This window comes from Shimia sp. (genome assembly GCF_022448905.1).
GTDB lineage: Bacteria > Pseudomonadota > Alphaproteobacteria > Rhodobacterales > Rhodobacteraceae > Shimia.
Genome location: NZ_JAKVCW010000019.1, coordinates 1 through 57,671, shown reverse-complemented (window position 1 = coordinate 57,671; position 57,671 = coordinate 1). Strand labels below are relative to the sequence as shown.

47 protein-coding genes (1 of these 47 running past the window's edge) are annotated in these 57,671 nt (G+C 58.6%); 26 read left to right on the top strand and 21 right to left on the bottom strand.

Annotation, left to right across the window (positions count from 1 at the left end):
* Positions 1 to 280, top strand: partial view of a phosphoadenylyl-sulfate reductase gene (locus tag MK208_RS18775; protein WP_294119094.1) — the final stretch only. Its footprint begins 461 nt before the window's first position; only the last 280 of its 741 coding nucleotides appear in the window; the start codon falls outside the window, past its left edge; the stop codon is at positions 278 to 280.
* 4 nt (positions 281 to 284) lie between these two features.
* The gene (locus MK208_RS18770) at positions 285 to 2,093 is read left to right on the top strand and encodes an assimilatory sulfite reductase (NADPH) flavoprotein subunit (RefSeq protein ID WP_294119092.1); all 1,809 of its coding nucleotides are present in this window, start codon (positions 285 to 287) and stop codon (positions 2,091 to 2,093) included.
* Between the two features lie 55 nt (positions 2,094 to 2,148).
* Here MK208_RS18770 and MK208_RS18765 read toward each other — a convergent pair whose 3' ends face one another.
* From MK208_RS18765 to cyoA, 7 genes are all read right to left on the bottom strand, one after another.
* Positions 2,149 to 2,679 (bottom strand): hypothetical protein, encoded by a 531-nt coding sequence (locus MK208_RS18765; RefSeq protein WP_294119091.1) that lies wholly within the window; start codon positions 2,677 to 2,679, stop codon positions 2,149 to 2,151.
* Between the two features lie 81 nt (positions 2,680 to 2,760).
* Entirely contained in the window at positions 2,761 to 3,798 is a 1,038-nt protein-coding gene (locus tag MK208_RS18760) for a DoxX family membrane protein (RefSeq protein WP_294119089.1), read from the bottom strand.
* A gap of 289 nt (positions 3,799 to 4,087) precedes the next feature.
* Positions 4,088 to 4,810 (bottom strand): SURF1 family protein, encoded by a 723-nt coding sequence (locus MK208_RS18755; RefSeq protein ID WP_294119087.1) that lies wholly within the window; start codon positions 4,808 to 4,810, stop codon positions 4,088 to 4,090.
* The gene (gene cyoD / locus MK208_RS18750; RefSeq protein WP_294119086.1) at positions 4,807 to 5,169 is read right to left on the bottom strand and encodes a cytochrome o ubiquinol oxidase subunit IV; all 363 of its coding nucleotides are present in this window, start codon (positions 5,167 to 5,169) and stop codon (positions 4,807 to 4,809) included. Before cyoD ends, MK208_RS18755 begins: the two co-directional genes overlap by 4 nt.
* Entirely contained in the window at positions 5,166 to 5,828 is a 663-nt protein-coding gene (gene cyoC / locus MK208_RS18745) for a cytochrome o ubiquinol oxidase subunit III (RefSeq protein ID WP_294119085.1), read from the bottom strand. Before cyoC ends, cyoD begins: the two co-directional genes overlap by 4 nt.
* 4 nt (positions 5,829 to 5,832) lie before the next feature.
* Positions 5,833 to 7,866 (bottom strand): cytochrome o ubiquinol oxidase subunit I, encoded by a 2,034-nt coding sequence (gene cyoB / locus MK208_RS18740; RefSeq protein ID WP_294119084.1) that lies wholly within the window; start codon positions 7,864 to 7,866, stop codon positions 5,833 to 5,835.
* Positions 7,866 to 8,951: a ubiquinol oxidase subunit II gene (cyoA, locus tag MK208_RS18735; protein ID WP_294119083.1), complete on the bottom strand. Its 1,086-nt coding sequence runs from the start codon at positions 8,949 to 8,951 to the stop codon at positions 7,866 to 7,868. Before cyoA ends, cyoB begins: the two co-directional genes overlap by 1 nt.
* A gap of 194 nt (positions 8,952 to 9,145) precedes the next feature.
* Between cyoA and MK208_RS18730 the strand changes: the two genes are divergently transcribed.
* From MK208_RS18730 to MK208_RS18720, 3 genes are all read left to right on the top strand, one after another.
* A complete protein-coding gene (locus MK208_RS18730) occupies positions 9,146 to 10,438 on the top strand; it encodes an MFS transporter (RefSeq protein ID WP_294119082.1) in 1,293 nt (430 codons plus the stop codon).
* 168 nt (positions 10,439 to 10,606) lie between these two features.
* Complete coding sequence (locus MK208_RS18725; protein ID WP_294119080.1) at positions 10,607 to 11,035, top strand: hypothetical protein; 429 nt, start codon at positions 10,607 to 10,609, stop codon at positions 11,033 to 11,035.
* A 110-nt stretch (positions 11,036 to 11,145) separates the two neighbouring features.
* Positions 11,146 to 11,616 carry a DNA starvation/stationary phase protection protein gene (locus MK208_RS18720; protein WP_294119079.1) on the top strand — a complete coding sequence of 157 codons (471 nt, stop codon included), beginning with the start codon at positions 11,146 to 11,148 and terminating at the stop codon, positions 11,614 to 11,616.
* Here the strand turns inward: MK208_RS18720 and MK208_RS18715 are convergent, their stop codons facing one another.
* The gene (locus tag MK208_RS18715) at positions 11,617 to 11,871 is read right to left on the bottom strand and encodes a DUF1289 domain-containing protein (protein ID WP_294119077.1); all 255 of its coding nucleotides are present in this window, start codon (positions 11,869 to 11,871) and stop codon (positions 11,617 to 11,619) included.
* Positions 11,872 to 12,148: 277 nt separating this feature from the next.
* Between MK208_RS18715 and MK208_RS18710 the strand changes: the two genes are divergently transcribed.
* On the top strand, positions 12,149 to 12,325 hold the full coding sequence (locus tag MK208_RS18710; protein WP_294119076.1) for a hypothetical protein: 177 nt from the start codon (positions 12,149 to 12,151) through the stop codon (positions 12,323 to 12,325).
* 81 nt (positions 12,326 to 12,406) lie between these two features.
* Here the strand turns inward: MK208_RS18710 and MK208_RS18705 are convergent, their stop codons facing one another.
* The 3 genes from MK208_RS18705 to MK208_RS18695 form a co-directional block, all read right to left on the bottom strand.
* Positions 12,407 to 12,970 (bottom strand): 3-hydroxyanthranilate 3,4-dioxygenase, encoded by a 564-nt coding sequence (locus MK208_RS18705; RefSeq protein ID WP_294119075.1) that lies wholly within the window; start codon positions 12,968 to 12,970, stop codon positions 12,407 to 12,409.
* A 123-nt stretch (positions 12,971 to 13,093) separates the two neighbouring features.
* On the bottom strand, positions 13,094 to 13,969 hold the full coding sequence (locus MK208_RS18700; RefSeq protein ID WP_294119074.1) for an EamA family transporter: 876 nt from the start codon (positions 13,967 to 13,969) through the stop codon (positions 13,094 to 13,096).
* 7 nt (positions 13,970 to 13,976) lie between these two features.
* A complete protein-coding gene (locus MK208_RS18695) occupies positions 13,977 to 14,930 on the bottom strand; it encodes a dihydrodipicolinate synthase family protein (protein ID WP_294119073.1) in 954 nt (317 codons plus the stop codon).
* 172 nt (positions 14,931 to 15,102) lie between these two features.
* Here MK208_RS18695 and MK208_RS18690 point away from each other — a divergent pair, with 172 nt between their 5' ends.
* The 10 genes from MK208_RS18690 to MK208_RS18645 all read left to right on the top strand — a co-directional run bounded on the left by MK208_RS18690 (position 15,103) and on the right by MK208_RS18645 (position 32,951).
* Positions 15,103 to 15,885, top strand: coding sequence for an aspartate dehydrogenase (locus MK208_RS18690; protein WP_294119072.1), 783 nt, complete (start codon positions 15,103 to 15,105; stop codon positions 15,883 to 15,885).
* 9 nt (positions 15,886 to 15,894) lie between these two features.
* Positions 15,895 to 16,860, top strand: coding sequence for a LysR substrate-binding domain-containing protein (locus MK208_RS18685; RefSeq protein ID WP_294119070.1), 966 nt, complete (start codon positions 15,895 to 15,897; stop codon positions 16,858 to 16,860).
* Positions 16,861 to 16,959: 99 nt separating this feature from the next.
* The gene (locus MK208_RS18680; protein ID WP_294119069.1) at positions 16,960 to 18,396 is read left to right on the top strand and encodes an NAD-dependent succinate-semialdehyde dehydrogenase; all 1,437 of its coding nucleotides are present in this window, start codon (positions 16,960 to 16,962) and stop codon (positions 18,394 to 18,396) included.
* 49 nt (positions 18,397 to 18,445) lie between these two features.
* Positions 18,446 to 19,642, top strand: a complete 1,197-nt coding sequence (gene kynU, locus MK208_RS18675; protein ID WP_294119068.1) for a kynureninase — start codon at positions 18,446 to 18,448, stop codon at positions 19,640 to 19,642.
* Positions 19,643 to 20,081: 439 nt separating this feature from the next.
* Positions 20,082 to 26,843: an Ig-like domain-containing protein gene (locus tag MK208_RS18670; RefSeq protein ID WP_294119066.1), complete on the top strand. Its 6,762-nt coding sequence runs from the start codon at positions 20,082 to 20,084 to the stop codon at positions 26,841 to 26,843.
* Between the two features lie 242 nt (positions 26,844 to 27,085).
* Positions 27,086 to 28,078 carry a BMP family protein gene (locus MK208_RS18665; RefSeq protein ID WP_294119064.1) on the top strand — a complete coding sequence of 331 codons (993 nt, stop codon included), beginning with the start codon at positions 27,086 to 27,088 and terminating at the stop codon, positions 28,076 to 28,078.
* A 40-nt stretch (positions 28,079 to 28,118) separates the two neighbouring features.
* The gene (locus MK208_RS18660) at positions 28,119 to 29,636 is read left to right on the top strand and encodes an ABC transporter ATP-binding protein (RefSeq protein ID WP_294119063.1); all 1,518 of its coding nucleotides are present in this window, start codon (positions 28,119 to 28,121) and stop codon (positions 29,634 to 29,636) included.
* Positions 29,633 to 30,709: an ABC transporter permease gene (locus MK208_RS18655; RefSeq protein WP_294119062.1), complete on the top strand. Its 1,077-nt coding sequence runs from the start codon at positions 29,633 to 29,635 to the stop codon at positions 30,707 to 30,709. The genes MK208_RS18660 and MK208_RS18655 overlap by 4 nt, the downstream gene beginning before the upstream one ends.
* On the top strand, positions 30,709 to 31,650 hold the full coding sequence (locus MK208_RS18650; protein WP_294119117.1) for an ABC transporter permease: 942 nt from the start codon (positions 30,709 to 30,711) through the stop codon (positions 31,648 to 31,650). Before MK208_RS18655 ends, MK208_RS18650 begins: the two co-directional genes overlap by 1 nt.
* A gap of 8 nt (positions 31,651 to 31,658) precedes the next feature.
* Positions 31,659 to 32,951, top strand: a complete 1,293-nt coding sequence (locus tag MK208_RS18645; RefSeq protein ID WP_294119061.1) for an amidohydrolase family protein — start codon at positions 31,659 to 31,661, stop codon at positions 32,949 to 32,951.
* Positions 32,952 to 32,973: 22 nt separating this feature from the next.
* Here the strand turns inward: MK208_RS18645 and MK208_RS18640 are convergent, their stop codons facing one another.
* From MK208_RS18640 to MK208_RS18595, 10 genes are all read right to left on the bottom strand, one after another.
* The gene (locus tag MK208_RS18640; protein ID WP_294119060.1) at positions 32,974 to 33,900 is read right to left on the bottom strand and encodes a sugar kinase; all 927 of its coding nucleotides are present in this window, start codon (positions 33,898 to 33,900) and stop codon (positions 32,974 to 32,976) included.
* A gap of 2 nt (positions 33,901 to 33,902) precedes the next feature.
* Positions 33,903 to 34,631 (bottom strand): FadR/GntR family transcriptional regulator, encoded by a 729-nt coding sequence (locus MK208_RS18635; RefSeq protein WP_294119058.1) that lies wholly within the window; start codon positions 34,629 to 34,631, stop codon positions 33,903 to 33,905.
* 125 nt (positions 34,632 to 34,756) lie between these two features.
* A complete protein-coding gene (locus tag MK208_RS18630; protein ID WP_294119055.1) occupies positions 34,757 to 35,491 on the bottom strand; it encodes a hypothetical protein in 735 nt (244 codons plus the stop codon).
* Positions 35,492 to 35,508: 17 nt separating this feature from the next.
* Positions 35,509 to 35,871, bottom strand: a complete 363-nt coding sequence (locus tag MK208_RS18625; RefSeq protein WP_294119053.1) for a hypothetical protein — start codon at positions 35,869 to 35,871, stop codon at positions 35,509 to 35,511.
* Positions 35,872 to 35,934: 63 nt separating this feature from the next.
* Positions 35,935 to 36,870, bottom strand: a complete 936-nt coding sequence (locus tag MK208_RS18620; RefSeq protein ID WP_294119052.1) for a dynamin family protein — start codon at positions 36,868 to 36,870, stop codon at positions 35,935 to 35,937.
* Positions 36,867 to 38,948, bottom strand: coding sequence for a dynamin family protein (locus tag MK208_RS18615; RefSeq protein WP_294119051.1), 2,082 nt, complete (start codon positions 38,946 to 38,948; stop codon positions 36,867 to 36,869). The genes MK208_RS18620 and MK208_RS18615 overlap by 4 nt, the downstream gene beginning before the upstream one ends.
* Positions 38,945 to 40,147, bottom strand: a complete 1,203-nt coding sequence (locus tag MK208_RS18610) for a hypothetical protein (RefSeq protein WP_294119048.1) — start codon at positions 40,145 to 40,147, stop codon at positions 38,945 to 38,947. The genes MK208_RS18615 and MK208_RS18610 overlap by 4 nt, the downstream gene beginning before the upstream one ends.
* Entirely contained in the window at positions 40,147 to 41,070 is a 924-nt protein-coding gene (locus MK208_RS18605) for a protein phosphatase 2C domain-containing protein (protein WP_294119046.1), read from the bottom strand. The genes MK208_RS18610 and MK208_RS18605 overlap by 1 nt, the downstream gene beginning before the upstream one ends.
* Entirely contained in the window at positions 41,063 to 42,103 is a 1,041-nt protein-coding gene (locus MK208_RS18600) for an FHA domain-containing protein (protein ID WP_294119045.1), read from the bottom strand. Before MK208_RS18600 ends, MK208_RS18605 begins: the two co-directional genes overlap by 8 nt.
* Before the next feature lie 11 nt (positions 42,104 to 42,114).
* Entirely contained in the window at positions 42,115 to 43,428 is a 1,314-nt protein-coding gene (locus MK208_RS18595) for a serine/threonine-protein kinase (RefSeq protein ID WP_294119044.1), read from the bottom strand.
* Positions 43,429 to 43,949: 521 nt separating this feature from the next.
* On the opposite strand from MK208_RS18595, the gene MK208_RS18590 reads away from it, so the two are divergent.
* The 10 genes from MK208_RS18590 to MK208_RS18545 all read left to right on the top strand — a co-directional run bounded on the left by MK208_RS18590 (position 43,950) and on the right by MK208_RS18545 (position 57,376).
* Positions 43,950 to 46,652: an AsmA family protein gene (locus tag MK208_RS18590; RefSeq protein ID WP_294119043.1), complete on the top strand. Its 2,703-nt coding sequence runs from the start codon at positions 43,950 to 43,952 to the stop codon at positions 46,650 to 46,652.
* Positions 46,653 to 46,655: 3 nt separating this feature from the next.
* A complete protein-coding gene (locus MK208_RS18585) occupies positions 46,656 to 47,144 on the top strand; it encodes a hypothetical protein (protein ID WP_294119042.1) in 489 nt (162 codons plus the stop codon).
* Between the two features lie 109 nt (positions 47,145 to 47,253).
* On the top strand, positions 47,254 to 48,402 hold the full coding sequence (locus tag MK208_RS18580; protein WP_294119041.1) for an MFS transporter: 1,149 nt from the start codon (positions 47,254 to 47,256) through the stop codon (positions 48,400 to 48,402).
* Positions 48,403 to 48,508: 106 nt separating this feature from the next.
* A complete protein-coding gene (locus MK208_RS18575) occupies positions 48,509 to 49,162 on the top strand; it encodes a helix-turn-helix transcriptional regulator (RefSeq protein ID WP_294119115.1) in 654 nt (217 codons plus the stop codon).
* 892 nt (positions 49,163 to 50,054) lie between these two features.
* Positions 50,055 to 51,194 carry a substrate-binding domain-containing protein gene (locus MK208_RS18570; RefSeq protein WP_294119040.1) on the top strand — a complete coding sequence of 380 codons (1,140 nt, stop codon included), beginning with the start codon at positions 50,055 to 50,057 and terminating at the stop codon, positions 51,192 to 51,194.
* A 12-nt stretch (positions 51,195 to 51,206) separates the two neighbouring features.
* The gene (locus tag MK208_RS18565) at positions 51,207 to 52,556 is read left to right on the top strand and encodes an extracellular solute-binding protein (RefSeq protein ID WP_294119039.1); all 1,350 of its coding nucleotides are present in this window, start codon (positions 51,207 to 51,209) and stop codon (positions 52,554 to 52,556) included.
* A 72-nt stretch (positions 52,557 to 52,628) separates the two neighbouring features.
* Complete coding sequence (locus tag MK208_RS18560) at positions 52,629 to 53,864, top strand: sugar ABC transporter permease (protein WP_294119037.1); 1,236 nt, start codon at positions 52,629 to 52,631, stop codon at positions 53,862 to 53,864.
* Positions 53,864 to 55,066 (top strand): carbohydrate ABC transporter permease, encoded by a 1,203-nt coding sequence (locus tag MK208_RS18555; RefSeq protein WP_294119036.1) that lies wholly within the window; start codon positions 53,864 to 53,866, stop codon positions 55,064 to 55,066. Before MK208_RS18560 ends, MK208_RS18555 begins: the two co-directional genes overlap by 1 nt.
* A 4-nt stretch (positions 55,067 to 55,070) precedes the next feature.
* On the top strand, positions 55,071 to 56,315 hold the full coding sequence (locus tag MK208_RS18550) for a hypothetical protein (protein ID WP_294119035.1): 1,245 nt from the start codon (positions 55,071 to 55,073) through the stop codon (positions 56,313 to 56,315).
* Complete coding sequence (locus tag MK208_RS18545; RefSeq protein WP_294119033.1) at positions 56,315 to 57,376, top strand: ABC transporter ATP-binding protein; 1,062 nt, start codon at positions 56,315 to 56,317, stop codon at positions 57,374 to 57,376. The genes MK208_RS18550 and MK208_RS18545 overlap by 1 nt, the downstream gene beginning before the upstream one ends.
* Positions 57,377 to 57,671 lie beyond the last annotated feature (295 nt).

The window sequence follows — 57,671 nt, the reverse complement described above, 5'->3', positions numbered from 1 at the left end:
TGGTCTGCGCCGCTCCCAGGCAGAGAGCCGTTTAGATCGAAAGATTCTGGAATTTCAGCACGGGCGCGTGAAGTTCCACCCGATTGTCGATTGGAGCAACCGTGATGTGCATTTCTATCTGAAAGAACACGAGCTGCCATATCACCCGCTTTGGGAACAGGGATATGTCAGCGTTGGCGATACCCACACAACGCGCAAGCTGGAAGACGGCATGCGTGAAGAAGACACCCGTTTCAACGGTATGGGGCGCGAGTGCGGCCTGCATGTAGATCAGGATTGAACCGATGATCACCACGCAACTGCCACAAGGCATAAATCCGCTATCCCCTGAGCAGGCGCAACAATTTGCGCAGCTTGCCGGTACATTGTCCCCTATTCAGCAAGCCTGGATTAGCGGGTTTCTGGCGGCGACCGCTCAAGGCAGCGCATTGTCAGCGCCACTTTCTGCGCCGGTCGCCGAAGCGGCGCCATTGACCATTCTTTACGGATCCCAAACCGGCAACGCCAAACACGTTGCAGCGGACCTAGAGGCCGCCGCAAAAGGGCGTGGCATGGATGTGTGCCTGATTGATATGGCGGATTACAAACCGGCCAAACTCAAAGACGAAAAATTCCTGACCATTGTGGTTTCGACATATGGTGAAGGGGAACCACCCGAGCCGGCTGAAAAGCTGCACGCCTTCCTGGCTTCCAAGAAAGCGCCAAACCTGGAAAACACTCAGGTCGCTGTACTCGGTATCGGTGACTCCAGTTATGAGTATTTTTGCCAGACCGCGATCGACTTTGAGGACCGGCTGAGCAAACTGGGTGCCAAAGTTGTTGTTGAAGCAGCTCTATTGGATGTCGACTACGATGATCACACCGAAGGCTGGATTGGCGGGGCGCTCGACATATTTGAGCCGGAACTCAAGGCCTCAGCCTCCGCGCCCGGTGGCAATGTAGTGCCGCTGCCAGGTGTGGCTGTGGCCGCACCGGTCTCGCAATATTCTAAGAAAAATCCCTTCGCTGCCGAGATCAGCGTGGTGCAGAAAATCACTGGCCGCGACAGCAGCAAAGACGTGCGTCATATCGAAATATCGCTTGAGGGATCTGACCTGACTTATCAAGCAGGCGACGCTCTTGGCGTATACTTTCACAACGATGCAGCAGAAGTAGAGGAAGTGCTTGAGCTTTTGGGCATCGATGGCACATCGGAAGCCAAGCTGGGTGACGATACGAAACCTATCCGCGATCTGTTGATTGAGGATCTGGAGCTGACCCAATCCTATCCGACATTTGCTGAGAAATACGGCAATTTGGCGGGGGACGAGGCGCTGATCAAACTAGCGGAAGACAAAGTACTATTGCGTGACTTTCTTGAGCCACGCCAGATTTACGACATCCTGCGCGAACATCCTCAAAAAATTCAGCCGCAGCAGTTGGTGGATTGTCTACGCAAAATGCAACCGCGGCTCTATTCCATTGCTTCAAGCCAATCAGAGGTGGAAGACGAAGTACATCTGACAGTTGGGGTGGTGGAGTGGGATGGCTTTGAACGCAGCCATCTAGGCGGCTGCTCAGGCCATCTTGGACGTCGTGCTGAAGACGGCGACAGTCTGCGTGTGTTTGTTGAAAGCAATGACAATTTCCGTTTGCCTGCCAATGCGGATACGCCGATCATCATGGTTGGCCCAGGCACCGGCATTGCGCCGTTCCGTTCCTTCCTTCAGGAACGGGAAGCGCAGGAGGCCGAAGGCAAGAACTGGCTGTTCTTCGGAAATCCGCATTTCACGCAGGATTTCCTCTATCAGGTTGAGTTGCAGGGCTATTTGAAATCAGGCTTGCTCACGAAGCTTGATGTGGCCTTCAGCCGTGACCAGAAAGAGAAGATTTATGTGCAGGACCGCATCCGAGAGCAGGGGGCGGAGCTTTTCCAATGGCTTGAGAATGGCGCGCATTTCTACATCTGCGGGGATGCGAACCGCATGGCCAAGGACGTGTTCGCTGCGTTGATTGATGTTTGCAAAGAATATGGTGGCATGGATCAAGACGCTGCCGAGGGCTACATCGAAAATCTCAAAGACCAAAAACGCTATCAGCGGGATGTCTACTAAAGCGCAGCGGACGTAGAATGCCGCGCGTCATTGGCGTGTTGGTTGAGCTAAGTCTCTAGCGTGTTGGACTTTGCGGCATTGGTTGAAAAACTCGCGCGCTTGCAGAGATTTCCTCGCCGTTGACAGTAAAAGCAGAGTGGTCATGCGCATTCAGCGTCACGCGTATCTCATTGGTTCCAGGAGGCAGATCTGCAAGGTGAAAATGCGGACTGTATAGCCGCGCGAGTTTTTCCCCGTTCACATAAATATGCCCATGTCCTTCCCCCAAAATCGGTTCGCTGTTCACCCCGTTGGGGCGAAACTCAAAACCTTCAGTCTGCACTTCGACATTCCACCCGGACAGGGCGTCTTTTTGCACGTGTAGCGTCACCAATTGGGCGTTTTCGGCTGCAATTTCAAAAAGTCCATGAAACATGGAGTGATCATGGGTGAAATGCGTGGAGTGATCTATCTGAGCCGGAGTTTGAGGCGCGCCGCCAGGGGACAAAAGCATGCCGACAAAAATGGCGCAAACGGTCCAGTAAATCGCATAGATCACTGTGGGTCTTGGGAGCGGGTAACGTGCCCACAGCGCCAGTTTGTGCATAGTATGTCTCCAAAACGCTTACGGTGATCCGTGTCACGTCACAGCGCCGTTTGCAGGCACTATGACGTACTTGGCCTCAGCTTACTCTGCGGGAGCTGTTTTGACACTTTGGCTGCGCAACGTCGGGTTCTTGAGCTTAATTTTCTGCCCATATCCGAGAAGCAACAAAATCACGGCAGTCGCAATTATCGGCATGTGCCCAACCAGTTCCATCAGAGCATGATCATTCTGTCCGAACACAAGGAAAGTGATGTTGGATGCCAACATGAACACGGCCACCACCAGAATGTTCAGACGGGTCACAACGCCTAGAATGAGAATGGTCCCAAAGACCACTTCCATTGCGCCGGCTGACAGAACGAACAGCTGATCTGTATACCAGTCAAAGCCGAGCGCCGGCATGAAGTTCCATTGATAATTCGCGATGAAGGCTTGCCCCAACATAGCGCCAGCGAGCTTCTCCGTAATGCCCAACGTAACAAGCGCGACACCTGTGAAGATGCGCAACATATCAACCGAGTAGGGCTTCAGTTTAGCTCTCAACTCTTCATTCGGGACATAGTTGAAGTAGAGAAAGAGGGCGATACCAATAATGTTGACGTACTCCAACGCCTTCACAAAGCCGAAGTTAACCATAGTGCCGAGGTATAACAGGCCCATCAGGATTGCGGCGTGGTGAACCAGGTTGTTGGAAATCAACATGATCCCAATGACCGCCTCTAAGAACACCAATGCATAGCCGAACCCGTTAAACGCTTCCATGTGAGGCGCGATCAAAGCGCCTGTGTATGCTGTCAGCAGGAACGACATTCCCGTAAATATCCGCAAGAGCTCAATCGCATCATGCCTTAGCTTGCTTGGGATAATTGGGACACGCGGAAACCGTCCATCCAAAACAACCGCAGTGCAAATTAGCAAGCATCCAATTGCGATCCACGACAAAACGGCGGGATCGTTCCAGCTGTAGGTTGGAAATGTCTCAAGAGCGGGATCATTCGCGTCAACAAACCAACGCACATGGGCATGCGCCAAGGGAACGGCAAAAATTGAAGCAAAGCCTAGAGCCGCCAAAACCCTAGAGACTGGCCAAAGAACGGTTTGTCGAAAATCAGAATGCATAAAAGCCTCCGGTTATAATACTGAGAGGCACCAATCCTGGTTAGTGCCGGGTGCATCAAAGCTGGAGTGTGACCTAGCCCTTTTGGAGTAGCGCTGATGGCTCAACATTACAATAAGGGTTCGAGCCGCAGTCGAAGTACGTTTGTGTCCGGGGAGATCGGTCGGGGTAGAGGCGACCGCTACCTATTGGCTATTTGATCCTGCCTTGCAACCGGAGTTCCAGCTGTCAGGCGCGGACTATTTGCATGTGGGCTAAGTCTGATCGTCCTGAAAGGGGCAATGAAGGCAGTTACAGATCCGGGTTCACTCTTTGATAAATCACAAAGCTGATCATTGCCGCCAACAGCAACGCCATTGCGTACCAAGTCAATGCATAGCTTAAATGGTTGTTACGAAATGACACTTGGGTAAGCCCTCCCCGCGGCCATGTGGGTGAAACGTCCGTGTGGTCTGCGTCTACGAAGTAACTGGTACGGGCTGGTAAACCTATAGTGTGGTTCATGGCCTGTAGATCCGCCGAGAACCAACGTCCGGCGCCTGGATCATTCTTTTCGAGCCAAGTACCTTTGGACTTGGGCAGACGCAAAAGCCCTTCAACTCTCTGTGGTCCAGTGGGCTGCGTGATCCGTCCGCCATCCAAACCGGTAGGCAAAAACCCCCGGTTGACCCAGGTGATGTGTTCGCTTCCATCTAGCGGAGTGAGCAGCCAATACCCCGGCCCCAGGTCTGTGACGGCTTTGATCCGCAGGCTGTCGTCATGCAGATACGTCCCTTCGAGATAAACTCTTTGATATTCCAAAACAGCGCCCGTGTTTGGCGCCGCTACAGGTGGTGCAAAGGCGCGGGTCTCTACCGCCTCGATCAAATCGAGCTTCCACGTCAAGCGGCGCATTTGCCAATTTCCCAGCGCAACCAACGTCACGATGATGACTGCTGAGAGTGCCAACAGCACACAGTCGACCCAAACTGGACGTGCAGAAAACGTCGGTGACTGTGCGCTGTGCTCACTCATGGCAGGTTGCGAACCCGCTCGATTTGCTCATGAGCCGGCATCATATTCTCGTGCAGATGCACCATGACCCAGATCGAGCCTGCCAGGATGATCACCAGCAAAATAGCGGTGAACACCAGCGACATGGCTTGCCAGCCGTCCTCCGCGCCAACAGTGACGTGTAGGAAGTAGTGCACATGCACAAGGATCTGGATCGCGCCGAGGCCAAAAATGATCAGCAGAGCGATGCTCAAGCTGACCTTCACGTCTGCCATGACGATCCAGAACGGCACCACCGTCAGCAGAACCGATAAGGCGAAACCAATGATGTAGGATTTGTAAGAACCATGCGAGTCATGGCCGTGCTCTTGCGCGCTCATAGCAACACCCCGGTGAGATAGACAAAGGAGAAAACACCGATCCAGATCAGGTCGAGGAAGTGCCAAAACAGTGACAGGCACATGATCCGGCGTTTGTTTTCATGGGTCAGGCCGTGCATTTGCACCTGCACCAAAAGCACCACCAACCAGATGGAGCCGCATGTGACGTGCAGGCCGTGTGTGCCCACCAAGATCCAGAAAGACGAGAGGAACGCGCTTGCGCCTGGACCTGCGCCAAGATGCCAGAGGTGTTGGAATTCCAACACCTCCATCACCAGGAAGGCGCCACCAAACAGGCCCGTTACAATCAGCCAGAGCATCATGGCGCGCTGTTTGTCCTGTTGCATGTTGATCACGGCAAAGCCGTAGGTGATCGAAGAGAACAGCAGGAAGAAAGTCGACAATAGGATTTTGTCAATTTCAAACAGATCCGCAGGTGACGGGCCTGCGGCGTAGCTGGTGCCAAGCACTGCGTGAACGGCGAACAAGATACCAAAGATCAGGCAATCGCTCATCAGGTAGATCCAGAAACCCAGCCTGGTGCCGGTTTCATGGTGATGTTCGTCATGATCATCGTGACCCTCATGATGATGTGGGTCTTCGGTGACATAAAACTGGTAGCCGCCTTCCGGGGCCGGGCCTGCAAGTGAAGCTGTCATGGGATTACTCCGCTGCTGGGATAGAGGTGTTGCCCGCGGCCTCAATTGCGCGCACTTCTTCAGCGGGCACATAGTAGTCGCGGTTGTAATTGAAGGTGTGGGCGATGCCCCAGACCAGCGAAGCAAAGAAGGTCAGTGCGGCAAGCCACCAGACGTGCCAGATCAAAGCAAATCCCATCACGGTCATAAAGCCTGAGATGACAATGCCACTTGAGGTGTAGTGCGGCATGTGGATCGGGACGAAGCCTTTGGTTGGGCGCGCTGCGCCTTCTGTCTTCATGTGATGCCAGCTGTCGAGTTCATAGACACGCGGGCTGAAGGCAAAGTTATAGTAGGGCGGCGGAGAGGTAGTGGACCACTCCAAGGTGCGTCCGCCCCAAGGGTCGTCGCCCACTTTGAGCTCTTCGCGTTTCCAGATGCTGACCACGATTTGCATGACAAAGGCGAGCACGCCCACACCGATCATCAAAGCGCCGACGAGGGCAATCAGGAAGTAGATACCGTAGAAGGTGTCCTCAAACTGGCTCAGGCGGCGGGTGACGCCCATCAGACCGAGGATGTAGAGAGGCATAAAGGCAAACCAGAAGCCAACCACCCAGCCCCAGAAGCTGACAAGACCCCAGCCGCGGTGCAGTTTGAAGCCGAATGCTTTAGGCCACCAGTAGTTGATGCCCGCAAAGATGCCAAAGACAACACCGCCGATGATGACGTTGTGGAAATGCGCCACGAGGAACAGAGAGTTGTGCAGCACATAGTCGGCGGGCGGCACCGCCAGCAGCACGCCGGTCATTCCGCCAACCACAAAAGTCAGCATGAAGGCGACGGTCCACAGCATGGGCAATTCATAGTGAATGCGGCCCTTATACATGGTGAACAGCCAGTTGAAGAGCTTCGCCCCTGTCGGGATCGAGATGATCATCGTGGTGATGCCAAAGAATGAGTTCACATCAGCACCGGCGCCCATCGTAAAGAAGTGGTGCAGCCACACGATGTAGCTCAGGATCATGATCACGCAGGTCGCGTAGACCATGGATGTGTAACCAAACAGGCGCTTTTTGCAGAAGGTGGGCACAATCTCAGAGTAGATGCCAAAAATTGGCAAGGTCAGGATGTAGACTTCCGGGTGGCCCCAAATCCAGATGAGGTTCACATACATCATCGGGTTGCCGCCCATTTCATTGGTGAAGAAATGGGTGCCCAGATACCGATCTGCGGTGAGCAAAGCGAGCGTGGCGCTGAGAACAGGGAAAGTGGCCACAATCAGCACGTTGGTACAGAGCGTGGTCCAGCAGAACACAGGCATTTTCATCCAGGTCATGCCCGGCGCGCGCATTTTAACGAGGGTAACAACAAGGTTGATGCCGGAAAGTGTTGTCCCGATCCCGGCGATGTTGAGCGACCAGAGGTAGTAGTCCATGCCCACGCCCGGGCTGAAGGTGAGCCCAGACAGCGGGGGATAGGCCAGCCATCCTGTGGCGGCAAATTCGCCGACAAACAAGGAGATCATAATCAGCACGGCGCCAGAAACGGTCAGCCAGAAGCTGAAATTGTTGAGGAACGGGAATGCCACGTCACGCGCGCCGATTTGCAGTGGCATCACATAGTTCATGAAGCCAGTGACAAAGGGCATGGCCACGAAGAAAATCATGATCACGCCATGCACCGTGAAGACCTGATCATAGTGATAGGCAGGGAGGAAACCAACGTATCCGGCAGAGGCCAGCGCCTGATGCAAGCGCATGAGCAATGCATCGGCAAAGCCGCGCACCAGCATGATGACTCCAAGGATCATATACATGATGCCAATTTTCTTGTGGTCGATGGAGGTGAACCACTCTTTCCACAAATAGCCCCAAAGGCGGAAGTACGTGATTGCCCCAACAACGGCGACGCCGAGCAGGCAGGTGCCGATGAAGGTGCCCAAGATGATCGGGTCATAGAAGGGGAAGATGTCCCATCCCAGTTTGCCCCAGAACCAATGGGTTGTGTTCACAGCGTCTGCGCCATGGGCTGCGGTGGATGCGGTAGGGGATGCCATCAGTTTTGCGCCTCGGGCTGTGATTGTGCAAGAGGAAGTGCGGGGAGGTGGTTCACTGCGGAGAGGATCTCACCTTTGTGGGGGTCATGTTCCGGTTTCAACAACAGGAACAGGCTTTCTGGATCATCTGCAGAGCACAGTCCGCGGAACAATTCGCGGTTGTACAGACCATCCAAACCGCCGCCGCCCAGAGCGTCCACCATCTTCATGTCGTTTAGGCAAAGTTCGTTAGTGCCGGCGCACATGTTCAAAATTTTGTCCCAAATGCCGTCTTCGGTGGTGCCGAAATAGGTGACATCATGCGCCGTGGTGGGAACTTGCAGTTCGGTATAGCTGTGTTGATCCAGGGTATTTGGCGCGTCTTTGACTTCCTTCACCCAGGCTTCAAATCCAGCTTCATCCAATGCGTGAAAATCAAAACGCATGTCGGAGAATCCGTTGCCGGAATAGTTGGCGGAAAAGCCTTCGTAGACCCCCGGGGCATTGATCACCGCGTTCAACTCGGTTTGCATGCCAGCCATGGCGTAGATCATGCCGGCCATTTCAGGGATGTAGAAGGCATTCATCACGGTTGCGGACGTGATTTTCCATTCTACGGGCCGGTCCACAATTGCGGCGGCCTCATTCACGGTGGCGATGCCGAATTCTGGATACAAGAAGAGCCATTTCCAATCCATTGCCACCACCTGCACCTCTAGCGGGGTCACATTGGGGTCGATTTGTGTGTCTTCAGAAATCCTTTTGAGGTCATCATAAGGCTCGAGCCGATGGGTGGCGACCCAAGTGAGACCGGCGAGACAAATGATGATTGCCAGCGGCACAGCCCAGACCACGATTTCCAGGCTGACGGAGTGATCCCACTCCGGCTCATAAGCCGCGTCCTCGTTGGACTGTTTGTAGTGCAGGGCAAAAAAGATCGTCAGTGCCGTTACGGGAATGATGACGATCAACATCAATACCGTGGCATAGACGATCAAGTCGCCTTGCTGCGCAGCGATGTCTCCTGAGGGAGACAGAACCACCAAATTACAACCGGACAGACTGAAGAACAGGGCTAGAGATAGCCCAATGCGAAAGACCCACATGGCAAACCGTGCTTTATTGTTCAGGATTTTGCTGGGTAGGGCAGGTTGCTACTGAACCGATACCTCGCAGTTGCGGCATAAAGCCTGTGGACTTTGGACACAAGATGCTGCAATGCGACAATTGCCCTCGCCCACGATTTTTTGTCCCCTCAAAAAACGCAGCCAGGTATTCCCAAATGACAGGAGAATGCGACATGGCGAGTTCCAGCAGCCCAACGGTACAACACGTAACAATCGATGATGTGATCACCACTGTGGTGATGGCGCGGGTCACCGATTTCTTTGGCTTTTTTGTTTATGCCATTGCTTCGGCTTTGGTGTTCCCCACGGTGTTTTTCCCGCATCTTGATCCGGTGACAGGCACGCTCTGGTCGTTTGCGCTTTTCTCTTTGGCCTTCCTGGCACGTCCGATCGCCAGTCTTGCAAGCCGCTGGATTCAGAGAAAAATCGGGCGCCCGGCCAAGATTACTTTGGCGCTTATGGTGTTGGGGGTGTCCACCGTCGCGATTGGACTGCTGCCAGGGTATGGCGAGATTGGCCTGCTGGCCCCCATCAGTCTGGGCATTTTACGTTTCGTGCAAGGTCTCGGACTTGGCGGAGCCTGGGATGGAATCACGTTGCAGCTCAAATCTGCGGCGCCAAAGGGTAAAGAGGGTATCTATTCCATGGTGCCACAGCTTGGCGGACCCATTGGGTTTTGTGTGGCTGCGGCATTGTTTTATGTGCTCACTGGCTTTCTGACAGAAGAAGAATTCCTGAGCTACGGTTGGCGGTTTGCCTTCTTTGCGGTGCTTGCGGTCAATGTTGTGGCTCTTTTTGCACGCCTACGTCTTATGACCACCAATTTTGGCAGTGATGATGACACGCAACTGAAATCGGCACCGTTGAAGGGCCTTTTGCAGGATGAAGGCCGTACAATTGTTCTGTCAGCTTTGTTGCCATTGGCCAGCTATGCGCTGTTTCACATGGTTACGGTGTTCCCGCTCAGTTACACGCTGTTGCTTGGTAGTGGTGATGTGACCCACATTCTCATGCTGGAGTTGATCGGCGGCACAGTGGCTATTGGCGCGGTGATTCTGTCGGGCGTGCTTGCGGACAGGTTTTCCAATCGAGTTGTCCTCTGGATCAGCTGTGCAATGGTGCCGGTGCTTTGCGTTGGTATCACCTGGCTGAACACGCACCCTGCAATTTACATTCTTCTTGGCTTTGTTTTGCTGGGTTTGTCTTACGGCCAGTCCAGCTCAATCGTGCCAAACAGGTTTGCGCCGGAGTACCGCTATTCAGGCTCCGCCCTGGCCACAAACCTGTCTTGGATACTGGGGGCAGCCTTTGCGCCGTTGGTTGGCCTGTTCGCCGCTTGGAAATTTGGCCTTTGGGCCTCGGCTTTGTACCTGTTGTCCGCTGCGGTTGTGACCAGCGCAGCTCTAGTTTTCTTGCGCAAAGAGGGCATGGCAGCGGATCGACGCGAAGACGTCAAAGGGGAATGATCTGCGCTGCTGTCGGTGGAAGGCAAGTGCTGCGGCTGGCTAACGAAGACGTGTTCTTCTTTAGGCAGCTGAGGCTTGCTCCGGCCTTTTAACCAAGTATTATTGTCAGGATTCTTAAATTGTGCCATATGAGCGATTAAGACCGTTCACAGGTAGCGAGACCCGAAGATGCAAGCAATTCAGCTAGCAAATCCCGATGGTTTGACACCGACGCCCGTAAAACGGCTGCCGGAGCAATCACTTCTGTTGGTGAACTACCTACGAATGGTGGCTCGCCGAAGCCGGTCTGCGGCGCGAATGGACCTCAATGAAGCCTGTGGTTTGTTACTGGCTGACCCTGCAAATGCAGACATGCGTCATGCGGAGATCCTGATTCGAGGCTTTAAACAAGCCGTCGGCAAAAGGCCGGTCTTCTTTCAGCCAGACACCGATGACATATCATTTGATGAAGCATGGCTGGGGCGTTTGTTTGAGACACTCGCACGTGGAGACGAAGATAGTTTTGTGTTCCTGATTAAGTCACGAGTTCCGCTTTGGACGCAGCGGAATTTCGCCTTTTTGATACGGTCGATATCCGAGCAATTTTCTCAGACTTAGAATAATTCTAAAAAGTGGTTGGAATTCTCTCCCGATGCTATAAATAAGGGTAGCGGGCGGCGATTGTACGCCCAAAGGTTTCCAAGAACGGACGTATCGAGGTATTCAAAATGACCCAGACAGCTATTGATCTGACCACCGACTCCCGTGCGGCAATTGCAGACGCGTTGAACCAGTCTGTTGCCGAAACGGCCGTAACCACCATGCTGGCGCAAAACTTCCATTGGAACGTGACAGGTATGGCCTTCGGCCCGCTGCATGACCTGTTTCAGAAAATTTACGAAGACCATTTTGAAGCGCAAGATGACCTGGCCGAACGTGTCAAAGCGCTGGACGCGCATGCCGAAGGCACATTGGCTGGCATGTTGAAGCGCTCCAAAGTGAGCGAGCACGAAGGTGACGCGACCGATAAGGACATGATCAAAGCCATGCTTGAGGCGCAAGAAACGCTAGCCTCCACGCTGGCCGGTGCGGGTGAATTGGCAGCTGAGCACGGTGATACTCTGACAGAAGACCTGTGCATTAGCCGTGGTCAAGTGCATGAAAAGTTCGCCTGGTTCCTGCGTTCCCATCTGCGCTAACTATTTGGTTAGCGGGAAATTTACCCTGACCTTCTTTTTGTCGAGCTTCTTCCGATAGGCCGGTGCCCAATGTGTGTACCGGCCCATTTGTGCCTGCTGACACACCAAAAGTTGAACAAAGCCTTCTCGCTGATCTGGCTTCTTGATCGACTTGAAGAGCTTCTTTTGGCTCTTGGTCATCGAACACCCCAAGCAATGGCCTTCGCGACGGAACTTGCATACGTCGATGCAGGGGGAGGGGATTTTCTTGCTCATCACTGGACCTCTTAGGAAAAGCGCAGCGGATTGCTGGATGACAGGCTGTATGTAACCCTCTGATACGAATTGTCGATAGGCCGGCTCTCGCAAGCCTCGCTCGGGGCCGCATCTGTCGACATTATCATGACCGGCATAGTTTACCTGAGAGGGGGCTCGCGTCGATCGGGAGCTGGGCCAAACCGACTTCGAATGCGATCTTATTGGTGGACCAAATTGGCCGGGAGCGTGGGGTTCCGGATCGCCTTGAAGCCCTTGAGCAGGTGCGTAAAAGCGGTTGCGCTCGATCTTTCTGACCTCACTGACCTTGGCGGCTGGCCTTTTTCCAATGGTCGCGTTCGGGGGCACGCTTTGGGGGCGGGCGACGGCTGGTCTGATACGAGGCGGTCTCGGAGTTGCCATCGTGCTGGTGTTGTTTGCGGTGCCCTGGCTGTATCACGTGCTGCTGAAGTAACGCGGCAGCTATTTGGCCTCCACTTAAGCTGGATAAGCTGCAGGGCCCGGCTCAGTTGTGGAAACGAATGCTCAAAACCGCCTACAGCTGCACCCACTCCGCCGGCGGCTTGCCTTTGCCCGGATGCACCTCGCCACAGGACGGGCAGGTGCGGTTTTCAATGCTGTTGTGGAACCGGTCGTAGATTTTTGGCAGGGCGGTCACGATGCCTTCGGGGCCGTCCAGCGCAACTTCTTCCCGATGCACCAGCCCTTCGCAGTTGAAGCAGAACCACTCAAACCCTTCTTTCATGCCGGGCTGTCGCGGGGCCTCAACCACAATGCCAATAGAGCCTTCTTGTGGCCGTTGCGGGGCGTGGCGCACATGTGGGGGGAGCATAAAGACTTCGCCTTCGCGCACCGGCACATCATAGATTTTGCCGCCATCCGCGATTTTGAGCATCATGTCGCCCTTTTGCTGGAAAAACCACTCCTCCACCGGATCGTCATGGAAATCGACGCGGGTGTTGGGACCGCCCACCACCATCACAATCATGTCGCCTTCCTTGTGCAATAGCTGATTGCCAACCGGCGGGCGCAGTTTGTCCGCATTCTCCGCAACCCATTTTTTGAAGTTGAACGGTTTCAAGGTTGGATGTGTGGCCATGTGACCCTCCCTAAATGTCCGCGCGATGCCTGCGCCGCGCACGTGTTGGCAGCAGGCTAAGGGATTTTGCGGCAAGGAAATATGGAATTTGGGGAAAGTGGCTATCCGCTTTTGGAATATGCCTTAGGGCGCGAGCAGTAAGGCGGTGCCAATCATCGCCAGCACCATGGCGAGCAGCAACCGTGCAAGCGCCACGTTTTCTTGAGTTGGGCGCCACCGCATCAGCACGGCGGCAAACAGCACATCCACGGCGCCCAGCACGGCTACGGCGGCCACCGTGGTGTGTTTGAGCGCAAAGAACTGCAATATCTGCCCGGCACTGAGCGCAAAGGCGGTGATCCAATGCGCCGATGTCCGGTCGCCCGTGATGTGATGCCAGCCAGACAAACGGCCTTGCCGCAACACTGTTCCAGCGGCGACCCAGACAGCGGCCACCGACGCGCCAATGGCGGTGCCCAATGCTGCGTCTGGCAGATGCAACAATCCAAGGCCGCGCAGGGTATAGGCCATTGCATAGGCAAAGGCGGACAAGGTCCCAAGCATCACCCAGCCACCCAACGGCGTTTTGCTGGGGCGGAGATAGAACAGTACCCCCGCAAGGACAAATACACCGCCGAGCAGAACCTGTGAGCCGGGCGTTTGCCCCAGTACAACAAAGGCGCAGGGTAGGGCAAAGACCGGCACCAAGCGACGCAGCAGCCCTGCGTTGACCGCGCCCGCGACCTCGGTCACACGATACATGGTCTGACGGCCCAACACATTGGCGCAGAGCCCGGCGCAGGCAAATATCAGCAGCGCCATTCCGCCCGCGCCAGACACCAGCACGGCGCGAGGGGCGTCTGCGGTGAACAGCCAAAGCCCCCAAGAACAGACAGCTGTGACGATAATGGACAGAAAGATGCCGTTGTCGCCCTGCGCTTGCGGTTTTGCATGGACAATGGACACGCCCGCCACGCCGTAGGCGGCGGCTGCAAGCAGGGCCAGCGCTTCGCCTAACATCGCCGGTTCAGAGCTGTAGCCCGCAATCTTCAAACGCGGCGCTGGTGGCGGCCTTTTCGGCTTCACTCAGTTCCAACATCGGATGGCGCACCCGGCCGCCGACCTGTCCCAGCAATTCCTGCCAGTATTTGCCGTGGGCGGTGGGTTTGCCAGCGGGCTTGCTGTTGCGGATCGCAGCCCGCACCGGCTCCAGGCTGTCACGCACCCGGCGGGCCTGATCGAACTTCCCGGCGAAAGCCAACTCGGTGTATTCGTGCATCCGGCGGTCATTTTTGGTTTGCAACTGGTAGGGAGGGGACGAGCACAGATACAGCTGCCAGCCCAGCTCTTCGATGTTATCGAGCCAGTCGTCTTCCAGCGAGGTCGAGACAAGAATCTTGTCGCCCACCATCTTGGTCAACTGGGCATACATCTCGCGCGGCACCGAATATTTGATCGCCATGATATTGGGTAGGTCCGCAATCCGGGCGCAGGTTTCTGGCGCCATCAGGTAACCGCTGTCCGGATGGCTCCACATGGCGATGCCAATGTCGAGCCGGTCACAGAGGTATTTGTAATAGTTATACAAAACCTCGTCGCGGTCGTGGCAGAAACTCAGCATCGGGGCATGGACAACCACATAGTCCGCGCCGCAGTCCTGGGCATGTTGGCCAAGTTCCAGCACAGTCTGCACGCTCTGGTCGGAGATCGACATGATGGTGCCAGCCTTGTCGCCACATTCCTCCACCGCAATCGTCATGTTGCGCTTGCGCTCTTCCAGCGACATCGACCAGAACTCACCTTGTTTTCCGGCAATGAACAGCCCCTGAATGCCAAGGTCATCGATCCAATGGCGGATGTTGCGGCGCAAACCGGCTTCGTTCAGCGCCAAGGTCTCGTCAAACGGATTGAGCGCCGCCGCCCAAATGCCGCGCATGGTTTCACGGGAATAGGCTTTGGCTTCATGTTTGGCGTATTTCAAGGCGACACTCCGATCCGGCAAAGAGAGGGAGCCGGTTTTTGGGCTCTTTGCAGACCTGATAGGCCACGGATGCGGCCCCGCACCAGCCGCATCCCAAGAAACTGGTTATCCAAAATTCTGATAACAGAGAGGGCTCTCTTTCACTATATTGATGGAGTACTTGGAGAGACACATGAAAATCGGCATCATCGGGGAAGGCGCAATCGGGCGCTATGTGGCAGAGGCTTTGCAGCAACGCGGTTGGGGACCCCATGCGGTTCTGGCGCGGTCGGCACAGCCCAAGGACACGTCGCTGGCGGATGTGGTGCGCGTCACATCGGTGACGGAGTTGCCTGCCGAGATCGCTTTGGTGTTGGACTGCGGCGGCCACGCGGCATTGACGCAGCACGGGCCCGCGCTTTTGGCGCGGGGCACCGATGTGATCACCCTGTCTTTGGGGGCGTTGGCCGATGCCTCTTTGGCGGAAACACTTACGCAGGCCGCGCAGTCCGGCGGCGCACAGCTGCATCTGGCCAGTGGCGCCATCGGCGCCTTGGACAGTTTGCGGGCCGCCAAGGTCGGGGGGGTAAAAGAGGTCACCTACATTGGCCGAAAGCCGCCTCTTGGGTGGCAAGGCTCTCAGGCGGAGGCTCAACTGGACCTTGGCAGCCTATCCGCACCCACCGTGCACTTTGAGGGCACCGCACGTCAGGCGGCATTGTCGTATCCCAAAAACGCCAATGTTGCGGCTGCGGTGGCGTTGGCGGGCACAGGCTTTGACGAGACACGCGTCAAACTGGTGGCGGACCCGATGATCTCGGCCAACATTCACGAGGTGCAAGCAACCGGGGCCTTTGGGCAGTTCTCGTTCCGCATCGAAGGCAGCGCCTTGCCCGACAATCCCCGCAGTTCGGCTCTGGCCGCGATGAGCATGGTGGCCGCGGTCGAACGGCTTCTTTCCCCTATGTCGATGTGAGGACCTGCCATGGCCACCCGTCACACCCGAATTGTAGAGCGTGCTTTGACCCGCCTGAAGCTGCGGCAATTGCGATTGTTGGTCGCCGTTGGTCAGCATGGCAGCATACAAAGCGCCGCGCGGGATCTGAGCATCTCCCAACCGGCTGCCACCAAGATGATCCAGGATCTGGAGTTGGACTTTGAGGTGAAGCTGTTTGAGCGTACCAATCGGGGCGTGGTGCCCACCGTGTTTGGCGACTCTCTCATTCGGCACGGCAAGCTGATCTTTGCGCAGGTGTCTAATGCGGCGCAGGAGCTGGACGATTTGAACGAGGGCAACGCCGGTCGGGTGGTCGTCGGCACCTTATTGGCGGCGTCACCGTCTTTGCTGCCGATGGCAGTGGAGCAGCTGTTAAAAGACCGTCCCAAAGTGGCGATCAAGATTGTCGAAGGCACCAATGAAGTCCTGATGCCGGCGCTGTTGTCTGGCGAAATCGACATGGTGGTGGGGCGATTGCCGGATCATCGACACCGTCAACACACCAGTCAGGAGAAGTTCTTTGACGAACGGATTGTGGCTGTGGTGGGCACCCAGCATCCGCTGGCGGCGCTGCCCAACGTCACCTTCGACCAGCTTAAGCCCTATGGCTGGATCCTGCCGCCCATCGAAACCACCCTGCGTCGGCAATGTGACCAGTTCTTTGTACGTCAGGATCAATATGCGCCGGAGACGGCCATTGAATCCGTGTCCTACCTGGCCAACCGGTCTTTGCTGCGCTCTCACAACTTTATCGGCCTGATGCCGGCCCATGTGGCCGCTCTCGACATACAAAATGGTCTGCTGGCAGCGCTGGATTGGGTGGCCCCGTTTGGCGCAGGGCCGGTTGGCGTGTCCTATCGTGGCAGCCAAAGCCTGTCTCCGGCCAGTGCGGCCTTTCTGGAAGCGCTGCGCGCCGCCGCAGAGGAGATACAGGGGCGCATTGAGACGCTCTGATATTCGCCATTGTTATAGCTGGATTTGTTCAATTCTGTTGCGGCAGGGCGCTGGACGCAGGACTTATGGGGGCAAGTCAAGGAAGACAGCGAGGGCGGCATGCACACCTATCCAGACCTGCAACTTTTCATCAATGGACAGTGGCGCAACAGCGCAAAGACCCTTCCGGTTGTGAACCCTGCGACAGAAGCGGTACTGGGCCAGTTGCCCTGCGCCAGCCGTGCCGATTTGGAAGACGCCTTGCGGGCTGCCGAAGCAGGGTTTGAGGTCTGGCGCAAGACATCGCCCCGCGCGCGGGCGGACCTGATTGTGCGGGCCGCCGCCATCATGCGGGACCGTCAGGAAGAGATCGCACAGAGCATCACAGCGGAGCACGGCAAGCCTTTGGCGCAGGCCCGTCTGGAAGTCATCCGTGGAGCCGAGTTTTTTGAATGGGACGCTGGCGAAGCCATGCGCACCTATGGCCGGGTGATCCCCTCCGCCGCGGGGGGCAAAATTTCGGTGCACCACAGCCCCATTGGGGTGGTCGCGGCGTTTTCGCCGTGGAACTTCCCAATGAGCCAACCCGCCCGTAAAATTGCCGGGGCGCTGGCCTCTGGCTGCTCCGTCATTCTCAAGGCCGCCGAAGAAACGCCTGCCGGGGCGATCCACATCGTGCGGGCGTTTGAAGAGGCCGGCCTGCCTCCGGGCGTGCTGAATCTGGTGTTTGGCGTGCCGTCTGAGATTTCTGAATTTCTGATCCCGCAGCCCTCCGTGCGCCTCGTGGCGCTCACCGGCTCCACACAGGTCGGGCGGCATCTGACAGGTCTTGCTGCGCAGAGTGACACGCGGGTTCTGATGGAGCTGGGCGGCCATGCGCCAGTGATCGTTTGTGAAGACACCGACGTGGAACAGGCTGCAATCAGCGGCGCGGTGCGAAAAATGCGCAACGCCGGGCAGGTCTGTACTTCCCCCACGCGGTTTTTCATCCACGAAAGTATTTTTGATCGCTTTGTCGATACCTTTGTGGCCCGCGCCGCCGCCACGGTGGTGGGCAATGGGATCACTGACGGTGTGGAAATGGGGCCAACCGCCAACGCACGGCGCATCCCCGTGCTCAGCGCTTTGGTAGAAGACGCGGTGGCTCAGGGCGCAGAATTGAGCACAGGCGGCGGACGGCACGGTGACACCGGCTATTTCTTCCAGCCCACGGTGCTCACAAATGTTCCAAGTTCTGCGCGGATCATGCAGGAAGAGCCGTTTGGCCCGATTGCGGTGCTCAATCCGGTCGGCAGTCTAGATGAAGCAATTGCACAGGCCAACGCGGTGCCATACGGACTTGCGGGCTATGCCTTTACCAATCGTGCCGACTACATCGACCGTTTGATTGATGAGATCGAGGTGGGCAACTTCTCAATCAACACGCTGGAGGCGTCCCTGCCCGAAACCCCGTTTGGTGGCGTGAAGTCCAGCGGCTACGGCCGCGAAGGCGGCACCGAAGGGCTGAAGAGCTACTTGACTGTGAAAAACGTCTGGCACTCCGCTGAAATCGCCTAAACCTACATCTTCGCTACGCACTGCTGCGCCCAAATGAGCTGAAAACACCATGACTGATTTCTCCAAAACCCGCGCCATGTTCGACATCCCCGAAGGCATGATCTACCTCAACGGCAATTCGCTCGGTCCGATGCCGAAGGCGGCCCCTGACCGCATGCAACGTTTCCTGATGGATGAGTGGCGCACGGAGCTGATCCGGGGGTGGAACACCCGCAACTGGTTCATGCAGACCAACACATTGGGCGATCGGGTGGGGCGGCTGATCGGCGCGCCGGACGGCAGAACCGTGGTGGGCGACACGCTCTCGATCCGCGTGTTTCAGGCGGTGGCAGCGGGTCTGGCCTTGGTGCCAGAGCGCAAGGTGATCCTGTCAGACAACGGCAATTTCCCCACCGACCTCTATATGGTTGAAGGGCTGATGAAGCTCAAAGACGCGGGGTATGAGCTGCGCATCCCAAATCCAGAGGACGTACTGGATAACATCACTGACGAGGTTGCGGTGGTGATGGTCACGGAGGTGGATTACCGGACCGGACGGCGCCACGACATGCGCGCTATCATCGAGAAAGCCCACGCGCATGGTGCCGTGGTGGTTTGGGATCTGGCGCATTCTGCCGGTGCCATTCCGGTGGATGTTGCAGTGCTGGATGTGGATTTTGCCGTGGGCTGTACCTACAAATACCTCAACGCCGGCCCGGGCGCGCCGGCCTTCATCCACGTGGCACCACGCTTGTTGAGTGTGGTCGAAAGTGCGCTGTCGGGGTGGTATGCCCATGAGGCTCCGTTTGCCTTTGACACCGACTTCCGCCCGATGCCGGATGCGATTGAACGCATGCGCATTGGCACGCCTTCCATCGCATCCTTTGCGCTTTTGGACGCCGCGCTGGACGTGTGGGACACGGTGGACATGGAAGATCTGCACCAAAAGTCCATCGACCTGAGCGAGCTGTTTATCCGTGAAGTGGAGGCCCGTTGTCCGGGCGTGACGTTTGCCGGTCCAAGAGATCCGCAGGACCGGGGCAGCCATGTGTCCTTCCGGTTCGAGCACGGCTACGCCTGCATGCAGGCGCTGATTGCCAATCAGGTCATTGGCGATTTCCGCGCGCCGGATGTGATGCGCTTTGGGATCACGCCGTTGTTCATCGATCAGGCTGACATCCTGAAGGCCGTGGACATATTGGAAAGCATTCTGAAAAATGAAACCTGGCGCGAAGAGCGGTTCCAGGTACGTGCCAAAGTCACCTGACCCCTGCGAGGTTTGCCGTCGCTAGGCTGCTGTTCTGCCTGATGTGACTGCTGGAGGTACAAGACAGAGTGGCCTTTGGGGCCGCCCATTGAGACAGGCCTGCGCAAGGTCTGTTGTCGCCCCAATCGAGGCGTTAAAAAAATCCTTTGTGCCGATCTCACAGACCGGAAGGCTGACAAAACGCTCCATTTCTGCTATAAAAAACAAGTGATTTCTGGTTTTTTCAGCGATTAAAAGTGCTTGCCAGTTTTCCGTTTCAGTCGTCGCTCGACCGTAGGTGGGACCGCACTAAAACCGTTCAATTCTAGGGTATGTGATTTAACGCCTTTTCTGGCCAAAATTAACTTTTTTCACACTCCAAATACCCAGTCCAAGCCTGTCTTCCCGGTCGGGTCCATCATCTGCAACTGCGGATGCAGCATCCTCGGGGGAACGTCTTATGCCTGGCAACAACGGCAACAATCTCATCAATGGCAATGGGCTGTCCAATTTTCTCTATGGCGGCAATGGCCATGACACCATCAACGGAAATGGCGGCAATGACATCCTATTAGGCGGCAATGGGCGCGATCTGATTTCCGGAGGCGACGGGCACGACCTGCTCAAAGGCGGCAACGGTAAAGACACACTATTTGGCGACGCCGGCAATGACTGGCTGTTTGGTGGTCGGGGACGGGATGTGCTCTCAGGCGGGCAAGGCAACGATGTGCTCTTTGGCGGGCGCGGCAGGGACACCGCGGTGTTTGAGGACAGCATTCTCAACTTTACGTTCCACCAAGGCTGGTGCGGCCTGCGGGTGACCCACACGGATGTCCTCGGCACCGATTGGCTGTTCAGCATCGAACTCCTGCAATTTGACGACATCACCATCAACCTGCGTGCCGCCAACAATGCGCCTTTGGCAGTCGACGACACCCTCGCCGCGCAATCAGACGCCGCACTGACCGTCAGCGCCTCTGGCCTGGTGACCAATGATTTTGATTGGGAAGGTGACACGCTGGAGGTAGTGTCGGTGGATGGCACGGCCACCATCGGCATAATCACCCTGACCGCAGGGGGCGATCTGATCTACGACGCCAACGGCCAGTTCGACTATCTCGCCGCAGGTAGCACCGCCACCGATACCTTCACCTACACCATCACCGACGGCAACGGCGGCTACGACACCGCTACGGTGACGGTCACGGTCACAGGCTCTGGAACAGGTGGGAGTAACACGCCCCCCGTCGCCAACGATGACAGCACCAGCGCCAGCGACAACGGCGTGGCAGCCACCGGCAACGTGCTGACCAACGACACCGACGTGGACGCGGGCGACGTGCTTTCCGTCACCAACGCAGGCGTATTCGTCGGCGCCTACGGCACGCTGACGCTCAACGGAGACGGCAGCTACAGCTACCTCGTGACAGACGAGAGCATCGACGACGGCTTCAGCGACACGGACAGCTTTACGGTCGACATCACCGACGGCACGAGCGCAGATAGTTCCACCCTCACCATCAACGTCACCGGCGAGAACGATGCGCCAGTGGCCAATGACGACAGCACAAGCGCCAGCGACAACGGTGTGGCATCCACCGGCAACGTGCTGACCAACGACACCGACGTGGACGCGGGCGACGTGCTTTCCGTCACCAACGCAGGCGTATTCGTCGGCGCCTACGGCACGCTGACGCTCAACGGAGACGGCAGCTACAGCTACCTCGTGACAGACGAGAGCATCGACGACGGCTTCAATGATACCGACATCTTTGCCGTCGACATTACAGATGGCACCGCCAGCGACAGTTCGACCCTGACCATCAACGTCACCGGCGAAAACGATGCGCCAGTGACGGCGGACGATGTGGCCACCGCGGCTAAAAACAGCACGGTTAGCGGCAATGTCCTCATCAACGACAGTGACATCGACACTGGTGACAGCCTCAGCGTCGGACTGGTGGCCGGCGTGGCCCCTGGCACCGCCCTTGTGGTGACCTCTGCAGGCGGGCGCCAAGGCCTGCTGACCGTGCTGGCAGATGGCAGTTACACTTTTGATCCCCAAACCAATTTCCTTGATCTGAATCCGTCCGAAAATGACACCGTCACGGTGGCCATGGCGATCAGCGATGGCACAACCACCAGCCCAAGCTTGCTGGTGATCACCGTAGAAGGCGGCAACGCCCCGCCCGCTGCGGTCGACGACACCGCGGCCACGGATGAAGACACCGCCGTGCTCATCGACGTGACCAGTAACGACAGCGACCCGGATCTCGACAGTTTCGCGGTCACCATGATCGACGGCCAAGCGGTGGCGCTTGGCGGCTCTGTGGTGCTGACCGGCTCCGGCGCCACGGTCACGCTCAATCTGGACGGCACGCTCAGCTACGATCCCGCGGGTGTGTTTGACGCGCTGGCCGACGGCACCCCGGCCGTGGACAGCTTCAGCTATGAGATCACCGACGGCAACGGCGCCAGCGACACCGGGCAGGTGACAGTCAACCTGACCGGCGTCAACGATGCGCCCACCGTGGGCAACGTCAGCCTCAATGTGTTCGAAGGCATCGGCATCACCATCAGCGCCGTGGGCAATGGCAACCTGAAAAGTAACGCCTCCGATGTCGATGGCACTGTGGTCTCGGTGGTCGATGTGGATGGCCAGATCAATGGCACCACCGGTATCGTTGGGCTTTATGGCGTGCTGACATGGGACGCGCTGACCGGCGCCTACAGCTACACGGTGGATGACGACAACCCAACGGTGCATGGCCTTCTGTCCGGGGCCAGCCTGCAGGAAACCTTCACTTTCACCTTGATGGACGACTTTGGCGCCACCAATGCGGCCACCCTGACGGTGACCATCGACGGCGTGAACGATGGCCTCTTCACCGAGCTCAACGACGCCGTCAATCTCAGCGCCGCCGTGGCGGCCTTCCCAGATACGGCCTTTGAAAACAACTTCCTGGATGCCCTCGGCGGAGATGATGCCGTCACCTTGGTGTCCGGTTTGGAAGTGTCGGGCTATCTCAACGAATTTGACGGCGAGACGTTCTCGGGTGGTCTGGGCAATGACACCATCGGCGTGCTCACCGATTTCATGAATGTGGACGGCAACGGCGGCAGCGATTGGCTCGACCTCAGCGGCCTGTTGGCGGCGGGGTCTGCGGTGACGGCGAACCTCACCACGGGGGACATCGACATCGCCCGCAATGGCTCCGTGGATCTGACGGCCGTGAATTTTGAAAACATCCAGGGCACCGCCAACGCCGACAGCATCACCAGCAGCGCGGCGGACAACTGGATCTTGGCGGGCGACGGAAATGACACCATCGCCATCCAATCCGGCACTAGCTCGTTGGGCGACATCTATGTCGGGGGCGATGGCACCGCGGATTGGCTGCTCAACACCAGCGGCTCCAATCTGGTGTTTGACGCCTTTGATGCCACCGATGTGACCGAAACGGTCAGCGGCTCTGGCTTGGAGAATATGGCGATCGCAGGCCTGACCGTGCTTGGCACGGGGGGCAATGACCTGATGAACTTCCAAGGCCTGCGCCTGACCCAATTGGCCACCACCGTCTCGGCGCTGGACGTCTCCACCGGCGGCGGCGATGATACGGTGTTTGGCACCAACCTGACGGGCCAGCAGACCAACGGCGTCAATCAAAACCGCATCGACTATGACCTCGGCGCAGGCAACGACAGCTTTGTTGGGACAGGCGTCAACATCGATGTCGTGCTTGGCGGTACGGGCAGTGACACGGTGCTCGCGGGCGATGGCAATGACATGCTGCGCGGCAACGCGGGCGGCGATTTCCTCAACGGGCAGGGTGGCAACGACACTTTCACCGTGCTCGCAGGCGAAGACAGCGAGCTCGATACATTTATTGGCGGCGCAGGCACGGCTGACATCATCACCAACGGTGTCACCACCAACTTCACTTTCTCGGTGTTTGACTATGACGACGCCACCGAGACGGTGAACGGCTCCGGCGTCGAGATCCTGCAGCTCAACGGTTTCCGCATCAATGGCACCGGCGCCAACACGCTGTTTGACTTTGACGGTACGCGGTTCATTGGCCTGAACACCGTTCTGACCAATCTGGAGGTCACCACCGGCGCGGGCAATGACACGGTGATCGGCAGCGCGGCCACCGCGCAACAAACCAACGGCGTCAACCAGGCCCGGATCGACTATGACCTCGGCGCGGGACAGGATGACTTCACCGGCGCAGGGCTGATGAACGACGTGGTCTTTGGCCAAGGCGGCGATGACACCCTGCGCGGGATGCTGGGCGCAGATTCCCTGCTGGGCGGCGCAGACAACGACCTGCTGCAAGGCGGCGAGGGCAACGACACGCTGCAAGGCGACGCCGGTCTGGACCGGCTCGAGGGCGGCTTGGGCAACGACCATCTGGTGCTAACCGCGGGCTCCAACCACGAACTCGAAGAGTACCTCGGCGGCGCGGGCATCGACCGGCTGGTGAATGCCACCGGCGGCGACGTGACCCTGCAGCAGATCAACGCCTTTGATGGGCCCAACTTCAACGTGCTGGAGATCGAAGAACTGTCGCTGGCGGCGCATACGGTGCTGGGCGCCGGCAGCAACGACATCTTTGACCTCACCGGCGTGCGGTTTTTGACCATGAACACCGTGGTCAGCGACCTGGAGATCGCCACCGGCGGTGGCAATGACACGGTTGTGGGCTCTGACCAGACCGGGCAGCAGACCAACGGCGTCAACCAAAACCGCTACGATTATGACCTCGGCGCGGGCAACGACAGCTTCACCGGCGCGGGCGTGTCGGCGGATGTGGTCTTTGGCGGGCTGGGCAGCGATACGATTTTGGGTGGCGATGGCAATGACACGCTCGAAGGCGGCGCCGGCGGCGACCTGATTGATGGCGGCGACGGCAGCGATCTGATCTTCCTGCGCGCAGGCGATCAGTCCGAGCTCGACACCATTGTGGGCGGCGCAGGCTTTGACACGCTGCACAACCTGGCCGGGGCGAGTTTTGTGTTTGAGAGCTTTGACTTTGACGGCATCGGCAACGTCATGGGCGCAGGCGTGGAACGGCTGCAACTTGTGGGCGGCACGATGTTTGGCACCGGCAATGCCAACACCTACGACCTGCAGGGGCTGCAGCTTTACGGGCTTAACACCGTCGTCGCCACCGTGGACGTCTCCACCGGCGGCGGCGATGATACGGTGTTTGGCACCAACCTGACGGGCCAGCAGACCAACGGCGTCAATCAAAACCGCATCGACTATGACCTCGGCGCAGGCAACGACAGCTTTGTTGGGACAGGCGTCAACATCGATGTCGTGCTTGGCGGTACGGGCAGTGACACGGTGCTCGCGGGCGATGGCAATGACATGCTGCGCGGCAACGCGGGCGGCGATTTCCTCAACGGGCAGGGTGGCAACGACACTTTCACCGTGCTCGCAGGCGAAGACAGCGAGCTCGATACATTTATTGGCGGCGCAGGCACGGCTGACATCATCACCAACGGTGTCACCACCAACTTCACTTTCTCGGTGTTTGACTATGACGACGCCACCGAGACGGTGAACGGCTCCGGCGTCGAGATCCTGCAGCTCAACGGTTTCCGCATCAATGGCACCGGCGCCAACACGCTGTTTGACTTTGACGGTACGCGGTTCATTGGCCTGAACACCGTTCTGACCAATCTGGAGGTCACCACCGGCGCGGGCAATGACACGGTGATCGGCAGCGCGGCCACCGCGCAACAAACCAACGGCGTCAACCAGGCCCGGATCGACTATGACCTCGGCGCGGGACAGGATGACTTCACCGGCGCAGGGCTGATGAACGACGTGGTCTTTGGCCAAGGCGGCGATGACACCCTGCGCGGGATGCTGGGCGCAGATTCCCTGCTGGGCGGCGCAGACAACGACCTGCTGCAAGGCGGCGAGGGCAACGACACGCTGCAAGGCGACGCCGGTCTGGACCGGCTCGAGGGCGGCTTGGGCAACGACCATCTGGTGCTAACCGCGGGCTCCAACCACGAACTCGAAGAGTACCTCGGCGGCGCGGGCATCGACCGGCTGGTGAATGCCACCGGCGGCGACGTGACCCTGCAGCAGATCAACGCCTTTGATGGGCCCAACTTCAACGTGCTGGAGATCGAAGAACTGTCGCTGGCGGCGCATACGGTGCTGGGCGCCGGCAGCAACGACATCTTTGACCTCACCGGCGTGCGGTTTTTGACCATGAACACCGTGGTCAGCGACCTGGAGATCGCCACCGGCGGTGGCAATGACACGGTTGTGGGCTCTGACCAGACCGGGCAGCAGACCAACGGCGTCAACCAAAACCGCTACGATTATGACCTCGGCGCGGGCAACGACAGCTTCACCGGCGCGGGCGTGTCGGCGGATGTGGTCTTTGGCGGGCTGGGCAGCGATACGATTTTGGGTGGCGATGGCAATGACACGCTCGAAGGCGGCGCCGGCGGCGACCTGATTGATGGCGGCGACGGCAGCGATCTGATCTTCCTGCGCGCAGGCGATCAGTCCGAGCTCGACACCATTGTGGGCGGCGCAGGCTTTGACACGCTGCACAACCTGGCCGGGGCGAGTTTTGTGTTTGAGAGCTTTGACTTTGACGGCATCGGCAACGTCATGGGCGCAGGCGTGGAACGGCTGCAACTTGTGGGCGGCACGATGTTTGGCACCGGCAATGCCAACACCTACGACCTGCAGGGGCTGCAGCTTTACGGGCTTAACACCGTCGTCGCCAACGTGGACGTCTCCACCGGCGGCGGCGATGATACGGTGTTTGGCAACAACCTGACGGGCCAGCAGACCAACGGCGTCAATCAAAACCGCATCGATTACGACCTCGGCGCGGGCAACGACAGTTTCACCGGCACCGGCAATACCCTCGATGTGGTGCTTGGCGGCGACGGCAATGACACGCTCAACGGCGCCGGCGGCAGCGATACCCTCACCGGGGGCGCGGATGCGGACGTCTTTGTCTTTGCCAGCGGCGACGGCACCACCAATTTTGTGACCGACTATCAGGACGGAAGCGACCAAATCGACCTGTCCCTAGCCGCCGGGCTGAACAACATTGGCGATGTGCTGGCCAACCTCACACAGGTGGGCTTGGATGCGCAGATTGTCGAAGGCACCACAACCATCCGGTTGCTAAATGTGAATATCGCAGTGATCGACGCGACAGATTTCATTTTCTGATCGGGATTAGGCGGGGCCCAGGCAGGCTCTGTGACCAAAGTGGCCGCTAAAGTTGTGTGTTTGGATTTTCCGCGCGGCAAGGAACGCAGCCGGTTCACAGACTGCGCTTGTCCGCTGGGCGACAGGCTTAATTTGGCAGCAGTGCTGTCCTGTCTTGCAGCAAAAAACTCATTTGCAAACAAATAGATTGATCGAACGGTCAAAGTTGCCGAAGCTAGCCGCATTCAATCAGGGGGTTATCTATGAAGATCGTTGGGAAGATGTCTCGTCGGGTGCTGCTCGCATCGGCGTTGGGCGCAAGCGTTCTTGCGTCCGCAGGAATTGCCGCTGCTGAGGCTGTGAAAGTTGCTGCCATTTACACGCTGCCAGTGGAACAACAGTGGATCAGCCGCATCCATTTGGCGCTGAACACAGCGGCTGAGCGCGGCGACATTGAGTATGTGTTTTCCGAAAACGTGGCCAACACAGACTACGAACGCGTGATGCGCGAATATGCCGAACAGGGTATGCAATTGATAGTGGGCGAAGTTTTTGGCCTGGAACGCGCGGCGCGCAAAGTGGCCGGGGATTATCCGGAAACCGCCTTCCTCATGGGCTCGTCCTTTGGGGCGGTGGCGCCAAACTTCTCGGTGTTTGACAACTGGATTCACGAGCCATCCTATCTGTCGGGCATGGTGGCCGGTAAGGCAACCGAGTCCAATGTGATCGGCATGGTGGGCGGTTACGCTATTCCAGAGGTGAACCGCCTGATGCACGCCTTTATGGACGGTGCACGCGAGGTGAACCCGGATGTGAAGTTCATCGTCAACTTCATCGACAGCTGGTACGATCCACCCAAAGCCAAGGAAAGCGCCTTTGCGATGATGGATGCCGGTGCGGACATCATGTACGCGGAGCGCTTTGGCGTGTCTGACGCCGCTGTCGAACGCGGTGTAAAGGCGATTGGCAACGTGATTGACACCTCGGGCGACTACCCGGGCACCATTTTGGCGTCGGCTTTGTGGCACATGGAAGCCACCATCGACAAAGCCATCGAAAGCGTCGCCAGCGGCACCTTTGAAGCGGCGGACTACGGTCAGTACAGCTTCATGCAGTATGGCGGCGGCTCTCTCGTGCTGGATGACAAGCTGGTGCCAGCTGATGTGGTTGAGGCCGTGCGGGCCAAAGAGGCTGACATCATGGGTGGCATGTTCCGTGTGAACGTGAACGACGACCGTCCTGTCTCTGACAACTGATTTGGGGAAGGCCGATCCTCGGGGTCGGCCTTTTCACATTGTGACACAGAAAAAAGTCTTATCTTTGAACGGGCTGACCAAGCGGTTTGGCTCCGTTGTGGCGAATAACGCGGTGGATCTGACCTTGCACCGCGGCGAGGTGCTGGCGCTGTTGGGAGAAAACGGCGCTGGCAAAACCACATTGATGAACATGCTTTTTGGGCACTACATGCCCGATGACGGCACGGTGGATGTGGCTGACGAGTCCGGTGCTATGCGCCCGTTGATGCTTGGCCATCCGCAAGCGGCGCTGGCGGCGGGGATCGGCATGGTGCACCAGCACTTCACGCTGGCTGAGAACCTCAATGCGCTGGATAACATTGTGCTGGGTTCCGAGCCCTTGCGGATGCTCAAACGAGACCGTGCTGGTGCCCGCGCAAAGATCGCACGCATCATGGAGCACACCGGGCTTCAGGCACAGCTCGACGTGCCCGTGGGCAAGATGAGCGTGGGCGAACGGCAGCGGGTCGAAATTCTCAAGGCCTTATACCGCGATGTGCGCATTCTGGTGCTGGACGAACCCACCGCCGTATTGACGCCGCAAGAGGCTGACACGCTGTTTGACAGTATTGGCGCCATGACCCGCGAAGGGCTGTCGGTGATTTTCATCTCCCACAAGCTGCGCGAAGTTCTGGCCTTTTCCCACCGCATCGCTGTGTTGCGCCATGGCGAAAAGGTAGGTGAGATTGCCACTCAAGAAGCTGACGAGCGCGACATTGCGCGGATGATGGTCGGGGCGGACACACCCGAAACCCCACGCAGCGACCTGACACCCGGCGCGCCGGTGCTGCAATTGAAGAACCTGTCGGTGACAGGCCGCTCCAAGCGGGACTCGCTTGAGAATGTCACTCTGGCGGTGCACCAACATGAAATTTTGGGCATTGCAGGCGTGTCCGGCAACGGCCAAAGCGCGCTGGCGGGGGTGATCTCCGGTCTGAACCAGCCCACCAACGGAACGTTGAAGGTGGACGAAACGGTCATTGCACATCCAACCCCGCGCAAGATGATCCACGCCGGGGTGGGCCGCATTCCCGAGGACCGCCACCATGACGGCATCGTCGGGGCGATGAGCGTCGCTGAGAACATGGTGATCGAGCGGTTGGATGAACCGGAGGTGCAGGCCAAGGGCCTGTTAAAACGCGATGCCATTCGCGCCAACGCGGACCGGCTGGCAGCCGACTATGACGTGCGCGGCCCAGGTGTGACCGCCCGAGCGCGGCTTCTGTCCGGCGGCAACATCCAAAAGCTGATCCTGGCGCGGGTGTTTGAACAAAACCCCAAGCTGCTCCTGGCCAACCAACCGACGCGCGGCCTCGACATGGGGGCTGCTGCCGAAGTGGCGCGCCGCTTGCTGGAGGCCCGCACCCGTGGCGCAGGCATTGTGCTGATTTCCGAAGATCTCGACGAGGTGTTGAGCCTCGCGGACCGCATCATGGTGATCCACGACGGCGCCCTAATCGAAGCAAACAGCCGCGATCGCGAACACATTGGCCTAATGATGGCGGGAGAACTGACATGATCCGCATCGAACCCAGACAATCTTCCTCGCGCCTCATGACGTTGGGCATCCCGGTGCTCTCCGCCTTTGTGGCGCTGGCGCTGGCGGCTCTGCCGCTGGCCTTTGCCGGTGCCGATGTCACCACAGCCTATAAGGAAATGTTCAAAGGCGTGTTTGGCTCCACCTTTGCTTTCACCGAAATGCTGACCCGCGCCACGCCGCTGATCTTCACCGGTCTCGCCGCCGCGCTCGCTTTTCGGGCCAAGCTCTGGAACATCGGGGCCGAAGGCCAGCTCTACCTCGGCGCAATGGCTGCCGTGGCCATCGGGGCAGGGGCCATCGACGCGCCTTCCTTTGTGTTAATCCCGCTGATCGTGCTCTTTGGCTGCGCAGCAGGTGCCGTGGGCATGGCGGTGCCCACCGTGCTCAAATCCCGCTTCGGCGCGGATGAGGTGGTGACCACGCTCTTGCTGAACTTCGTGATCCTGATCTTCCTGCAAATGATGCTCGAAGGCCCGCTCAAAGACCCTATGGGCCTTGGCTGGCCGCAAAGCCCGCCCATTCTGGATCAAGGCATGTTGCCCCCTCTGATGGACCGGATGCGCGTACATTCCGGCCTGATCATCGCGCTGGTCTGCGCCGGTGTGGCACAGTTCATGCTGGCGCGGTCGGTTTGGGGCTTCAAGCTGCGCGCAGTGGGAGAAAACGCCGCCGCCGCCAAACACGCCGGCATCCGCGTAAACCGCTCGCTGATGAGCGTCGCCATTGTCTCCGGCGCTTTGGCCGGTATGGCCGGTGTGAGCGAAGTGGCAGGTCTCAAAGGTTATCTCACCGCCGACCTCAGCCCCGGCTTTGGCTACACCGGCATTGTGGTCGCCATGCTCGCAGGCCTCTCACCAGTTGGGGTGGTCATGTCCGCGCTCTTCATCGCCAGTGTGTTTGTTGGCGCCGACAGCATGAGCCGCGCCATGGGGGTGTCGTCTTACTTGGCAGATCTCGTGGTTTCCATGTCGCTGCTCTGCGTGCTGATTGGCGGCTTCTTTGCCCGCTACCGCATCGCTTTGGTAAAAACGCCCAAAGGAGAGCAGGCATGATGGACATTCTGCAAATCCTGCTCAGCGAAAGCTTCTGGGCCGCCTCGCTGCGCATCGCCACACCGCTGATCTTTGGCGTGCTCGGCGCGTTGCTCTGTGAGAAAACCGGCGTGCTCAATCTGGGTATCGAAGGCATCTTTGCCGCCGGGGCCATGGCCGGATGGATGGCGGTTTGGCTTGGCGCGGGCCTCTGGGGCGGCGTGTTGGTGGCCGCGCTCGCGGGGGCTTTCTTCGGTCTGATCCATGCTATCCTGACCGTGCCATTGGGGCTGTCTCAACACGTGTCCGGGCTTGGGGTGACCATGTTTGCCACCTCGGTCAGCTACTTCACCTATCGCACCGCGCTGCCCAACGTGTCCTCCCCGCCGCGCATTGAGCCGTTTCAGCCGCTGGATGTGCCACTGCTTTCGGAACTGCCATTTCTGGGGCCGGTGCTGTTTCAACAAACCGCGCTCACATGGCTGGCGATCCTGATGGTTGGGTTGGTCTGGTATGTACTCAACCGCACCCCGCTGGGCGTCGCCCTGCAAGCTGTGGGTGACAACCCTGACAGCGTCGATGCCCAAGGCCTCTCGGTCTACGGTCTGCGCATCGGGGCCGTGGTGGCGGGCTCTGCCCTGATGGCACTTGGTGGTGCCTTCCTGACAATGTCGGCCTTTGACGCCTTCTTCTTTGGCATGGTGAACGGACGCGGCTGGGTCTGCATCGCACTGGTGATTTTTGCCAGCTGGAAGCCGGGCAAAGCCCTGCTCGGCGCGCTCTTGTTTGGTGCCTTTGACGCGCTGCAAGTCCGCCTGCAAACCGAAGTGGGCGCTCTTGTGCCGGGGCAGGTCTTCCTGATGGCACCCTACATCCTGTCGATCATCGCGCTTGTGGTGGCCGCCCGAAAAGCCGACTATCCCCGCGCGCTTCTAACGCCGTGGTTCAAAGGCCAACGCTAGGATTTCTCATGTTTGATCTGATCATCAAAAACGCGACCCTTCCTGACGGGCGCAGCGGTGTCGACATTGCCTGCCAAGACGGCATTATCACCGCTGTTGAAGCTGGTATCACGGCTGAGGCCACCGAGGTTATCGACGCCAAAGGCTATCTCGTGTCGCCCCCCTTTGTGGACCCGCATTTTCACATGGACGCCACGCTGTCGCTGGGCACACCGCGCATGAATGTCTCCGGCACGTTGCTCGAAGGCATCGCGCTCTGGGGCGAACTCAAGCCTGTGCAAAGTGTCGATGACATCATCCAACGGGCCCTGCGCTATTGCGATCTGGCGGTTTCCATGGGGCTGGGCGCGATCCGCAGCCATGTCGATACCTGCGATGATGAACTCAAGGGCGTTGAGGCGCTCCTTGAGGTGCGGGACCAGGTCAAAGACTACATCGATCTGCAGTTGGTGGCCTTCCCGCAAGACGGTGTTCTGCGTGATCCAACCGCCATGGCCAACACCCTGCGCGCGCTGGATATGGGCGTCGATGTGGTTGGCGGCATCCCGCATTTTGAGCGCACCATGGCGGATGGCGCAGAGTCTGTGCGTCAGCTTTGCAAAATTGCTGCGGACAGAGGCCTGATGGTCGACATGCATTGTGATGAAAGTGACGATCCACACAGCCGCCACATCGAAACGCTCGCCTATGAAACCCAGCGTTTGGGTCTGCAAGGACGTGTCGCTGGCTCACACCTGACCTCCATGCACTCGATGGACAACTACTATGTTTCCAAGCTGATCCCGCTAATGGTCGAAGCAGGCGTGCACGCCATTCCCAACCCTCTGATCAACATCATGCTACAAGGGCGGCACGACACCTATCCCAAACGGCGTGGTCAAACCCGCGTGCGTGAGCTGCGGGACGCCGGCATCACTGTGGGCTTTGGCTCTGATTGCGTTATGGACCCGTGGTACTCCATGGGCACGGCTGACATGCTGGATGTGGCCTTCATGGGTCTGCATGTCGGGCAGCTGTCCAGTCGCGAGGACATGGCCTGGTGCTTTGACGCGGTCACGCAAAACTCGGCACACATCATGGGGCTGGGCGGCTATGGCGTTGCCAAAGGCTGCGCCGCCAATCTTGTGCTGCTGCAAGCGCGCGACAAGATCGAGACCATCCGCCTGCGCGCGGACCGCCTCGCCGTGATCCGCAAAGGCAAGGTGATCGCCCGCAAACAGCCTTCGGTCAGCAATCTGTCGCTTCCGGGGCGTCCGAAGAGCTTGGACCCGGCCGACTACGCGCCCAAGTCGCCCAGCTGACGCACGTTTTCGGCGCGGCGGTTTACCCCTGCCGCGCGCGAATGGCGTCCAGCTTTGGAATAGACTTCACCGCGCCGACTTTTTCCACGGAAAGAGACGCTGCCGCACAGGCAAACCGCGCCGCCTCCACCGCATCGGAGGTGCGCGCATATTCCGCCAGAAAACTGCCATCAAAGGTGTCGCCCGCGCCGGTCGCATCCACCAGCGCTGTCTTGCACGGTGCCACGGCCACTTGTCCGTTAGCATCTGCCACCACAGCGCCGTCCTCGCCAAGCGTCAGCACCACCAGCGCCGCGCCTTCCCCAAGGAAGCGAGCGCAAATGTCATCGACGCCAGACGTCCCAAACAGCGCTTCCGCATCCTCAAGGCTTGGGAACACGATATCGACCAGCGGCAGGATCTGTTTCAACGCCTGACGCGCGTCCTCTGCTGACCACAGGTTTAATCGCAGGTTGGTATCAAACGACACCCGCGCCCCCGCCGCGCGGGCGAGTTCTGCCGCACGCACCGTGGCCTCACAGGAGGAAGCGGAAATCGCCTGCGTGATCCCGCTGATATGCAGCACACCCACGCCCTCAAACATCTCAGGCGACAGGTCCTCCGGCCCCACCAAACTCGCCGCCGATCCAGCGCGCCGATAAGAAAACCGATGCCCGTCTGGGCCGTAGTCGATGAAGTACAGACCAGTCGGGGCTGTCTCCGATTGCATCACGCGGGAGGCATCAATGCCTTCATCCGTATAAAGCTGCAAAATGCGCTCCGCAAAATTGTCCGATCCCAAATGGGTCAACATGCCAGCCCGCGCTCCGGCCCGCGCGGCGGCAACGGCAGTGTTGGACACATCGCCACCAATGCCGGGACGAATGGTGTCCTCGTCCACAAACGAAAATTCAAACATAGGTTCGCCAAAGCACAGAATGTCGAGCGTTTTGGGGGCGGGATGGGACATGGTCAGGATCTAGTGTCTTTAGGTGCCGCGTCTTGCACAAGGGCAGTGTTGGCGGCGGCAAAGTGGTTTTGCATCGCAACGGTTGCGGCAGCCGCATCCCCGTTGGCAATGGCGTGTTGAATGCGGCGGTGGTCGGCCAGAATGCGCTGTTGATCCTGCGCTGTAGGCTGCGCCAGCCGACCGGCGCTCACCGAGGATTTGATCACCTCGCGCAGCGACTGCACGATGTAGGCATAAAGCGGGTTGCCCGTGGCCTCAGCCACCACAAGGTGAAAGCGATAGTCAAGCTCGGCAAAACTATCGGCGTCTTCCATGGCCCCCTGCATTTGATCACATAGCGCCGAAAGCCGGGCACAATCCGCGTCACTCCGGTTTTGGGCGGCTAAAGCGGCGGTGCTGGCCTCAATGCCATTGCGCACCTCCAAAGCCTGCAAAACGCTGAACTGTGCCGTGGCCAGCCCTTGGCTCAGTGAAGCGGTCAACACATTTGCGTCCAGCGACATCACCTGCGCCCGCCGCCCGTTGGAAATCTTGATCAACCCCGCACCGGCCAATTGTGCCAAAGCTCCGCGCACGACAACACGGCTCACACCGGCGCGCTCGCAGAGCTCCGCCTCAGACGGCAAGTCATCGCCCGGCACAAGCCCCGCATCCTTGATCATCGCGGCAATGCCCTCGGCCACCTGCGCGTACAGCGGGCGGCGGTCCAATGTGTCGAGCGGGCTCTGCATGATAATTACGGGTCTCGGCGGGCAACAGGAATCTCTAGGCTGTATACCTATAATACAGGTTGGAATTTCCTGCAAGTACATAGGCCGTTAAGCCCATACACTTGGTCACACGTGAACTGTCTGGACTACGTCTCTGCGACCAAGCCGCGCCACATCGCGAGCAGATCTTCCCGCGTGGATGCCTCACATATCGCCAATAGCAAGTTCCCTTGCCAGCTGACTTCGACGGCAAACATCTGTTCGGTCATGGAAAACAACGCCAAATGGGACCGATCTTGCCGGAACTGGTCCACTTGCCCCACAAAATCCCCGCGGGCTTTGGCCATATGGTGCAACGCCCGCAGCGCTGCCTCCGGGCCAGTTTTTTCGCCGGTCTCCACCTCAAGCCAGGCAACAGACAGCGCCTTCACATCCGCAAAAATGCCAGGCGCAACCGCGTTTTTGCGCGGCGCTTCCAGCGCCTCCAGCAAAGCCTGCCAAGACCATGACCGCGCCGTGCTCGGCATCTCAGACGTCCGCGTGGCGATGTCAAACCGCAGGCTTTTGGCGCAATCCAGCGCTCTCCCAATTGCAGCCACAACGTCGTGCGCATCGGTATCGCTGGCATTCAGAGAGATCCCCTCCAGCGCCACCAAATGCCGGTTGCTGATGGTCAGTAGCAGCGCGGCGTCACTGTTCCGCACCGACACAGCAATCCTCCGCGCCAGCACCACTTCGCCAATTTCGCCAATAACCGCCCGAACAGCCTCCGCCGCAGAGCCAAAGCTGCGCCACGCGCCATAGGCCTGCACCTCTGGCGTTGCCAAACGCTGCAATGCGACACGCGCGTCCGTCACCTCTGTGTCAGGAGCGGTCGGCATATCTTTGCGCGGCGCGATCACGCGTCCCCCGCCAATTGGCTCAGCGCCGCGACGCCTTTGGGAACAACCTCTTCCGGATCACTGTCCAAAGCGCAAAGCAGGCAAATGAAATCTGCACGGCCCTGCGCCCGCACATAGACCCGCATGTCCTGCGCGGTCATCACAATACTGTTTTGCGTGTCTGCCTTTGGATCGCCAGTGCCCTCAGTCATTGCAAAACAGCGTGCCGCCTCAGCGCAGAGACCATCCAGCTTCTCTCGCGGCACAGTTGCATCATGGGACGCCTTGAGGATCAGACGCGCGGCCACATCCCCGAAAGCTGCCACCTGGCAGCCAGGAATGTCGGATCGTAGGGCCTCAAGGCAGTCTGCAACCGTCACAGATCGCTGTCCTCCAACGTCACGCGACCTCCTCTGGCTTTCTGCCGCAAGGGGGAGATCACCTCAAATGTCGCCCCCACCGCCCAGGGCGCGTAGCGGCATGTCTTGCAACTCTTCACTCGAAGGCCGCACCGGATTGGGCGACTTCGGGCGCACCCGTCGCGGCACTACCTTCGGCCCATCGTCCTTAGCGCATGGCGCTTCAGATGAAGCTGCCACAGGCGTCTCCGCCTCGGGCGCGTGGTCTTGTGTTTCTTCTACGGCGGGCGCGTTAACATCCCCTTGCGCCGTGGCCATAGCCTCGGCCTCTCCCACCAACATCGCCACCATGCGTTCAATCAACGCCGCCCCGCCGCTGTTGCGCCAGGCGGTTTCGTCCATGCCCGCGTTGATCGCCTCCAACGTGGCAATCGGCACAATCGCATCAAAGGCGTCTCCCGCCTCCGCCTCAAGCCGCGCCAAAACCCGCGCGCGATCCCGCTCGGAGCGCAGTTTGTCAAACTGTGTGACCACCAGATGGTTTGGCCCTTTGATCTGTTGGGACACCTGCTCCCACAACGCAGCTTCGGATTGCCGCCAGGCCTGCGTGGCATGGGTGCACCAGATCACACAATCCACCTCTTCCATTAGCGACAACCAGGTCTCGTGCTTCAGGTTGGGGTCGGAAATTCCTGGAATATCAATCAGGTCGCACAGGTTGAGAATATCGGAGTCCATCGAAAACCGGATCAACTCACAGCCTGCCATCGGCGCTTCACTGATGTCCGCCCCGTCAAACGCCGCCTCGGTGCCGTCATCGCGCACCAAGGTTGCCCCGCGCGGCCCATGGCGCACCCAGACCGGTGGCACGCGGGTGGCCGTGATGCGCACCGGCATTGGGTCGCAGCCCAACAGCAGGTTCATCAAGGTGCTTTTTCCGGCGCTGAACTCCCCCATCAGGGCAATGCGCGGTTTGCGCGGTGCTTGTTGGGCCACAATTTCTACATCCTGTGCGGTCATTGGGAGCTCCCTCCTGCCTCAACCTTGGTGCTTTGCAATAGTGCATCGAACTGCGTGGTCAGCGCGTCCAGTTGCGCGCGCTTCTGGCCTTCCTCGCCACTTTGGAACAGCTTCTCGATATCCGCGCTTTGCGGCGTGGCACTGATGTCCTGCATGATCTCGTCGTGCTGATCAAAGAACTCGCGCAAACAGCTGGTTGCGAGCGCCCGAACCTGCTCGGTCTGAATGCCTTTGGATTGCAACATGAAGTCCTCGGTTTCCCGCGCAATCAGGTTCTGGAACCGCTTGGAGAAGGCGTTGAAGCCGCGAATGCGGTTCCACCAGGAAATCCACCAGCCATCGTTGAAATCCAGCGCGATGGTCTGTCCCAGCGCAATCGGGGCGGGCAGGTCAGGCAGGGCAGGGGGCGCCATCTGGATGCCCTCCACCGCGTGACCGTAGGTGTTGGCATAAAGCATCGCCACATCCGTCATCGCCGCCTCAAACCGCGCCTGCGCCAAGTTGCGCACCCGCGCGCCAAAGGCCGAATAGGCGGTGCGCAACAGCATACGCAGCCCCACCGGATCGTAGTCCCAGACAATGTCTTTGCCGTAGTTCTCTAAATGCGTCAGCAGTGACCGCAGCGCCCGATCTATGAACTTGGCGTGCGCCCGATCCGCGCGGGTATGATAGTCGGCAATGGCGGCCTCCAGCTCTTCTGCAAAGGCCTGCTGATGAAACGCCGCGATGCTGCGAAATTCCTTGAGCGCGTCATAGGTCGAGAGATTGGTACTGCCGCCTTGTTTGGCGCCGATCTGCACCATGCCTGCCGCCAGCTCGCTGGTCGCCACCGTCAGCGCCGCGTTGCTTGTCTTCTGCAAAAGCTGCTGGCCTTGCTCTTCAATGACCCGCTCCGACAGTGCCCGATAAAGATGGCCCATACCGGACAACTCCCACACCATTTCATGCGGCTGCATCTGCCCATGCTGCTGACCCAGTGCAATTTCCGCCCAATCAAACAAGGCTTTGCTGGCCACCTCTGGCATGCCTTCAATATTGCCGCTCAGCGCCTTGTTGGCCCAATAGGCGCTGCCAAACAGGATCTCCGCATCTTCCGGCCCTTGTTTGTTGTGCAAGGTCTGACGGATGCTGGCCTCAATCTCGGGCACCTGATTGGCCGGGTCTGGCAACTCATCAATCCGGTTCACAAAGATTAACACATTGCGCGACTTCAGGTTCGAAATCAGCCGGATCAAGCCCATGTCCACAGAGGTCAGCGCTTGCCCGGCCGACAGCACCACAACACAGATCTTACTGCTGCGCAGCGCCTGAATGGTTACCTGCTCGCGCATCATAAAGGTGTCGTTCACGCCGGGCGTGTCCCGCAGGCAGAGCGGCACCGGCACCGTGTCACAGTTCAGCGTCAGATCGGCAGAGGACAAAATATCGGCAAACCGACCCTGCTCGCTGTCGTCTTCGCCAAAATCATCGCCCAGAACGATGTAACGCTCCAACAGGTTCTTGTCGAAATAGCCGTAGTTGTGGGTCTCCCCCAGCAACAGGTCAAACTTCTTGCCCAGCCGTTTCTGCGCTTTGGCGCGCACCTTCTCGATCTGCTCGCCAATCTTGGCCAATTCGCTCTCCGCACCGGCACGGCTGGCCATTTCGCCAATCCGCCCGCCTTGGTTCAGCAACCGGTCCCAATTGTCCTCGGTCATAAACTGAAAACTCGCCCCGGTTTCCGCCGGACGTGATGCCGGTTTCAGGTGCAGCGAGGTCACAACCGAGGTCCAGGGGTTCACATCCGACGGCAGCAAATCCGCCCAGCCAGCCATGGCATTCACCAACGTGGTCTTGCCGGATTTCACCTGCCCCAAAACGGTGATGGTGGGTTCAAAATTCACCACATCCTTGCGCAGCCGCTCCACGGTTTTGGCCGAGTTCTTGCCCGCCACCTGCGACAGCTGCGCCAACAGATGATCCAACTTGTCAAGGTCTTGGCCCAGCTTGCCCAACCCCTCCAATCCCGTGCGCAGGTTGGAAATCCGCCGCGATGTGCGCACCTCGGGCTTGCTCTCTTGCCGAATTTGCATGTTCATGCCTGTGCCCTCGCGCCTATTTCTTTGCGGAGCTGTAACAACAGGATGATCCCATCCTCCGCCGCCGTTGGGCTCTGCTCGACCTGCAACAACATCAACGTGTCTTCCCCGTCGCGCGCGTCATCCAGCAAATCCGCCGCTGCCGGATCTTGTCCTGCTTCCGCATCAAGCACCGAGGTCAAGGCCCGCACAGCGTCGGCACAGCGCGACAACAACCCATCCGCATTGGGAATTTTGCCCGCATCAAGATCCGCTAGCATTTCCTGCGCTGCTGTTTGCAGCAGCGTCTGCAACTGATCCATCAGCGCGGTTTCATTCTCTAAAGCTGGCGCGCTCGACACAGGTTTTTGCTGCGGGGCAGGGGATACGCCGTCGCTTGCGGCCTCCACAACCTCTCCCAACTGCGCCAACAGCAACCGCGCCTGGTCCAAATCCGCCGCACGCCCCTGGCGCACTTGCGCCTCAACCGCCTCAACCAACTCCTGCCCACCGGACGCGGCCCACAACTCCTGTTGCGCCTCACCGCCCGCCCGCGCTTTGAGCGCGTGCAACGTGGCCACCGGATGCAGGCCCAAAAACGCCTCCTCTGCGGTCTCTTCCAGTGCGGCCAGCTGGTCTGCCAACCCGCCGGTCATAATGTGCCGGTCCGCCTTGGTCAGCGCCAGAAAACTGTGATCTTTGACCGCGTCCGGAACTACGGTCCAAATCGCGTGTTCCGAGGCGTCAAAACCTTCGCTGCACCAGACGAACACTTGGCCTTCTTGCAAGGCCGTTTGCATCAACGCCTGTTGCGCCGCGGGATCAGTGGGTTGCGTCACTTCCACAAACGCCAGTGTTTTCAAACTGTCCAGCGGCACCGCATAGGTAACCCGCGCTGCGCCTTGCGCCAGCCCCTCCAGCGCATGACCGGCAACTGTTTCCGTCGCCCCATCCGCCCAGGTCACTGTGGCCTGCGCACTTGCGCCATAGACCACCTCAACAATTGGCACGTCTTGCGGCGGTTGGATCACATCGCCACCCAGCATCATGTTTATCAGGCTGGTTTTCCCGCTTCCCGGACGCCCCAAAACCACAACACGCACCGCCTCCGTCAGGTGGGTGAGGATCTCTTCGCCAAAGGCTTTTTGCCGCCGTGGCACATGTCCGCTCTCCAATGCGGAGTGCAATTGCCCAACGATCTGCTCTGGTTGTGTCTGCATCACTTCCCGACCTTTCGCGTTAGGCTGACAATGGTGCGCACCGTACCGCGATGCGCCCGTCGATCGATTTGCACCACCTCGCCGGTGGCGGGGGAGGCTGCCGGTTGCGGCGTGGATACTGGCCTGGCCTCTTGTGTCTCCCCCCGATGCTCGGCTTTGATCACGCAGAGCGACAGGTTGTCCTGCTCCGGACAGCCCTCCGCGTGCACCGCAGCCAGCAATGCTGCGCCAATCTCCTGACCGGTAGCCTTCGCATGATCCTGCAAAACCTCCGCCACTCTTTCGTCAGCCAAGGTGTGCAGCCCGTCACTGGTCGCCAGCACAATATCCCCGGCTTGCAACGTCATCGGCTCCGCCCGGCAATCCACCTTGGCAATCTCCGCCCCCGCCAAAACCGAGATCAACGCACTGCGATCCGGGTGGTTCCGCGCCTCATCGGCGTCCATCAACCCACGCGCCTGCATCAAGTCGATCTGCGCCGCATAGGAGTGGTCTTCGTTCAACCGATACAGCCGCCCCGCGCGCCACAGATAGAGCGGTGAGTCCCCGACAGAGACCCAATAGAGCCGCGCCCCAAAAATCACCGGCGCCACCAACGTGGCCCCCATGCCCGACGCATCCGGGTTTTGCTGCTCGTACATTTGGATGCAGCCATTGGCCGCTTCCACAGCTTCTTGCAGCACAGGCCCGATGTTGCGCTCCATTTCCTCTGGCGCGCCGCTCAACAGCTTCAATTCGCTAAACAATTCCGTCGCCACGATGCCGCTGGCCACATCCCCGCAAGAATGCCCGCCCATGCCGTCCGACAGCACCGCAAAGCCCATCGGCGCGCCCAACGGGAAGTCGGCCACCACCGTGTCCTCTTGCCTCTCCCGCGCGCCCAAAGAGAGCGCGGTGGCCACATCAAAGCGCAGTTCAGCCAAGGTCGCCGCGCCCCGCGTCCGCGTCACCCCAGGCAAAGTCTTCGCCGCACAGGGCCACAAATCGCAAAGTGGTTTCCCCAATCCGAATGAGGCTGTTGCTGTCCAAATCCTCTGTGCTCAATACCGGACGGCCATTCAGCCGCACCAGATTGGCTTTGCCGCCATGTCCAAAGAAAAACCGCCGCTGCTCGCCGTCAAAGGCAATCGCCGCATGGTTTTCACGCGAAATCGTGGTGTCGCCAAAATCCAGCCGCACGGTCTGGCCTTCGCCGCGGCCAATCTGGGTCAACCCGTCGTGCAGCGAAAACGACGCGCCTTTGCCCGGTCCATCGACCACGACCAGCCAGCCCACAGGGAACTGTGCCTGCGCCGACACCGGCGCCTCTCGCGTTTGTGCCATAGGATCATGCGCGTGACTGGCAGGCGCGCTGAAACCCAGCAACCGGGTTTTTACGCGCCCTTTGGAACCACGCCCCGCCGCTGGTTTGGCCGCCGCCATATTGGCCTGCAACGCCGCCAGGTCCACTTCCGGCTCCGCAGGGGCAGGCGCCTCTCGCGCTGGCTCTGGCTGTGGTGGTGGCGCAACGGGTTCTGCCACAGGGGGCGGGGCTGCGACTTGTGGGGCAGGTGCCATTTCCGGCTCCGGCATCCGCGGCGCTTCAAGTGGGTGGTCTTCCAGTGTGTCTTCTTGCGCTTCCTCTGCAAACAGATTGCCAAAGGGATCGCTTGGGGCCTCTGGCTCGGGCATGTCGGGCTCGACAGGGGCCTCCACCGGCGCGGCGGTCAAAGCCGCTGAAATCGCGGACAGATCCACTGGCGCTTCTGCAGGTTCGGGTGGCTGCGGGGCCACAAGCGCAGCAGCGTCTGACGCAGGCTGGGCGGGTTCCGCCTCGATATGCACCGTTGGTGTCGGCTCCTCGGCCACATCCGCACGGTCCTGCTCTCGCAATCGCAGCGGATAGCGCAACGCCGCACCGTCAGCCTGACCAGCCGCTTGGGATTTCTCAGCAATAATGTCGCGAATGAACCGCATGGTATGTCCCTTCAGATTAGAAATAGACGGGTGTTGGGGTTGGACCGGTCACCCTTCAACCGGTCACGGAATTTGTGGAGGAGGCTCTCGCCATCCGGCTTGGCGGGCGCAGGCGCTTCCGGCAGCTCCGCGCTGGACCGGCGCAGGAAATCGCCCTGCTGCAACAGCCGCGTTGGTGTTCTGGCACGGGCCTTGCACAGCCGATCCTGTTCCTTGAGGTAGGCCTCAACGTCGTCAATCGGATCGCCAAAAATATCGACGTATTGCTTGGGTGGGGGGGGCGCCTGCCGCGCCTCTTCCAGCGCTTTGAGCGGCTTTTGCAAGGCCTTTGGCAACCCCGGTGTCAGCACCTTGTTGGTCTTGCTCACCAGCTCTTCGATCACACCAATCACCGCGGGATCAAACACCGCCAGCGGCTTGGGAATGGGCCCGTCCATCACCGCCAGCCAGTCATCTGCACAGCGCAGCCGGTCTTTGGGTTCCAGGGCCAGCGCCCGATCCGTGGCCAGTTTCAGGCGGAAATCAATTTCAAAATCCGTCGACTCCAGCGGCACATAGGGGTCCATCCTTCCCGCATCGACAGTTTCTAACCGGGTCTGCGCGTCCGGTGGCGCCTCGCCGGTAAAGACCAAATGACAGAGCGCTCCCAGCGAATACAAATCGCTATAGGCGCCTTGCACCCCTTCGGCGCAATAGAACTCTGGTGGCGAATATCCGTCTTTCACCGCCAACATGCGCTGGCTTTGCCCGCCCTCGGCGTCTCCCGAAGAATAGGCCGCGCCAAAATCAATCAGCGTCACATCTCCATTGGCGCTCAGGATCAGGTTGTCCGGCGCCACATCCCGGTGCAGCACGCCCCGGTCATGTAAATAGTTCAGTGCGTCCAAAACCTGCCGCAGCAGCTTGTCCACCAAAGTCGGCGTCAACCGCCCCGGCGCGTGGTCCACCAGCTCATGCAGGTCCACCCCTTCCACAAAATCCATCGCCGTATAGGCCGTGCCGTTTTCCGCAAACGTCTGATGCACGCCCACGATGCGCGGATGATCCAATCCGGCCAACTGATGCGCCTCGGCTTGAAACTGTTCCAAAACCGAGGCAAAAAACGGCGCGCTTTCCGGTCCGGACGGCACCACTTCTGCGCCCACACGGTGACAAATCTGCTCCGGAAAACACTCCTTGATCACCACCACACGGTTCAGGCTGTCGCGCGCGAGGTAAGTCAGGCCAAATCCCCCTTGGCCCAAACTGCGCGTGATCCGGTACTGCCCGCGCAAAAGCTCGGTGCCCGCAGGCAGCACAGTCACGTTTTCCTCAGCGCAATCCATCTACGCAGCTTCCTCTCTATCATGCGACCAGGAGGAAATGCGGCAGCAAGTTCTCACCTTCACGGCTAAGCTGTGGAGGAAATGTGTTCCAATCGTGGCAGCAACGCGCAAGCGGTGTGGCACTCCATTCAGGTTTGACGCGAATAAGCGGCGAACCTGAATCCTGACCCTGTGAAGGGTTTTGCGGTGTTTTGGGTGCGCCGGGCGTTCCCGTATTCTCGAAATAGATTTCTTTACAATGCGTTACGGAGGTGTTGACCGTGTGCCGTTCTCGGCCGCCGCCCGCGCAAGGCTTTAACAAAGAGTAAACAACCCAGCCCAACCCGGTTTAACTCGCTTTGCCCCGCTAAGCTGTTCTCAATCCACCCAAACCTGTGCAAAGGTAGGGGCAGACATCTTTGACGGATCTCCTGTTTCGCATGCGCAGCCATTTCAACGCGCACTCAAAAGGGCAGGGGCGGCCACCTATTGACGGACTTCCTAAGCACCTTGCGAAAGGACAGGCTTTGAAACGCTGGATTTTGAGACTTTTCACCGGGCTGATTGTGCTCAGTTTGGCGCTGGGCGTGCTAATCTGGGCCGCGCTGGCGACCCCCTTGTTCAGCGGCTTTCGCAAAGACTTTGTCGCGGATCTCTTGACCGAACAAATCGGCCAGCCCTTCCTGATTGACGGCGACGTGCGCGTTGTCCTTGCGGGCACCACCAAAGTGCACGTCTCCGGTGCCAGCATTCCTAGCGAGAACATCACCGACATAAACTTGGCCCGTCTGGACCTATTGGAGTGGGAACTGGATCTGCCCGCTTTGCTCGACCGCCGCATCGACATCGACAACCTCACCATTGACGGGCTGCAGGTGAACCTGGTCACCAAGGCTGACGGCACCACCAGCTGGACCAAATTTGAGCCAGAAGCCACGGTGGAAACAACAGACGCCGCCCCAACCGAAAACAGCGCCACCACAGACGATCTGCCCGACCCGTCCATCATCACCTTCCTCAGCGACCGTACCGTGTCTTTCACCAACATCGGCCTGACCTCGATCGATGAGGAAAGCGGCTTTGAATTCATCTTCGCGTTAGAAAAAATCCTGCTGGAGCAGCTTCAGGACGGCCAACTCGCCTCTGTCACTGGCGCAGGCACGCTCAACGGCGAAGCCTTCACGTGGGATGGCACATTCCCCGACAGCGCGCCGTTCACCAATCAGCTCGAATTTGGGGACATTTCATTGAGTTACAACGGCACCCGTTTGCCTGACAGCCCGCATGGTTATACCGCGCGGCTCGAGCTCACCACCGGCCAAATTGGCGATGTGTTCGAGGTGCTTGGCCTCGCCCGCAGCCTCGAAGGCGTCGGGTCTTTGTCGGTAGATGTCACCAACGCGCCGCAACTGCTGACCCTGGAAAACCTGCAAACCACGCTGGACCTGAGCAAAGGTCAAAACGTGACGGTCACCGGTGATGTTGACAACCTCTTCACCCGCGCGGGCTTTGACTTCCACATGGACGCGCGCCTTCATCCCGAAGGCCAACCGCCCGCCGATGCTAACAGCCTGAAAGACCTCAAACTCACTGAAATCCACGCCCATGTGGTCAACACGGGGGAGCGGCTGACCTTTGAGGAACTGCTGATCCAGACCAATGCCTTTGAACAAGGCCTCGACCGCGTAGGTCCCATCTCCATCGGCAATGTCTACCGATCAGAGCAGAAAACCCTCGGCCTGCGCGACATCACGCTTCAAGCCGGCCCAGAAGACGCGCCTTACCTGACCGCCGAAGGCGACATTGGCGATGTGTTCAACCTCGCACTGGTCGATTTAACCGGCCATTTACAAGGCACGGCGGACCTTTTGCTGAAGAACCTGCCCTCCGAGGAGGTCGTCAAATTTGGCGGTGTGGAAGCGGATTTTGTCATCAATGACAACGACGGTGAGCTCAGCTTGCGCGAACTCAAGGCCCAAACCGTGGACACCGACCTATGGACATTAAACGCAGATGTGGTGGTCGCCAGCATTGAAGAACTCGCAGGCATGAAGCTGGACCTGCAATTTGGCGTCGCGGACACCGCGCCTTTCCTGACGGCGCTGGGTCTGAAACCTGTAGGCGTTTCCAAACTGTCTACCGGCCTCACCCTCGAAGTTGCAGCAAAAGAAGCCAAGCTTGGCTTTGATTTTCGGGCCGACGGCACCGACTTGACCTCCGATCTCACCTTTGATCTCAGCGAAGACATCAACGTGATCCGCGGGGCGATCCTCAGCAATCGTATGCGCCTTGTGGACCTGCGCGAAGGTGGCAAGATCCTGGTGCAACTCAACAAACGCGCCAAGGCCGCCAAAGCGGCCAAGGAGGCCGAAGCCAAAGAGGCGGACGATGGCCGCCCGCCGATTCAGCCTCTTGTGCTGGAAAAGGAAAGCAACGTCTTTAGCCTCAAACGCATCCTCACCGAAACGGACCTGGCGATCACCTTGGAACTGGCGGAATTTGTCGGCGACGCCGGCACCTCCTCGATGAGCAGCGAGTTGATCGCCAAGGAGGGCCAGATTCAGGCGGGTCCGATCGAGCTCTACTACGGTCCCGGTTTCTTCAAGGTCACCGCCTCTATGGACGCCATTGAAAACCCCGACCGGGCTCGCATTCAGGGCAGCACCAGCGGCTGGGACTTTGGTGAAATTCTCAAGGCCCTTGAGGTCAATATCCCTGCGCGAGGTAAACTGTCGGCCAATGTTGATGTGACCGGCAACATCACTTCCGGCAAGGCCTTCATGAACTCCATGGCAGGCAGTGCCTCGCTCAACATGCGCGACGGGGCCATCGCCACCAGCCTGTTGGAACTTGCAGGCCTCGGGATTTTCCCCTGGCTGTTTTCGCAGGAGTTCGCCGCAGGCCAAACCGAGATTGTCTGCGTAAAAGCGCCGGTAAAAATCAACGCGGGCAATGTCACCTTCACGCGGGTGGTGGCCGAAACCCGCAGCGTGCAAATGGTGGTGCGCGGCATGGTGGATTGGGTGAAAGACGCCATCGCCGTCCGCGCCGAACCGCGCCGCGTCGGCCAACCTCTGGCGCGCAGCGCCTGGCCGTTTGAGGTCAATGGCAAACTGTCCGATCCGCAATTCAAACTGCAAGTTGGTGGCTCGCGCAGCCGTCGCGCCGACGGGGCGGACCAAATGCCTGCCAACCGCAAACCCTGCACCCCCGATATCTTCCAACTTGAACAAGCTTCGGAGTGACACATGACCCGCCTCTGGCTTTGCCTCTCCCTCCTGCTGCCCTCGGCAACTTTCGCGCAAACCCATCCGGAGTTTGCCACCGTGGGCGATTGGACCGTCCGCACCAATCCCGCCAATGGCAACGGCTGCTACATGGAGAAAACCTTCGCCAGCGGAACGCTGGTGCAAATTGGCGTGGTGCCGGATCAGCAGGGTGCGTTTTTTGCCGCCTACAACGCTGCTTTTGACGGCGTGGAAGAAGGCGCAGAAGGCAGCGTTCTGTTCGACTTCGGTGACAGCCGCTTTCAGGGCGCCGCCAAAGGCGCATTCCACAACGGCCTGCCTGGAGGCTACGCGTTTTTTGACAACCCGGAGTTTGCCAAGGAGTTTGGCAAGCGTACCAAGGTCCTGGTGCAAGGCGGGGCCGGGAACTCCGAGGAAATCGACCTCACCGGCAGTATGAAAGGCCTACGCAGCGTTCAGGCCTGCCGGGATGAGTATGAAGGCGATTAATTAAGTCGCAAAATACAACCCTTTGACTTCTTGATCCGAACACAGCTTGAAGGATAGCGTGGCGTCCACCGGTAGGTAACCAATTGCCCTGACGTTTTAGGTGTTACTTGTGACTCGACTTACTTCCGCGGTGTTTTTTGCGGTACTGCTTCTGACTTTCGGGTACGGCGTTTCGTTCCCGCTTCTGTCCATTTTGCTAGAGCAAAGCGGCGTGGGTGCCGCCCGGATAGGTCTTAACGCTGCCATGCCTGCCCTGGGCTGGCTGTTGGTCACGCCGTTCCTGCCTGTGCTGCACCGGGTCTTCACCACCCAACAGTTGCTCTTGGCTTTCCTTGTCCTCTCTCTCATGGGCCTGGCCTGTCTCGCGCTCACCACCCGCTTCGATCTCTGGTTGTTGGGTCGCTTTGCCTTTGGTGGCGGCCTGGGCGTGCTGTTCCGCGTTCTGGAATACTGGCTCAACGCCACCAGCCGCTCCGCCACCCGCGGTCGTACCATCGGGCTCTATGCCTTTTTCTTCCTGCTTGGCATCGCCATAGGCAGCCTGTCGCAGCCGCAGTTTGGCACCGCTGGTCTTACGGCCTTTGCCGCTGTCGGTGTACCGATCTTACTCGGGGGTGCCCTGCTGGTCCGCTTGCCGCTCAATCGGCCGCCGTCCGCCGCGCCAACAGACGAGGCCCCGATACGCACAACATTTGCCGCAGCGCCTTTGGCGATGGCGGCGGTGATCTGCTACGGGCTTTTTGAGGACGTGCCGGCTTATCTGCTCTCGGTCTATACCCTGCGCGTAGGGCTTGGCGAAAACCTCGCCGCTTATACGCTCACCGCCTTTGCGCTTGGCAATTTGCTGGGGGCCGTGCCTCTCGGGGTGATGTCAGATCGCTTGGGCCGCACACCGGTTCTGATCGGCTGCGCCACGGTGGCGTTGGGCGTGGCCGTGACCCTGCCTGTGGCCGCAGCCACGCCACAACCGTACCTGCTGTCGATTGCGCTTTGGGGAGCTTGCGCCGGCGAGCTCTATGTGGTTGGACTCGCCACACTGGGCGACCATTTTAGCGGCCCTGCGCTGATCTCGGCCAATGCCCTGTTTGGTACGATCTACGCCGCGGCCGCACTGCTTGGCCCCTTGATTAACGGCTCGGCAATGCAAGTTTGGGATCCGCATGGCTTGCTTGTGTCCTGTGCGCTGATCTTTAGCGGCTTCCTGCTGATCACCTCAATGCTTGCGTTGCACCGTCGCGTTCCAAACACAGTCAACTAGCGGACAAACGGATGAATTTCGACCTGATTGGACAATTGGCAGAGGACTTGAAGCAGACCAAGAATGGCGAAACGCTCTGGCTGAGGTGCTTGACCGCTTTTGACAAATTAGGGGTGGATGGTGTCGGTTATGGGGTTATCCCATGGTGGGGCTGGCAACCCCCGGTAAAATGACTGAGGCCACCTTCTTCCGCCATACCTATTCTGCCGAGTGGGAAGAGGCGGTGGGCAAAGATCGCCTGCTGGACGAGGACATCAGTACCGAATTGTTGCTGCGCGGTCAGGAAGAGATTTTTTGGAATGACGATCCAGACTCTTATGACGCGTCGCCTGCCAACCGCCGTTTGCATCAGTTGGAAAACGACTTGGGTATGATTTGGGGCCAAACGCTTCTATTGTCCCACCACTCTCGTAACCCCGTGTCGTCCGGCATCGGTTTGCACATCGGTCATGTCAGGTCAGACACCGAGTTTTTCCGCTATTGGAAAGAGCACGAAACATCGTTGCGCGCTGTGGCAGAAATGCTCAACAGCGGCATGTTGCAACAGCATAAAGACGGCGTCGTGCGGCTCTCTGGGCGGGAGAAAGACTACATCTACTGGTCCGCCCTTGGACTTGATCGCGTGCAGATTGCGGATCGCCTGTGTATCAGCGCCAACACCTTGAACAAACCCATCGCCAGCGCCAAGGCAAAACTCAAGGCACGCAACACCTCACAAGCGGTGGCCAAAGCTGTCCTGCTAGGGCTTGTAGAACTCTGAAACTGGCAATTGTTTGCCACTTGTTTGTGACCCGTGAGATTTGCGAAAATGGGTCATCACAAAGGCAAGGAGATGTTTAGAAAATTTCGGCCGTCTTAGAGGGAAGCGCTGCGGTGGTGACGCTTTCGTCTGGCTTCGACTGTTCCGGTGACATCTAGTGAGTGGTGGCGTGGTGATATTCGAGGAGGCTGCTTTTAGGCCCCCAAGGCCAAAGGCATCTGGAGATTTTCTGCTTTTGTGAACTGAGACCAGGAGCGGTTCGGCACCGAAGGCGCAGCAATTGATCTGTTGCACTTTCTCCGTCGAGTGTTTTGCCACCTCTGGTGTCTGGATTTTGACGGTACTTTTTAATGACCAAGAACGAAGGGGTCTTTGGGCCCCTTCCCTTTGTCCTCTGCTACTCGATTGGTGTTGCGCCGTCGGCGTGCAAAAATTTTGTGCGTTAAGAAAATGCGCACCTCCGCAAAACAGTCGCGATACCGACAAAATACCGACGTGATTTCGCCCCCGCCAATTGCAGTCCTTACCCCATCGTAACGGTGCCGTTGCCAAATGTTTCGCTCTGATATGCAACGGGTCGCAACCCTGCGACGAGAGACCGGAATTGCGCGGTTTGATCTGGTTTATAATATTGAAACTAAAAACCTATTTTAGTTTCGTCAGGTGCTCGCGCCTTGCAAGAAACGACTTTTGCAACAGCCACCGCGCGGTACGTTTGAACCATATGCAGTCCAAGGCACTATACCAGTTTTCCTACACGGTCTTTTCCCACCGACGCCCCAAAAACCAACTGCGCCAGAATTTTAGGCAACCACCAAATACAACCGCCGTCCAAGTCAGCACGGAATAGAAAACATTTGCCGAAACCGGTTTCGGAGCAAATCGTGAATGTATGAACGCGATTCGAAACTTCACGAAACAGTCCGACGGCACCGGGTCATCCCCGCGTCGGGGCAGGGTCACAATCAATGACCTGGCACAGCGGCTTGGCATGTCCAAGAGCACGGTTTCGCGCGCGCTCAACGGCTATCCAGACATCTCCGAGGCCACCCGGCTACGTGTGTCCAACATGGCAAAAAAGATTGGCTATCAGCCGCTGAGCCATGCGCAGGCGATCCGTACTGGACGGGTCCGGGCCTTGGCTTTGGTGCTGCAAACCGATGAGCCGGATCGCCACAACCCGTTCTTGCAGGACTTCCTTATGGGCGCCTGCGAAACCGCCAGCGCTCACGGCTGGACCGTCACCATCGCCACGGCAACCTCGGACGCCGACACGCTGACGGTGCTGGACCGGCTGATCGACGAGCATAAGGCGGATGGATTTATCCTGCCACGCACCGAAGTCCAGGACGCGCGGGTTGACCTATTACGTTCTAAATCAGTGCCTTACATCATGTACGGCCGCACCAGCCACGGTGTCCCACCGGCACAACAGGAAGGCTCCTGGGTCGATATCTTGGGCGAGGCCGCCATGTGCAGCGCCGTCACCCGATTGGCTGGCCTCGGCCACGAACGCATCGCCTATGTCGGCAGCACATCCAATTTTAATTACAGTCACTTACGCCGCGACGGCTTCAAAGCTGGCCTTGCCGCCGCGGGTCTGGACTATGACCCCGACCTGATCAAATCCGGCGCCCGCACCCGCGAAGAGGGCGCCGCCCAAGCCAGGCAACTCCTGCTGCATCCAGAGCCACCCACAGGCATCGTCTTTGCCACCGACATGGCTGCTCTGGGCGCTTACAGCGCGGTCGCTGACCTGGGCCTGGAGGTGGGGAGCGACGTCGCCATCATCGGCTATGACGGCGTACCAGAGGCCGAATACGCGCGTCCTGGTCTAACCACCTATTGGGTCGACACCCAACGCGCCGGTGGCCGACTCGCCGAGCTACTCATTCGACAAATACGGGGGGAAGCGGCCGAAACTTTGCGCGAAGTTTCGGAAGCCAAACTCATCGAACGCCAGTCCGATGGCCCCCCGGCGCAGACCTCTGCGCAACTCGCGCTCAAAATCAAAAACCGTGATCCGATATAGGGGAGGACTATCATGTCACGTCACATCTCAACGAAACTACTGATGAGCACCGCGCTCACTGTTTGCCTGGCGGCAGCAGCCCAAGCGGACACCATCCGCTTTTGGACAACCGAGGAACAGCCAGAACGCCTTGCAAAACAACAAGAAATGGCGGAGCAGTTCAAAGCGTCGAACGGCGTCACTGTCGAAGTCATTCCGGTCAGCGAAAGCGATCTCGGCACCCGCGCCACCGCGGCGTTTGCGGCCGGTGATCTGCCAGACGTGATCTATCACACCCTGCAATACGCCCTGCCTTGGGCGGAAGCGGGCATTCTGGACACGGAAGCCGCGACCGAGATTGTTCAGGAACTCGGTGAAAAGACCTTTGCGCCAGGTGCCGTGGCGATGGCGGATTTCAACGGCGAAACCGCATCTGTTCCGGTCGATGGCTGGACACAAATGGTGGTTTACCGCAAGGATCTCTTTGAAGCCAACGGCTTAGAAGCGCCCAACAGCTTCGACAACGTGTTGGCAGCATTGGAAAAACTGCACAACCCGCCAGAGATGTATGGTTTTGTTGCCGCCACCAAGGTGGATGAAAACTTCATGAGCCAGGTGCTGGAGCACGTCTTCCTAGCGAACGGCGTAAGCCCGGTTGGTCCAGATGGGTTCCAGCCGCTGGATGAGGCAGCCACCACCGAAGTTCTCAACTTCTACAAAGCTATCTCCAAAGCATCACCTCCTGGTGAATTGTATTGGAAGCAGTCGCGCGAGCTGTACTTTGCAGGCCAGGCGGCCATGATCATCTGGTCACCGTTCATCCTCGACGAACTGGCCGGCCTGCGCGACAGCGCTCCGCCCACTATTAACGATGATCCAACCTCTGGTGAACTGGCGTCTTTGACAGGCATCGTGACCAACTTCTCCGGCCCATCCAACCCAGATGGCGCCGCTTGGGGCGACGTTCGCTACTTCGGCATCACCTCGGATGCGGACACCGATGCGGCCATGGACTTCGTGAAGTTCGCGATGGATGACGGTTACACCCAGACACTGTCCATTGCGCCGGAAGGCAAGTTCCCTGTCCGTCGCGGCACCTTGGAAAATGCTTCGGCCTTCTCCGATGCATGGTCCAAACTGCCAGTTGGCGTGGATCGCAAAGCGCCTCTGGGCGACCTCTATGAGCAGGCGATGATTGATGAAATTGTCGGTGGTCTGGACGTTGCAAAACGCTGGGGTGTGACCGAAGGACAGCTGTCTCTGGCGTCCAAGATGATCAACAGCCAAGCCATTAACCGTGTCGTGCGTCAGTACATCGATGACGAAATCGATGCCGCCGCCGCCGTAGCTGCAATGAACGACGAACTGTCTAAAATTCAGTAACTTGGCTCGACGGTTGCGACCTGCTCATCGTGCGGGCGGGTCGCACTGCACTCCACGTCTTAGAGGTTTCTCATGTCTACGGCTCACCCGCCGACCGGCACGGGGGCTCTGGCCAAACGCGAAGCGCGTTTGGCTTGGGGGCTCCTTGCGCCGACCGTGATCAGTGTCGCGCTGGTCGTGGTTCTGCCTTTGCTTGCGGTCATCTGGATCAGTTTCAAACCGTTCACCCTGTCGGACATGCGCCCGCCAGCCCCAATTGTGCGCGAAAGCTTGCGTGGATCCGGGGATGACCTGCGCATCGAATACCGCATTCGCAACTCGTCTCAGGAAGAGGCCATTAGTGGGGTCACCCTCGCAGATCGCATTCCCGACACGGTCACCTTGCGCGAGGCTGTTCCGGCGCCGTGTACTTTGACGGGCCGCGAGTTATTTTGCGATTTTGGCGACATGGAAGGCGGCGCACGAGAGCGTTTGCGTTTGCCTGTGGATATTTCGGATGATCCTGACGCTGTGGAGGCCGCAGTGGAAGACAGCGAGCCAGACGTCACCGGCGGCGGCAAGTCTGTCCTCACCAGCGGTGGCTTGAGCCTGAAGAACTACGCGCAGCTGTTTGACGGCGGGGAGTTCTGGACCGTCCTTTGGGTGACGCTGTTCTACACAGTATTCGGCACAATTGGTGCGCTGCTGATGGGGCTGTTTGCGGCGCTGTTGCTCAACAAATCCTTTCTCGGCCAAGGCTTCATACGCGGGTTGTACCTCTTTCCCTATGTGGCTCCGGTCATTGCCGTTGCCTTCACATGGGTCACGCTTTTCGATCCGTTTTCCGGCTCTGCCAACGCATTGCTTTTGCAAATGGGCGTGACCAACGAGGCCATCAATTTCTTTGGCGAAAGACCACTCGCCCTAATCATGGTCACGGTCTTTGAAATCTGGCGCTACTTCCCGCTCTCGTTCCTATTCATTCTGGCGCGCATGCAGTCGATTGACAGTTCGATGTACGAAGCTGCTGACATGGACGGGGCCTCGCCGTTTCAGAAGTTCTGGCTGCTGAGCCTGCCGCAGCTCCTAGGCATCCTGTCCGTGCTCTTCCTGCTCCGCTTCATTTGGACGTTTAACAAGTTTGACGACATCTTCCTTCTGACAGGCGGCAATGCAGGTACGCGGACCCTGACTGTCAACGTCTACGAACAGGCCTTTGCCATTTCTAACATCGGTGCTGGTGCGGCGGTGGCTGTGGTCATCCTTGTCTGCTTGCTTTGCTTCTCTGTCTTCTTCTTCAAATTCATCAGCCGCGAGGAGGGCCTGTGATGCGCAATGGTTTTGTCATTGGTCCAATTCTGGGCGCGCTGTGGATGATGGTGATGGCAACGACGATTGCCGTGGCCATGAGCTTTGCGACTGGTTCTGCCTTTAGGCCACAAATTCTTTGGTGTCTGGTGTGGGGGGCGGCCGCAGGTGTTGCCTACGTCCGCATGCCAAAGCTTGGCCCGCAAATTGGCGTGGCCGCTTTGGTCGCAGTGATTTGCCTCTCGCCGGTTGGTGTGATGCGGATTGGCGAAGGCGTGTCTGGCTCGGCAGAAGCGGTGGCTCTGCTATTGCTTGCATCGGGCGTGCACTTCGGTCTGACCAAGATCCTGAAAGAGCTGCCTTTTGGCGCGCTCACCCGGCACGAATATGAAGAGGCCATCATCCGGTTCCTGACGGGATTTGGCTACATCTTCTTCACTGCGATTGTGGTGATCCCGTTCTATGTCATGGTGATGACCAGCCTGAAGTCGCAACAGGCTTTGCTGCAAAACCCGCTCGATTTTTCGATTGAGATCAGCAAGGGCTTTGGACTGTTCCGCAGCTATGTGGAACTGTTCCGTGACTTCAATTTTGGCACCTATATGTGGACGTCGTTCTTCGTATCCGTGCTGACGGTCTTCATTACGTTGGCATTCAGCGTCCCCGGGGCCTATGCCGTCGCTCGGTTCCGGTTCAAAGGACAGAAGGCGTTTTCGCGTTCTATCCTGCTGATTTATATGGTGCCAATGATCGTTCTGGCGCTACCGATCTACATTGCGTTTTCGATGACAGGTCTGCGCAACTCGATCCTTGGCATCGTGTTGATTTATCCGGTCACGACCATTCCGGTGGCGCTTTACATGTTGCAGGGCTACTTCCGTGGGCTTCCGACTGAAGTCGAAGAAGCCGGGCTTATGGATGGGCTGTCGCGGCTGGCGGTGATCTGGAAAATCACCTTGCCGCTCAGCCTCCCGGCATTGGCCTCGGTGTCGCTCTACGTCTTCATGATCGCCTGGAACGAATTCTTGCTCGCTTTCATGCTGCTCGATGACCCGTCAAAATTCACGCTCACCCGTGGGGTGGCGATGCTCAACTCTTCTGAAATTCCAAGGCAACACCTGATGGCAGGCGCGGTGATCGCGACGGTACCGATCATGGTGCTGTTCCTTGGACTTGAACGTTTCATGACCAAAGGCCTGACAGCAGGCTCCGTCAAAGGATAAGAAAATGACATCTTCTCAAGTTATTAGCGCAGAGGCCAAACAGGTTCTGATCACCAATGATCGAGGCGGCTACACCGTCCCGACGGAGGGGCTGTACCCTTACCAGTGGAACTGGGACAGCGCCGTGGCAGCACTTGGGTTTGCGCAGTTTGATGTGGACCGCGCGTGGGTTGAGATCGAGACCTTGTTCCAAGGTCAATGGGATGATGGCATGGTGCCGCATATCTTGTTCCACAAAAGTGATCCCGGCTATTTCCCTGGACCAGACGTTTGGGGATGTTTGGGTCCAATACCCTCGTCCGGGATCATTCAGCCGCCAATTGCCGCCACGATGGCGCGCCTGATTTGGGCGCAGGATGAAGAAGCTGGCCGCGCGCGGATTGCTGCGCTCTATCCCAAAATGCTGAAATGGCACAGCTGGATCATGCGCTGGCGTTTGCATCGAGGCGCAGTCTGTACCACGCACCCGTGGGAAACGGGCCGGGACAATGCGCCCGATTGGGACAACACCATGCAGCGCATGGACGCCTCTGATGTGGGCGAATACACTCGCCGTGACACACAACATGTGGACAGCGCCGACCGTCCGACCAAGTTTGACTATGACCGCTATGTCAAATTGGTGCAGATTGGCCGTCGGTTGAAGTGGGATCAGGCCGCGATGCTGGCCGAGAGCCCTTTCCGTGTTGCTGATCCTACCATGACTTTCACGACGTTGCGTGCCGCCCGAGACCTGCGCACGGTGGGGCAAGCTTTGGGTGCGGATACCGCAATACTTGAGGCGGACATCAAGCGGCTGGAAGCAGGGGCGGCGACTCTATGGAATCCAGCGCTGGGCAGCTATGACAGCCGGGATGTGTTGAGTGGGGAATGGGCTGGATGTGTGTCCAATGCCTCCTACCTGTGTTGGTTTGCGGGCGTTGAAAATAAGGACATGTTGGCGCGGTTGCGGGCGGTGATGGAGCGGGTGACATACCCTGTGCCGAGCAATGATACTGGGGCTGAATCCTTTGACGCACGGCGCTATTGGCGTGGTCCGACATGGGCAATTGTGAACATGCTGATCGGCATGGGACTGGCGGATATGGGCCACGTTGATGAGGCCAATACACTGGCAAAGAAGACCGGCGATTTGATCGCCGAACACGGATTTGCTGAATATTTTGATCCATTTACCGGCAGCGCGGCGGGCGGGGGGACCTTCACTTGGACCGCAGCTGTGTGGCTGGCTTGGGCGGGAGGAAACTGATGGGGGCGATATCACTCAAGGCGGTTGAGAAGTGGTTTGGCAATGCGCAGGTCATCAAGGGTGTGGACCTTGATATACAGGACGGCGAGTTTGTTGTCTTTGTTGGGCCGTCCGGCTGTGGCAAGTCGACTTTGCTGCGCATGATTGGTGGTTTGGAAGACATTTCTCGCGGTGCGATTGAGATCGATGGCAACGACGTCACCGACCATCCGCCAAGCAAACGTGGGTTGACGATGGTGTTCCAATCCTACGCACTGTATCCGCATTTGACAGTGGCGGAGAATATGGGTTTTTCCCTGAAAGTAGCGGGGGTTAAGAAAGACGAGATTGACCGGCAGGTGGCGCAGGCGGCGGAGGTTTTGAAGCTCACCGAGTATCTGGATCGGCGGCCAAAAGATCTGTCGGGTGGGCAGCGGCAGCGGGTGGCGATTGGACGCTCGATTGTGCGCGATCCGACGGCGTTTTTGTTTGATGAACCGCTGTCTAATCTGGACGCCGCGCTGCGGGTAGAAACCCGCTATGAGATCGCCAAACTGCATCAGGATCTGAAACGCACGATGATCTATGTGACGCATGATCAGGTCGAGGCGATGACGCTGGCGGATCGGATTGTGGTGCTGGAATTTGGCACCATTGCGCAGGTGGGGACGCCTCGGCAACTCTATGAAAAACCAGCGAATTTATTTGTGGCGCAGTTCATTGGCAGTCCGAAGATGAACATCTTGGATTGTGATGCCAACGCGGGTGATGCGCAGTATCAATTAAGCGTTGGGGGCAATGGGGCCTTTGGGCTCAATGGCGTTGCCAGCAAGGTTGGGGTGCGGCCGGAACATATCCGGACGTGCGCGGTTGGCGCGGGGCAGTGTGACGGAAAAATCGAGGTTATTGAGTACCTTGGCGCGGATACCTTCCTGATTGTCGATGTTGGTCAGGACGACAAGGTTGTGGTGCGTGTGGACGGGGATCAGGAGGCCTTCTCCGAAGGTGAGACCGTGGGTTTGGCCTTCCCTGAAGAGCGCGCACATTTCTTTGACAAAGACGGGCTGCGGCTTGGAGGTTAACGGGTAACCTTTGGCAATTTTGCACGTCGGTATTCTGTCGGTATTGCGACTGTTTCGCGGAGGTGCGTGTTTTTGTTAACCTATGTCTTAACAAGGCCCGCAGCAGGGAGTGCTGCGGGCCTTGTGGGTGTCAGGCAAAGGCGCGTTTGGGCTCAAACAGCGCGGCGGTGTCGCGCGACAGGTCGCGGCGTTTGAGGAACCTTCGGGCGGTGGGGCCATAGGTGGCCGCGCCTGTGCCGGTCAGTGTCTGACGTCAGCACCTATGGGTCCAATTAGGGTGATTTGATAAGGGAGA

What these genes read in the sequence shown, in the direction of transcription:
- cyoA (WP_294119083.1), bottom strand. Translation starts at nt 8,951, where the DNA reads ATGTGGGTCTTTCGCATTGGGCTATCTCTAGCCCTGTTCTTCAGTCTG.
- MK208_RS18705 (WP_294119075.1), bottom strand. Translation starts at nt 12,970, where the DNA reads ATGGCCACACATCCAACCTTGAAACCGTTCAACTTCAAAAAATGGGTT.
- MK208_RS18755 (WP_294119087.1), bottom strand. Translation starts at nt 4,810, where the DNA reads ATGAGTGAGCACAGCGCACAGTCACCGACGTTTTCTGCACGTCCAGTT.
- cyoD (WP_294119086.1), bottom strand. Translation starts at nt 5,169, where the DNA reads ATGAGCGCGCAAGAGCACGGCCATGACTCGCATGGTTCTTACAAATCC.
- MK208_RS18620 (WP_294119052.1), bottom strand. Translation starts at nt 36,870, where the DNA reads ATGACCGCACAGGATGTAGAAATTGTGGCCCAACAAGCACCGCGCAAA.
- MK208_RS18635 (WP_294119058.1), bottom strand. Translation starts at nt 34,631, where the DNA reads ATGCAGAGCCCGCTCGACACATTGGACCGCCGCCCGCTGTACGCGCAG.
- MK208_RS18765 (WP_294119091.1), bottom strand. Translation starts at nt 2,679, where the DNA reads ATGCACAAACTGGCGCTGTGGGCACGTTACCCGCTCCCAAGACCCACA.
- MK208_RS18595 (WP_294119044.1), bottom strand. Translation starts at nt 43,428, where the DNA reads ATGGATTGCGCTGAGGAAAACGTGACTGTGCTGCCTGCGGGCACCGAG.
- MK208_RS18600 (WP_294119045.1), bottom strand. Translation starts at nt 42,103, where the DNA reads ATGCGGTTCATTCGCGACATTATTGCTGAGAAATCCCAAGCGGCTGGT.
- MK208_RS18570 (WP_294119040.1), top strand. Translation starts at nt 50,055, where the DNA reads ATGAACGCGATTCGAAACTTCACGAAACAGTCCGACGGCACCGGGTCA.
- cyoC (WP_294119085.1), bottom strand. Translation starts at nt 5,828, where the DNA reads ATGACAGCTTCACTTGCAGGCCCGGCCCCGGAAGGCGGCTACCAGTTT.
- cyoB (WP_294119084.1), bottom strand. Translation starts at nt 7,866, where the DNA reads ATGGCATCCCCTACCGCATCCACCGCAGCCCATGGCGCAGACGCTGTG.
- MK208_RS18650 (WP_294119117.1), top strand. Translation starts at nt 30,709, where the DNA reads ATGGACATTCTGCAAATCCTGCTCAGCGAAAGCTTCTGGGCCGCCTCG.
- MK208_RS18615 (WP_294119051.1), bottom strand. Translation starts at nt 38,948, where the DNA reads ATGAACATGCAAATTCGGCAAGAGAGCAAGCCCGAGGTGCGCACATCG.
- MK208_RS18585 (WP_294119042.1), top strand. Translation starts at nt 46,656, where the DNA reads ATGACCCGCCTCTGGCTTTGCCTCTCCCTCCTGCTGCCCTCGGCAACT.
- MK208_RS18720 (WP_294119079.1), top strand. Translation starts at nt 11,146, where the DNA reads ATGACCCAGACAGCTATTGATCTGACCACCGACTCCCGTGCGGCAATT.
- kynU (WP_294119068.1), top strand. Translation starts at nt 18,446, where the DNA reads ATGACTGATTTCTCCAAAACCCGCGCCATGTTCGACATCCCCGAAGGC.
- MK208_RS18565 (WP_294119039.1), top strand. Translation starts at nt 51,207, where the DNA reads ATGTCACGTCACATCTCAACGAAACTACTGATGAGCACCGCGCTCACT.
- MK208_RS18630 (WP_294119055.1), bottom strand. Translation starts at nt 35,491, where the DNA reads ATGCCGACCGCTCCTGACACAGAGGTGACGGACGCGCGTGTCGCATTG.
- MK208_RS18560 (WP_294119037.1), top strand. Translation starts at nt 52,629, where the DNA reads ATGTCTACGGCTCACCCGCCGACCGGCACGGGGGCTCTGGCCAAACGC.
- MK208_RS18655 (WP_294119062.1), top strand. Translation starts at nt 29,633, where the DNA reads ATGATCCGCATCGAACCCAGACAATCTTCCTCGCGCCTCATGACGTTG.
- MK208_RS18640 (WP_294119060.1), bottom strand. Translation starts at nt 33,900, where the DNA reads ATGTCCCATCCCGCCCCCAAAACGCTCGACATTCTGTGCTTTGGCGAA.
- MK208_RS18645 (WP_294119061.1), top strand. Translation starts at nt 31,659, where the DNA reads ATGTTTGATCTGATCATCAAAAACGCGACCCTTCCTGACGGGCGCAGC.
- MK208_RS18680 (WP_294119069.1), top strand. Translation starts at nt 16,960, where the DNA reads ATGCACACCTATCCAGACCTGCAACTTTTCATCAATGGACAGTGGCGC.
- MK208_RS18685 (WP_294119070.1), top strand. Translation starts at nt 15,895, where the DNA reads ATGGCCACCCGTCACACCCGAATTGTAGAGCGTGCTTTGACCCGCCTG.
- MK208_RS18610 (WP_294119048.1), bottom strand. Translation starts at nt 40,147, where the DNA reads ATGCAGACACAACCAGAGCAGATCGTTGGGCAATTGCACTCCGCATTG.
- MK208_RS18700 (WP_294119074.1), bottom strand. Translation starts at nt 13,969, where the DNA reads ATGTTAGGCGAAGCGCTGGCCCTGCTTGCAGCCGCCGCCTACGGCGTG.
- MK208_RS18665 (WP_294119064.1), top strand. Translation starts at nt 27,086, where the DNA reads ATGAAGATCGTTGGGAAGATGTCTCGTCGGGTGCTGCTCGCATCGGCG.
- MK208_RS18690 (WP_294119072.1), top strand. Translation starts at nt 15,103, where the DNA reads ATGAAAATCGGCATCATCGGGGAAGGCGCAATCGGGCGCTATGTGGCA.
- MK208_RS18730 (WP_294119082.1), top strand. Translation starts at nt 9,146, where the DNA reads ATGGCGAGTTCCAGCAGCCCAACGGTACAACACGTAACAATCGATGAT.
- MK208_RS18670 (WP_294119066.1), top strand. Translation starts at nt 20,082, where the DNA reads ATGCCTGGCAACAACGGCAACAATCTCATCAATGGCAATGGGCTGTCC.
- MK208_RS18545 (WP_294119033.1), top strand. Translation starts at nt 56,315, where the DNA reads ATGGGGGCGATATCACTCAAGGCGGTTGAGAAGTGGTTTGGCAATGCG.
- MK208_RS18770 (WP_294119092.1), top strand. Translation starts at nt 285, where the DNA reads ATGATCACCACGCAACTGCCACAAGGCATAAATCCGCTATCCCCTGAG.
- MK208_RS18715 (WP_294119077.1), bottom strand. Translation starts at nt 11,871, where the DNA reads ATGAGCAAGAAAATCCCCTCCCCCTGCATCGACGTATGCAAGTTCCGT.
- MK208_RS18550 (WP_294119035.1), top strand. Translation starts at nt 55,071, where the DNA reads ATGACATCTTCTCAAGTTATTAGCGCAGAGGCCAAACAGGTTCTGATC.
- MK208_RS18555 (WP_294119036.1), top strand. Translation starts at nt 53,864, where the DNA reads ATGCGCAATGGTTTTGTCATTGGTCCAATTCTGGGCGCGCTGTGGATG.
- MK208_RS18760 (WP_294119089.1), bottom strand. Translation starts at nt 3,798, where the DNA reads ATGCATTCTGATTTTCGACAAACCGTTCTTTGGCCAGTCTCTAGGGTT.
- MK208_RS18725 (WP_294119080.1), top strand. Translation starts at nt 10,607, where the DNA reads ATGCAAGCAATTCAGCTAGCAAATCCCGATGGTTTGACACCGACGCCC.